Annotated in this window: 42 protein-coding genes and 1 tRNA gene; 15 read left to right on the top strand and 28 right to left on the bottom strand. The window is 37.8% G+C overall.

The genetic code is table 11. From position 1 onward, the window contains the following. Window positions 1–1,154 precede the first annotated feature (1,154 nt). Together EGT49_RS03140 and EGT49_RS03135 are read left to right on the top strand one after the other, a co-directional pair. A complete protein-coding gene (locus EGT49_RS03140; RefSeq protein ID WP_135371508.1) occupies window positions 1,155–1,628 on the top strand; it encodes a nucleoside 2-deoxyribosyltransferase in 474 nt (157 codons plus the stop codon). A gap of 191 nt (window positions 1,629–1,819) precedes the next feature. Continuing rightward, window positions 1,820–2,614: an SLAP domain-containing protein gene (locus tag EGT49_RS03135; RefSeq protein WP_135371507.1), complete on the top strand. Its 795-nt coding sequence runs from the start codon at window positions 1,820–1,822 to the stop codon at window positions 2,612–2,614. A 52-nt stretch (window positions 2,615–2,666) separates the two neighbouring features. On the opposite strand, the gene EGT49_RS12415 is transcribed toward EGT49_RS03135, so the two are convergent. The 4 genes from EGT49_RS12415 to EGT49_RS03120 form a co-directional block, all read right to left on the bottom strand. After that, the gene (locus EGT49_RS12415; protein ID WP_167849734.1) at window positions 2,667–2,837 is read right to left on the bottom strand and encodes a hypothetical protein; all 171 of its coding nucleotides are present in this window, start codon (window positions 2,835–2,837) and stop codon (window positions 2,667–2,669) included. 1,592 nt (window positions 2,838–4,429) lie between these two features. Next, on the bottom strand, window positions 4,430–5,581 hold the full coding sequence (locus EGT49_RS03130) for a hydroxymethylglutaryl-CoA synthase (RefSeq protein ID WP_135371506.1): 1,152 nt from the start codon (window positions 5,579–5,581) through the stop codon (window positions 4,430–4,432). Then, window positions 5,581–6,819, bottom strand: a complete 1,239-nt coding sequence (locus EGT49_RS03125) for a hydroxymethylglutaryl-CoA reductase, degradative (RefSeq protein ID WP_135371505.1) — start codon at window positions 6,817–6,819, stop codon at window positions 5,581–5,583. The genes EGT49_RS03130 and EGT49_RS03125 overlap by 1 nt, the downstream gene beginning before the upstream one ends. Next, window positions 6,819–7,973 (bottom strand): thiolase family protein, encoded by a 1,155-nt coding sequence (locus EGT49_RS03120; protein ID WP_135371504.1) that lies wholly within the window; start codon window positions 7,971–7,973, stop codon window positions 6,819–6,821. The genes EGT49_RS03125 and EGT49_RS03120 overlap by 1 nt, the downstream gene beginning before the upstream one ends. Before the next feature lie 91 nt (window positions 7,974–8,064). Between EGT49_RS03120 and EGT49_RS03115 the strand changes: the two genes are divergently transcribed. Further along, window positions 8,065–8,349 (top strand): hypothetical protein, encoded by a 285-nt coding sequence (locus EGT49_RS03115; protein WP_135371503.1) that lies wholly within the window; start codon window positions 8,065–8,067, stop codon window positions 8,347–8,349. Here the strand turns inward: EGT49_RS03115 and galU are convergent, their stop codons facing one another. The 10 genes from galU to wecB form a co-directional block, all read right to left on the bottom strand. Then, on the bottom strand, window positions 8,350–9,261 hold the full coding sequence (galU, locus tag EGT49_RS03110) for a UTP--glucose-1-phosphate uridylyltransferase GalU (protein ID WP_135371502.1): 912 nt from the start codon (window positions 9,259–9,261) through the stop codon (window positions 8,350–8,352). 3 nt (window positions 9,262–9,264) lie between these two features. Next, window positions 9,265–10,221, bottom strand: coding sequence for a YihY/virulence factor BrkB family protein (locus EGT49_RS03105; protein ID WP_135371501.1), 957 nt, complete (start codon window positions 10,219–10,221; stop codon window positions 9,265–9,267). Window positions 10,222–10,238: 17 nt separating this feature from the next. Then, a complete protein-coding gene (map, locus tag EGT49_RS03100) occupies window positions 10,239–11,033 on the bottom strand; it encodes a type I methionyl aminopeptidase (RefSeq protein WP_135371500.1) in 795 nt (264 codons plus the stop codon). Window positions 11,034–11,765: 732 nt separating this feature from the next. Next, entirely contained in the window at window positions 11,766–12,227 is a 462-nt protein-coding gene (locus EGT49_RS03095) for a GtrA family protein (protein WP_135371499.1), read from the bottom strand. Between the two features lie 2 nt (window positions 12,228–12,229). After that, the gene (locus tag EGT49_RS03090) at window positions 12,230–12,685 is read right to left on the bottom strand and encodes a flavodoxin (protein ID WP_135371498.1); all 456 of its coding nucleotides are present in this window, start codon (window positions 12,683–12,685) and stop codon (window positions 12,230–12,232) included. A 778-nt stretch (window positions 12,686–13,463) separates the two neighbouring features. Beyond that, on the bottom strand, window positions 13,464–14,117 hold the full coding sequence (locus EGT49_RS03085; protein ID WP_135371497.1) for a Crp/Fnr family transcriptional regulator: 654 nt from the start codon (window positions 14,115–14,117) through the stop codon (window positions 13,464–13,466). A 36-nt stretch (window positions 14,118–14,153) separates the two neighbouring features. Beyond that, a complete protein-coding gene (locus tag EGT49_RS03080; protein ID WP_135371496.1) occupies window positions 14,154–15,962 on the bottom strand; it encodes a DUF6568 family protein in 1,809 nt (602 codons plus the stop codon). Between the two features lie 11 nt (window positions 15,963–15,973). Further along, complete coding sequence (locus tag EGT49_RS03075; RefSeq protein WP_135371495.1) at window positions 15,974–17,167, bottom strand: NAD(P)/FAD-dependent oxidoreductase; 1,194 nt, start codon at window positions 17,165–17,167, stop codon at window positions 15,974–15,976. Continuing rightward, complete coding sequence (locus EGT49_RS03070; RefSeq protein ID WP_135371510.1) at window positions 17,164–18,624, bottom strand: Na+/H+ antiporter NhaC family protein; 1,461 nt, start codon at window positions 18,622–18,624, stop codon at window positions 17,164–17,166. The genes EGT49_RS03075 and EGT49_RS03070 overlap by 4 nt, the downstream gene beginning before the upstream one ends. Before the next feature lie 772 nt (window positions 18,625–19,396). After that, window positions 19,397–20,539 (bottom strand): non-hydrolyzing UDP-N-acetylglucosamine 2-epimerase, encoded by a 1,143-nt coding sequence (wecB, locus tag EGT49_RS03065; RefSeq protein WP_135371494.1) that lies wholly within the window; start codon window positions 20,537–20,539, stop codon window positions 19,397–19,399. Between the two features lie 403 nt (window positions 20,540–20,942). Between wecB and fba the strand changes: the two genes are divergently transcribed. Further along, window positions 20,943–21,815, top strand: a complete 873-nt coding sequence (fba, locus tag EGT49_RS03060; RefSeq protein ID WP_135371493.1) for a class II fructose-1,6-bisphosphate aldolase — start codon at window positions 20,943–20,945, stop codon at window positions 21,813–21,815. A 550-nt stretch (window positions 21,816–22,365) separates the two neighbouring features. On the opposite strand, the gene EGT49_RS03055 is transcribed toward fba, so the two are convergent. Then, the gene (locus tag EGT49_RS03055) at window positions 22,366–23,574 is read right to left on the bottom strand and encodes a GGDEF domain-containing protein (RefSeq protein ID WP_135371492.1); all 1,209 of its coding nucleotides are present in this window, start codon (window positions 23,572–23,574) and stop codon (window positions 22,366–22,368) included. 800 nt (window positions 23,575–24,374) lie between these two features. Beyond that, a complete protein-coding gene (locus EGT49_RS03050; protein ID WP_135371491.1) occupies window positions 24,375–25,721 on the bottom strand; it encodes an FAD-dependent oxidoreductase in 1,347 nt (448 codons plus the stop codon). Window positions 25,722–25,919: 198 nt separating this feature from the next. Here EGT49_RS03050 and EGT49_RS03045 point away from each other — a divergent pair, with 198 nt between their 5' ends. Both EGT49_RS03045 and EGT49_RS03040 read left to right on the top strand, forming a co-directional pair. After that, complete coding sequence (locus tag EGT49_RS03045) at window positions 25,920–26,354, top strand: GNAT family N-acetyltransferase (protein WP_135371490.1); 435 nt, start codon at window positions 25,920–25,922, stop codon at window positions 26,352–26,354. Between the two features lie 61 nt (window positions 26,355–26,415). Beyond that, entirely contained in the window at window positions 26,416–27,099 is a 684-nt protein-coding gene (locus EGT49_RS03040) for an EAL domain-containing protein (protein ID WP_135371489.1), read from the top strand. A 200-nt stretch (window positions 27,100–27,299) separates the two neighbouring features. On the opposite strand, the gene EGT49_RS03035 is transcribed toward EGT49_RS03040, so the two are convergent. Continuing rightward, the gene (locus EGT49_RS03035; protein WP_135371488.1) at window positions 27,300–28,664 is read right to left on the bottom strand and encodes an FAD-dependent oxidoreductase; all 1,365 of its coding nucleotides are present in this window, start codon (window positions 28,662–28,664) and stop codon (window positions 27,300–27,302) included. A 443-nt stretch (window positions 28,665–29,107) separates the two neighbouring features. Here EGT49_RS03035 and EGT49_RS03030 point away from each other — a divergent pair, with 443 nt between their 5' ends. Next, on the top strand, window positions 29,108–30,301 hold the full coding sequence (locus EGT49_RS03030) for a GGDEF domain-containing protein (RefSeq protein ID WP_135371487.1): 1,194 nt from the start codon (window positions 29,108–29,110) through the stop codon (window positions 30,299–30,301). Between the two features lie 234 nt (window positions 30,302–30,535). Here EGT49_RS03030 and EGT49_RS12845 read toward each other — a convergent pair whose 3' ends face one another. The 5 genes from EGT49_RS12845 to EGT49_RS03010 form a co-directional block, all read right to left on the bottom strand. Further along, window positions 30,536–30,676 (bottom strand): hypothetical protein, encoded by a 141-nt coding sequence (locus EGT49_RS12845; protein WP_484032578.1) that lies wholly within the window; start codon window positions 30,674–30,676, stop codon window positions 30,536–30,538. Window positions 30,677–30,681: 5 nt separating this feature from the next. Then, on the bottom strand, window positions 30,682–31,176 hold the full coding sequence (locus EGT49_RS03025; protein WP_246013789.1) for a DUF6198 family protein: 495 nt from the start codon (window positions 31,174–31,176) through the stop codon (window positions 30,682–30,684). A 104-nt stretch (window positions 31,177–31,280) separates the two neighbouring features. Continuing rightward, a complete protein-coding gene (locus EGT49_RS03020; RefSeq protein WP_135371486.1) occupies window positions 31,281–32,741 on the bottom strand; it encodes a multicopper oxidase family protein in 1,461 nt (486 codons plus the stop codon). Between the two features lie 895 nt (window positions 32,742–33,636). Next, window positions 33,637–34,266: a DUF421 domain-containing protein gene (locus EGT49_RS03015; protein WP_135371485.1), complete on the bottom strand. Its 630-nt coding sequence runs from the start codon at window positions 34,264–34,266 to the stop codon at window positions 33,637–33,639. Window positions 34,267–34,274: 8 nt separating this feature from the next. Further along, a complete protein-coding gene (locus EGT49_RS03010; protein WP_135371484.1) occupies window positions 34,275–34,724 on the bottom strand; it encodes a DUF3290 domain-containing protein in 450 nt (149 codons plus the stop codon). Window positions 34,725–34,876: 152 nt separating this feature from the next. Between EGT49_RS03010 and EGT49_RS03005 the strand changes: the two genes are divergently transcribed. From EGT49_RS03005 to EGT49_RS12605, 3 genes are all read left to right on the top strand, one after another. After that, a complete protein-coding gene (locus EGT49_RS03005; RefSeq protein ID WP_135371483.1) occupies window positions 34,877–35,293 on the top strand; it encodes a MarR family transcriptional regulator in 417 nt (138 codons plus the stop codon). A 57-nt stretch (window positions 35,294–35,350) separates the two neighbouring features. Then, complete coding sequence (locus tag EGT49_RS03000; RefSeq protein WP_135371482.1) at window positions 35,351–36,520, top strand: MFS transporter; 1,170 nt, start codon at window positions 35,351–35,353, stop codon at window positions 36,518–36,520. A gap of 113 nt (window positions 36,521–36,633) precedes the next feature. Then, window positions 36,634–38,157, top strand: coding sequence for an SLAP domain-containing protein (locus EGT49_RS12605; protein ID WP_135371481.1), 1,524 nt, complete (start codon window positions 36,634–36,636; stop codon window positions 38,155–38,157). A gap of 84 nt (window positions 38,158–38,241) precedes the next feature. Here EGT49_RS12605 and EGT49_RS02990 read toward each other — a convergent pair whose 3' ends face one another. The 6 genes from EGT49_RS02990 to EGT49_RS02965 form a co-directional block, all read right to left on the bottom strand. Further along, on the bottom strand, window positions 38,242–39,021 hold the full coding sequence (locus EGT49_RS02990; RefSeq protein WP_135371480.1) for a MurR/RpiR family transcriptional regulator: 780 nt from the start codon (window positions 39,019–39,021) through the stop codon (window positions 38,242–38,244). Window positions 39,022–39,547: 526 nt separating this feature from the next. Beyond that, on the bottom strand, window positions 39,548–40,822 hold the full coding sequence (locus tag EGT49_RS02985) for a PTS sugar transporter subunit IIC (RefSeq protein ID WP_135371479.1): 1,275 nt from the start codon (window positions 40,820–40,822) through the stop codon (window positions 39,548–39,550). A gap of 79 nt (window positions 40,823–40,901) precedes the next feature. Next, entirely contained in the window at window positions 40,902–41,402 is a 501-nt protein-coding gene (locus tag EGT49_RS02980) for an acyl-CoA thioesterase (RefSeq protein WP_135371478.1), read from the bottom strand. Between the two features lie 71 nt (window positions 41,403–41,473). After that, window positions 41,474–41,547: transfer RNA gene (locus EGT49_RS02975), tRNA-Arg, on the bottom strand. A gap of 107 nt (window positions 41,548–41,654) precedes the next feature. Beyond that, the gene (locus EGT49_RS02970) at window positions 41,655–42,857 is read right to left on the bottom strand and encodes a DEAD/DEAH box helicase (protein WP_135371477.1); all 1,203 of its coding nucleotides are present in this window, start codon (window positions 42,855–42,857) and stop codon (window positions 41,655–41,657) included. Window position 42,858: 1 nt separating this feature from the next. Next, window positions 42,859–43,857, bottom strand: coding sequence for a Gfo/Idh/MocA family protein (locus EGT49_RS02965; RefSeq protein ID WP_135371476.1), 999 nt, complete (start codon window positions 43,855–43,857; stop codon window positions 42,859–42,861). A gap of 722 nt (window positions 43,858–44,579) precedes the next feature. On the opposite strand from EGT49_RS02965, the gene EGT49_RS02960 reads away from it, so the two are divergent. The 5 genes from EGT49_RS02960 (at window position 44,580) to EGT49_RS02940 (ending at window position 50,901) form a co-directional block, all read left to right on the top strand. Beyond that, window positions 44,580–45,920: an APC family permease gene (locus tag EGT49_RS02960; RefSeq protein WP_135371475.1), complete on the top strand. Its 1,341-nt coding sequence runs from the start codon at window positions 44,580–44,582 to the stop codon at window positions 45,918–45,920. 66 nt (window positions 45,921–45,986) lie between these two features. Continuing rightward, complete coding sequence (locus EGT49_RS02955; RefSeq protein ID WP_135371474.1) at window positions 45,987–47,306, top strand: PTS transporter subunit EIIC; 1,320 nt, start codon at window positions 45,987–45,989, stop codon at window positions 47,304–47,306. Continuing rightward, complete coding sequence (locus EGT49_RS02950; protein ID WP_135371473.1) at window positions 47,306–48,193, top strand: alpha/beta hydrolase; 888 nt, start codon at window positions 47,306–47,308, stop codon at window positions 48,191–48,193. Before EGT49_RS02955 ends, EGT49_RS02950 begins: the two co-directional genes overlap by 1 nt. Before the next feature lie 755 nt (window positions 48,194–48,948). Then, window positions 48,949–50,163: a sensor histidine kinase gene (locus EGT49_RS02945; protein WP_167849733.1), complete on the top strand. Its 1,215-nt coding sequence runs from the start codon at window positions 48,949–48,951 to the stop codon at window positions 50,161–50,163. Next, window positions 50,164–50,901, top strand: a complete 738-nt coding sequence (locus EGT49_RS02940; protein WP_135371471.1) for a response regulator transcription factor — start codon at window positions 50,164–50,166, stop codon at window positions 50,899–50,901. It abuts the gene before it with no gap. The last annotated feature ends 39 nt before the right edge of the window (window positions 50,902–50,940 follow it).

The raw sequence follows: 50,940 nt of genomic DNA, 5'->3' as shown, positions 1-50,940 counted from the left end.
TTGAACTGTTTTGATTTTTTGATTAGGTGTATATTTCTGCATAAAATCCCTCCATTACTGGGTTAACATTTTTATACTATTTTGAAATGTCAACCATATAAGGATTATCGCAGAACGCTCTGGGCACAACTTGGAGCCAATTCCAAAAACGGGAATTGTCTTCAAGTTTGGCCTTCCACTAGGCGCTGAAAGCGCCAAGTGGAATTTCAGGGCTGAGCATTTCCCAGAACTGTTGCTCCAGACTGAATTTCACATTTTTGCAGTTCTTCTGTGAATTCTGAAAAGGATACGTTTCTATTCAAATTAAATACTTAACTAACTTATAGTCTGAACATGCTGTAATATTTCAATTTCCCATTGATTTGATATAAAAAAAGAGGATCTTACTAAAGCCACTTCAAAATGCGGCAATCTGGTAAGATCCTATTTTTTTACTGTTATTACTTCTATCTTGGATAGGGAAAATCTTAATAACCTGTCAAAATACTTGTAACCAATCAGAATAGAATCACTATTTTTAAGGGAATGGAAAATCTATAAATCATAAAAGTGAAATTTAGTTCGGAACAAAAAACTCAATTGGGCTCAGCTCTGAAATTATAGTTAGCGCTTACTATAAGGCCAATCTTGAAGATTTTTTCTGGTTTTGAAAAAAGCTTCAAGTTGTGCCCACATTCTCCAGTCCCAATTGAGTTTTTTGTGGAGAACGGCATACTTCACCCCCCAACCCAAAGTAAAAAGCCATAATCAAGAAAGATTATGGCTTTTTTGTTGAGTGAGGCTAGAGAAGTGATCTTCTCTGCTATATGTAGCTGTTCTACAGCTTGTTTGAGTGATTCTCATCACTCGTTGGCACTACTGGAAAATAACGAGAAAACAGTGTTTGATGATACACATGTCTCTAATTAGTTCATCCGAGGGTGACAAACTAATCAGAACTAGGACGATTACCTCGCCCTTAGCATGTAACTATATTTTACAGCTAATCCGTTTTCATCAGATTCACAATTTTGTACAATCATCTTTCTATTATTGACTACAAATGTTCACGTAAGCATGATATAGTGCTTATTTAAATAACAAAATTAATTCCCTTTTTTCTTTAGTTGCATGATAGGATATTACTGTACAAATAAAGAAAGAGGGATTTTTTAATGAAAATTTATTTTGCCAATGGTTTATTCGCACTAGCCGATCGTATGTTTAATGAGTACGTTGTTGATAAGATCAGAAAAATGGACGATTCAATTGAAGTCTATTTACCTCAAGAAAATGGTGATATCAATGACAAAATGAATTACGCCGATTCTATCAAAATTGCTCAAGAAGATAACAAAGAATTACTTTCTTCCGACTTAGTGGTCGCAATTCTTGATGGTGACACAATGGACGATGGCGTGGCCTCAGAAATTGGTTTGGCTTTTGGAAAGGAAATCCCTATTGTTGGAGTTTACACTGACCTTCGTCAACATGGCGTGGAGAATCCTGAAAAGCTTCAGGCTGTAGGTACAATCGGTGAAAATCCTTTTGCTTATATCAATAATTATACGATTGGTTTAATCAAAATGAATGGTATTGTCGTTAACAATATTGACAGCATGTTAGACGAGATTAAAAAATATCTATAAATTATTTTTAATATTTTGACAAAATATTATTTCAATTCAATTACAGTGCTTTTACAGTTAAGTTATAACTAATTTACAGTTGGGTTATATTCAACAAATCGTGGTCTAGACGTTATATTATTATTTCCGTTGAGAAAATACTATTTGATTAATAAATAAAACCAAGTCTTACTCGGGGGAAATATTTTATAATGAAAATTAAACATCTTATGGCTTCACTATTCACTGTTACAACACTTGCATTGATTGGCGTTAACGTTCCTACTACTGTTGATGCTGCAACTGTCAGCTATGTAAATAATTCGGGCGTTGTTTACGTAACTAACACAAATGGCGCTACTGTTTATGGTCAACCAGATAACCAAGGCAGAATTGGTAGTACTGGTGCTAAACTTGCTAACAAAACTGGTTGGAAATATATCAAATCAGCTAATATTAATGGCACAACTTATCTAGAAGTCGGTACTAACGCTTGGATTGCCTTGAGTGACACTTCATCTGAAGCACCTGCTATCTCATTGGACAAAGATATGTACATTAACGTTGCTGGCGGTGTAAACCTTTATGACGGCCCTAATGGCAACTTCACAGGCAATGTTGCTACTGGTCGCACAATGGTTCACGTTTACGCAAGCAAGGTTGCTAACGGTTCTACTTGGTACGATGTTGGTAGAAACCAATGGATTAATGGTAAATACATGTCAGAAGACAACGTTAAGCAAACTCTAACAATGTCAGCTACAGCTTATGATCCTGCTGTTCTTGGTTCAAGTATGGGTTACAGTGGTGTTGCTGCTAACCTTTCAAAATTCCCTAAGGGTACACATTTGAGAATCACAGCAAGTAACGGTCAAACTTATGATCGTATCGTCAATGATACTGGTTTGTTCGCTTACAACAACCCTAACCAATTAGACATTGCGATGCCAAACTCACAAGCTTTGAGCTTTGGACGTCAAAATGTAACTGTTCAAGTTATCGGTTAATTAAAGTAAATTTAAAATACGACATCCCTTTTTCGTGGATGCCGTATTTTTTTTACACTCTTTTATGACGTAAGTGCTCTTCAAAATTAAAAATTTTATGTGTAAAGAAAGTAATCCCTATCACGAATGCAATAATCGCAATGATCAATGGGGATGTGACCATGACATACAAATCAATTGCTAAAAAGATCATAAATATCAGATCGTGAACAATTCTTCTCATAAAACTCGCCTTGTCTCTTGTATTTATGACCATTTTATTATCGTTAAATTTTTAAACAAATAATTTGTTTATAACAAAATCTCTAACCCTACGCTACCAAACAGTTACCGCTATTTGACTTTCTGTACACAAAAAAAGAGAGCCCTCACACAGAGAACTCCCATCTAAGTGGTAAGATGAAATCTACTGCAGTTTCATCAACAAAATTGAATCTTACTACTTAATATTTAAATTACTTTCAACTAATGGATCCTAATCAACACACGTAATAGTTGTGCGACTAACTAATTAGGTCGATTTTATGTATACTCTTGTGACTAGTTCCAAAAATGTCGTTAAACCACACGACTCAAATAATTCGAGATTACCGAGTTGCGGTTCCTGACACTTCATCTGTACCACACCTATAATATAAATCATTTCGCAACCGGTTACAAACAATATCTAACATTTTTTTGGATGTTTGGGGGAAGTATGCCATCTTCCGCACAAAACCTGTGATGGACTGGAACGCTGCCGGCGCTATTTTGAGCTTTTTCAAGCCCGGAAAAATCTCAAAACTAGGCCTTCTTGTAAGTGCTAAAGCACTAACAAGAATTTGGCGGCTGAGCCATCACAGGTTTTGTGCTCCAGACTGAATAACGATTCTATTTTTTATTTGCTTTCCGTTCATTTAGGAATACTACTTCTATTCTGATTTGGGATTTTGATAGGTTATTACGTTTTCTCTTTTTATTCAAAATAGAAGTAATAATAAGAATTGAAAAAGATTCTACTAGTTTACAGCATTTTCCTGCGATTCTAGTAGGATCTTCTATTTTTTTATATCAAAATTAAACCAATAAAAATATTCAACGCTATAACGTATCCAGACCATAAATCAGTTGAGTACTAAATCTGAATAGAAGTCTATCTAATTCCAGAACTCACCCAAATGCTGCATAGATTCGATCTCCAGTCTGGAGCAAAAACTCTGGGAAATGCTCAGCCCTGAAATTCTTGTTAATGCTTTAGCATTTACAAGAAGGCCGATCTTGAAGACTTTTCCGGGTTTGAAAAGGCTCCAAGTCGTGCCCAGAGCGTTCCAGCGTTTCCCAGAGTTTTTGTGGAAGACAGCGTTCCCACACCCAACCAAAATACAGAACTACTCTATCTCATCCCACTCCCAGTACAAACAAAAAGGACCCTCGCACTCTGGAGGGCCCTCTAGTTAGATATAAGTGGTAAGATGAAATTTACTGCAGTTTCATCAACTTTTATACTGAATCTATCTTATAAATGAATCTTACTACTTGGTACATATCTTACTATAAAAATACTTCTAATTTGTTCAACTTTGGATCCTAGCAAATCATGTCTTGAGCTTGCGCGACTACTTAAAAAGGTCGATCTTTTGTTAAATCTTGTTGCTAGTCCCAATCATGCTGTTGAGCTGTACTACTCTAATTGTCTTTTGTTTTTTACTAATCCTACCATCTCCTGGAAACGATAAAATTTTCTTAATCAAAATCTTTTAGGGCTACAGTTCCTAAGCATTTCATCTTTACCACGTCTTTAATATAACATCTCCTGTAAGCGTTTGCAACAAATAACTATGCCTTTTTGTATAGCCGTTCATTGTCCTTGATTTCACTCAAATAGAACTTCTCGCTAACTGTCTCCGGGTCAACGATCGTGCCGTTTTCGTATTCAACTTGATACATTTTTTCGTAAGCTTCAATACTCATCTTTTGACGATCATCTAACATCTTCAAGATATTTGCTTGATCAAATCCTTGTGCAAAAGTTGGTTGAATTTCTGCACTGTACAACTCACCGACGGCCCCTGAACCGTAACTGAACATTAACAAGTTCTCGCCTGCCTTAGCACCGTTGATTAAATATGACAACAATCCTAAATAAAGTGAACCGGTATAGAGGTTACCGACTGAGCGGCTGAAGCGAATGCTTGCTTGATAGTGTGATGTCAATTCGGCATACTTATCGGCATCAATTTTTCCGTCGAGAGTTCTCAAAGCCTTCGTGCCCATCTTCGTGTAGGGAATATGGAATAATAATGTATCAAAATCGTCGATTGTTGCGTCGTACTTAGCTTGATACTTGTCCCAAAGAGTTTGGAAGAAGTCGACGTAGATTTCGTTAGAGTACTTGCCACGGGCAAAAGCAGTCTTGGAGAACGTAGGACGCCAGAAATCACCCACATTTTTAGTCATGTAAACTGACTTGTGGTTTAGTTTCAACACGCGGGGATTTTGGCTGACGATCATCGCAACTGAACCCGCACCCTGAGTGACTTCTCCAGGAGTTTTGATTCCGTAACGAGCAATGTCAGTCGCAATCACTAAGGCTTTCTTGTCGGGGTTTTGACTGATATAATCATAGGCTGTCATTAAACCGGCAGTAGCGCCAAAACAAGCTTGCTTGATTTCAAAAGCACGAATGTCTTCAGGTAGATCCAAGAGATCCATCAAAAAGGCTGCAGTTGACTTTGATTCGTCGACACTACTTTCTGTTCCCACAATCAACAAACCTAAATCTTTTTTATCTTCAGCGCTCAAAATACTGTCAGCACTACTTGCGGCCAGAGTCACGGCATCTTGATAAGGTTTAGGAACAGCTTGTTTGTCTTGACCAATCCCGATTGTAAACTTGTCAGGATCAACATCCCTAGCCTTAGCTAACTCAACTATATCAATGTAATCCTTAGGAACATAAAAACCTATTTTATCAATACCTATATCCATTATTTACCTCTTAATTTAGTTAAAATATCTTTTGCATTTGCGATAGTATAATTCTTCGTTTGATTCAAAACTTGAGAAACTTGTTCGATTTCTGAACCCTTTGCCCCAGCTGATACGGCAAGCGATTTACTCTGTAAGCCCATGTGTCCTGCTTGAATCCCGGTCGTAACCAGAGCTCGTAAAGCTGATAAATTGTTAGCTAAACCAACGCTCGCGACAACTGATTGGAGTTGTTTGCTATTATCGATTTTCATCATTGCTAAACTCAATTGAGCCATCGGCATAGCACTAATAGCTCCACCAACACTACCTAGTTCAATCGGCATCTTCAAAGTTCCAACTAACTGATCACCAACGATTTCCCACTGACTGAAAGGCTGATATCCTTTTTCAGCTGCAAAACTATGAGCGGCAGCTTCTTCGGCTCGAAAATCATTACCGGTGGCTAAATAAACTGCGTCGATTCCATTCATGATACCCTTATTGTGCGTGATGGCTCGCTTAGTTGATTGCTGGGCAAAGTTTGCTAATTTAACGATTCTTTTAGCGACTTCACTTCCCGACATCGTTTTAGTAGCAAGTTGTTCAAACGCCACTTTTGCTTGGACAGTGATGACTTGACTGATACCACTGTTAGACAAAATACTGCAGAGCACATCCCCAGAAATGATAGTCGCAATTTTTTGAGCCGTTTTTTCTAAAATCGAATTGACCAGATTGGCTCCCATCGCATCGACTGTATCAATGCCGATCTCGATTTCAAAAAAGTCCTCATAACGGTTAAAATTCAAAGAAACCACTCCACCACCGCGCTTGATCAAACTAGGATGGGCTTCTTGGGCAAATTCAAAAATCTCTGTCTTTTGCGTATCGAGTTTTTCCACATCCTGAGCGGACAGATTCTCTAAAACAATTTGGCCATAAACGATTCGTGAACTGGGAAAAGTTTTGAAACCACCGCTGTTCTTGATTCGTTTAGCTGCGTTCGAAGCTGCTGCAATCACAGAAGGTTCTTCAATCACCATTGGCACCAAATAATCTTTCCCATCAATCAAAAAATCTGTGGCAAAGCCATATGGCAGACTAAAGACCCCGATTTGGTTTTCACTCAAGCTATTTGCCAGGTCGACTCCAATCGGTTTACGGTCTTTCAAAATTTGGGCTTGCTCTGAATCGATAACCTTATTTTCTAATAAGTAATTGATTCGTTGTTCATTAGTCATTTGGTAAATTTTCATCAAATTAACTCGATTCCCATAGCCATACCCATACCACCGCCAATACACAATGAGGCCAGGCCTGTGTGTTTTTTCTCTTGTTGTAAGGAATTAATCAAAGTAGCAATCATTCGTGCTCCTGTGGCTCCTAGTGGATGTCCTAAAGCAATTGCTCCTCCATAAATATTTAACTTATCTGCTGGTAAGTTTAAGTCTCTTGAAACAGCAACTGCTTGCGAGGCAAAAGCTTCGTTGACTTCAAACAAATCGAAATCGTATAAGCCAGTTTGATATTTGTCAAAGTATTTTTTGACTGCATAATATGGAGAGTAACCCATATAATTAGGATCAATCCCAACTTCAGTGTAACCAGTGATTTTAGCCACATAATTTACGCCCAGTTCCTTAGCTCGAGACTCTTTCATCATAATAACGGCGGCTGCACCATCATTGATCGGTGAAGAATTTCCTGCCGTGACAGTTCCCTTTTTATCAAAGACTGTTCTAAGTTGGCCCATTTGTTCTAAGGTCGTACTAGGACGAATTGATTGATCAGTCGTGATTTCTTGGCCGTCGACTTCAATCGGAATAATTTCTTTAGCTAACTTGGCTTGTGCTTGAGCGGCTTTTTGATGAGAATTGTAGGCAAACTCATCTTGTTGCAAGCGAGTCACGTGATATTTGTTGGCGACATTTTCAGCGGTGATACCCATTGGTAAATTGTTAAAGGCATCATTTAAACCGTCATTGAACAAGGTGTCGGACAACTTAGGACTGACTTCCATCTTGCCTGATCGTCTGGCGAAGAATGGAGCGTTGGACATACTCTCTACTCCACCAGCAACCACGATTTCAGCGTTTCCCATGGCAATTGCTGAGAGTCCTTCATAGACGGCTTTCATCCCTGAGCCACAGACTTGATTGATTGTCATAGCGGTCGAATCGATTCGACCACCTGACTTTAAGCCAATTTGGCGAGCAGTGTTTTGCCCCATGCCAGCTTGGTAAACATTTCCAAAAATAAATTGGTCAACTTTTTTAGGATCAACCTTGTTCATATCTAAAAGCTTCTTGACTAGTTGAACACCTAGTTCAACCGCACTAAGTTTTGCATATTGACCGCGAAACTTGCCAATCGCAGTTCTTTTCGCATCTATAATTACAATCGGATCCATAATTTTTTCCCTTCAAACTTGGTAAAATATCTTTAAGCTTTCATAATAATTTAAAAAGGCTTTAAAAACAATTATTTAGTGGAGATTTCTTATGCGTACTATTGATTTAATCTTATTATTGAATGATTTCAAAAAGAATAACCGTATCTTTATTGAAGATGGTGACCAACAATTACCAGTCGTTGATCTTGAAAAAACTATCGACGGCATCTTTTTAAAAACTTCCAAAACTTTGCATGGTTTAAAAAACTGGGAATTTCTCGTTTTGCTTAATCAAAAAGAAAATTACGAATTGCCAATTTTTTACCAAAGCAAAAACAGCCAAAAGCAACTATTCGGTTTTCGAGTTGCTAATGACTGTTTATTATTAGGTTAATTATTTATTTGATTTCTTGCTTGGCTTGTCATTTGCTTCAAGTTCTTTTGCAAGGTCAAGAATATATGACTTCAATTCATCCTTAACTTCGGGATGTGTTAGTCCATATTCAATATTTGTCTTTACATAACCAAATTTATTACCGACATCGAATCTTTCACCCTTGAATTCGTGAGCGAAGACACGTTGAGTCTTGTTCATACGGTCAATGGCATCTGTCAATTGGATTTCGTTACCAGCACCTGGTTTTTGAGTTGCTAACAAATCAAAAATTTCTGGTGTCAACAAGTAACGTCCGATGATAGCCAAATTACTTGGAGCATCTTCCATCTTAGGCTTTTCAACGAATTTCTTAACGTTGTAAAGTCCTGGTTCGTTTTCACCTTCAGGATCAATCACACCGTATTTTGAAACTTCCTTTTCAGGAACCTTCATAACAGCAAGTGTTGAAGCGTGAGTCTTTTCATAATCGTTGATCAATTGTTTTGTCAAAGGAACCTTGTCCTTCATCAAATCATCACCCAACATAACTACGAAAGGTTCATCACCAACGAATGAACGAGCTTGAGCTACGGCGTCTCCCAAACCATTTGGATGAGCTTGACGACTGTAATACAAGTTAACGCCCAAGTCAGTTGTTTCTTGAACAACTTTCAAGAGAGCTGTCTTATTTTTAGCTTCCAAGTTTTGTTCCAATTCAGGAACAGAATCGAAGTGGTCTTCGATTGAACGCTTATTCTTACCAGTGATAATTAAAATATCTTCAATTCCTGAAGCCTTAGCTTCTTCAACGATGAATTGAATGGTTGGCTTATCAACAATTGGTAGCATTTCCTTTGCTAGTGCCTTTGTTGCTGGTAAAAATCTTGTTCCTAATCCTGCTGCTGGTATAATTGCTTTTCTTACTTTCATAAATCAATTATTCTCCTTTTCGTGCGATTTCAGATAACTAGTTAACTTACCAGTATTCTTCCTTAAAAATGGACCGCCATAAGCTTGAGCGAACCCAACGTTAACGGCATTCCCAAATAAAAAGATTGTCACTGACATATTCACCCACAACAAGAATACAATGATGGCACCGATCGTACCGTAATTGTCCCAGGCTGAACCAAAGTATTTCAAATAATACGAGAACAACTGTGACAACCCTAATAGACCAATACTAGTTACGATTGAGCCAGTAATAATGTAATAGAATTTCAGATGAATATTGGGTAAAAAATAAAACAAAGCAAAAACGATCATCAACATTATAACAATAGCGAATGGCCATTTCCAACGCGCGAAAACATCTAAAAGTGTTGGACGTATGCGTAACAAAGGTATTAGCCAATTTAAAAAAATTTGGCCGAATGTAAACGTTACGATAGCCATCACGCCGATCAACAAAAGCATCAGAGTCATCAAGAAGGCAAAAGCCCTGCGAATGATGTAATTGACGAAGGTTTGATTGACGAATAAGTTGTTAACGTCTAAGCCATAAGCTTCATTCATCGTCATTTGCACAATGTTCAAACCACGTGAAATCGCCCATAAGGCAACGACGATACCAACTGACAAGACACCCTTGTTCGAGTTAGATAAAACCTTCGTTATCGTTGGTAAAAAATAATGATGAAGATCGTCTGGTAATATGAATTCAATGTAGCTAATTACAGTTGGCTTATCCAAGTGCAACAACGGAATTAAGTTTCCCACAACAATAACTGCTGGAAATAACGACAACAGAATATAATATGTGATTGCCTTTGAAGCCATAGGGACATTTGAGTCAGACATAGCTTGAGTGACATATTTAACAAAACCAATGAACTTTTGCTTATTAGTTATTGATTGCCGAAATAAAGGCACTTGTGGTTTTTCATCCATTATTCTCTACACCATTTTTATAGTAAGTATTTAGCGTCATATTCAGGATCTTGTGAGGTCAAAATCTTTGGACCATCTTTAGTAATGGCAATGGTATGTTCATATTGCGCCGAATCAGTTCCGTCGGCAGAAACAAAGTATTCCCACCCATCAGCTTTCACAAATTTGTCCTTGATTTCCCAAGTTCCTAAATTGACCATTGGTTCAATTGTGATTGTCATACCTTCACGCAAACGCAAACCCTTGCCTGGTTCACCGTAATGTGGCACGTTGGGAGCTTCATGCATAGTTGGTTGGATGCCGTGACCAATCAAATCACGAACGTCCCCCATGTGATTCTCATCTTCAACATAATGTTGGATGGCATAACCGATATCGCCTAAACGATTACCGACAACCGCTTGGTCGATACCTAAGTAAAGCGCTTTGTGAGTTACTTCCATCAACTTTTTATCCTCAGCTGAAAGATCTCCGACGGCATAAGTCCAGCAAGAATCACTTTCATAACCATTGAGGTTAACTGTCATGTCGACTTTCAAAACGTCGCCACTCTTTAAAATTAGGTTCTTACGGGGAATTCCATGGGCAACTTCATCGTTAACACAGACACAAGTTGCGTATTTATAGCCTTCAAAGCCTTTTTCTGATGGACGGCCACCGTGAGATTCGATATAGTCGTTAGCAAAATTTTCAATTTCCATTGAAGAAATTCCTGGTTTGATAATGTCTCGCAAACCAATATGAGTATTTGCAAGCAATTCTCCAGACTTACGCATTCCTTCGATTTCTCTTGCAGATTTTAATGTGATCACTATTTAACATGTCCCTTCAAAAAATAAAGTTATTTTTATTATAACATTGTTGGGTTTGAGGTAGTATGGTGTCCTCCATGGCAAAGCTAGTCTTGGAGGATTGCTGTGTTGGGGGTAGTATGCCGCCCTCCGCAACACAGCTGATTGGGCTGGAACGATGTGGGCCGACTTTGAGCTTTTTCAAGCCCGGAAAAAGCTCAAAGCTCGACCTTATTCTAAGCAATAAATTGCTAAGAATAATTTCACATCTGAGCCCATCAGCTTTGTTGCTCCGGTGCTGAATAGCGAATCTATGAGATATTTGATTTCCATTCTCTTAGAAATAGATGTTCTATTGAAATTAACCTTTGTTCTTATTTTTATGGAAGTGAATTTTTAATTGGTGTCACACTATGTTGGAAAACAGTTCTGAGAGAATTGGAATAGTACTTCTATTCTTTAAGAAAATCTTTATGAAGAACAAAAATCTAAACCGAATTCAGAATAGAGCGTGATACACCCCCCACGAGATATTATCTCAATAAAAATCAGAATTGTTCTATAGTCTGGAACAAAAACTCTGGGAAATGCTCAGCCCTGAAATTCTTGTTAATGCTTTAGCATTTACAAGAAGGCCGATCTTGAAGACTTTTCCGGGTTTGAAAAGGCTCCAAGTCGTGCCCAGAGCGTTCCAGCATTTCCCAGAGTTTTTGCGGAAGACGGCATCCTACCACACAAAAAAGCCAGAACGAATTAGATTTCATTCCGGCTTTTTCTTTTTGCTTTTAGATTTTTTAACCGCTCTATTAAATGACGGTTTTGGTAATTGAAAATTAGTTTGGATGAGAAGTAATTGAATAGTCCCACGATCAATTGGTCGATGGCTTTGATGATTAGGTTGTTCCATGGAAAAATGAAAACCGCCACGATCATGAAGATGTCATCAAAGACCAATGAAAATATGCGTGACACTAGAAAAAATATACCCTCATGCAACATTTTCTTGAAGTTTTCCATTGCTGATTTAAAAACATACAACTTGGTTACGAAAAATGAAAAGAAATTCGAAATGAACCAAGCAATTGTGTTGGCAATCCACAAGGGGATGTGGAAATCGTTGTGTGCTAAATCAAAGATTCCGATGTTCAAAAGTGAAGCTAGGAATCCGAAAAGGCAATAAACTCCAAAATTACGATATTTTTTTAAGAAGTTCATTTTTATAGATCCATTTCTTGTGCCTTTTTGTAAATTTGATCTGCAAATTCATCGAGATTGTCGATATCTTCTTGATCAGGGTCGAGTTCGATTTTGACTGGTTCTGCACCACGAGTAGCGTCGACTTGTTCAAAAACTTTGCCAAATTCTTCAACTGCTCGGCAGAAATCTTCATAGAAAGTATCGCCTGATCCACACACGCCATACACTTTGCCGCTTAAATCAAGGTCTTGCATATCGTCGTAAAAGTCCAAGGCTTCATCAGGAACCACGCCTTCATCGTAGGTATAACTTGCAACGATACAAATATCACTATCTTCAAAATCAGATGCATCAGTTTGAGAAACTTCACTCATATCAACGTCGCAACCTAAATCCTCGAATTTCTCGGTCAAGACGTAAGCGATATCTTCGTCATTACCAGTAATACTGGCATAGACAATTTTTACTTTTGTCATAGTAGTCGCCTCATTATTTAATCTTTAAGTATTATAGCAAAAATTAATATTCCCAACCAACTTATTAAAGAAAGTTCTAATTTTGGAAGAAGAGTTGGAGTTGGCATTGTAGTTTGGGTGGTGATTAGATGCCGTCTTCCGCAACAGCTCTGGGAAACGCTGGAACGCGGTGGACGCAACTTGAAGCCAATTTTTAAGCCCGAAAATTGTCTCCAAGATTGGTCTTTCACTAAACGCTAAAGCGTTAAGTGAAATTTCACGGCTGAGCATTTCCCAGAGCTGTTGCTCCAGACTAAATCGTGATTCTTTGTTTTTATGCAATTTATACTGATTTGGATAATTTCTTCTATTTTGAATTGAATACTCATTCAAACTGAGGATAAAAAAATAGCATCCATTTTTAGAGTGCATAAATTGCTTTTGCTCACAATAAAAATGGATGCCTTTTTTCAACTTATTGCAATAAAAAACAGTACCTACTCAGGAAATTTCCAAATAGATACTGTTACTTTTTATCATCTTATAAAATTTTTGAATAGAACATCTATCCCTAAAACATTAGAAAGAAATAACACATAAAACCGTTATTCAGCCCGGAGCAACAAACTCGATTTGGGCTCAGTGGTGAAATTATTCTTAGCAATTTATTGCTTAGAATAAGGTCGAGCTTGAAGACAATTTCCGGTTTTTGAAATTGGCTCCAAGTCGGTCCAGAGTGCATTCCAGCCCAAAATTGAGTTTGTTGCGGAGGGCGGCATATTTCACAGACCACCACTCTTTATATCTCTGAAACCAGCTTCTCTTTATCAATATGCGTCAAAACATTGTGGCTTATTTGGAAGAACCCTTCGCTGCTCATTTTGTGTAACTCTTGATTCAAGGAGGATCGAGTGACGTGCAGAATTTCTGAGAATGCTTCTTGTGAGACTGGGAACTTAACCTTCAAATTAGACCCTTCTTCAGTTGATAAAACGCCATCACTTAAAATCCAGTAAGCAATTCTTTCTCGAACCGTCTTATAACCCAAGCAGGCAATCAAACGTTGATTTTCCAGTCCACGCTGTGCTAATTGTTGAATATAAATTTTAGAGAATTTCTTATCGTCGAGAACAATTTTTGAGAAAATTTCGATTGGTAACCAACAAATTTTGCAGTTGTTGATTGAGGCTAGATTGTACGTGTAATACATATCACCCGATAAATAAAGATATTCCAAGATGATGCTGTTGGGACCAAAGATCGAACCACACATTTCTTTGCCATATTTCGAGTAGCTGATAGCCTTCAGATAGCCATCCATGACGATACCGACATGCGTGATCAGAGTTCCTGGAGTCCGGATAATCGTATTTCTCTTGTAGCTTTCAATTCGATAATTGTTGGCTACTAAAGGATGGTGCAAAATTCCGTTGATAAAATCCGATTTTTCCAAAACTGTTTTCCTCCCATCACGCAATCTTAATTGACTTTACTTTAAAGCATCGTCTAAGAAATCACAAACGTCATCGTAATCTCTTTCGCCGTGGAATCTCTGTAATTCCTCACCCTTATCGAAGATGACAACTACTGGAATACCGGCGATTTTGTTTCTTTCAGCTAGTTTCGTATTGGCATCGACATCAACATAGTAAATATTGAATTTGTCCTTGAAGTCTTCCTTCAAAGCTTCTTCTAGTACTGGATGCAAAGCCTTGCAGTGAACACATCTCTCAGCTCCAAATAAAACTAGATTTGGTTTATCGGACTTTTCAACTGCGGCATCGAAATCATCAATTGTCAAAGGTTTGAAGAAGTCCTTATCAACATCGAAGACTTTTTCTTTATTAACGACATCCTCTTCATCATCAGTTGCGACACACAAAGCGACATCTTTGTAATATGGCAAAGTACCTTTTACATCGACGACCTTCTTAGCTCCAAATTTACCAGCACCGGGAACACGATAAGTTGTATTGTCGATTGGTTCGATAGCAACCTCTTTAGGTGTTGGTTCTTGAGGAACGTAGTCGTATGGATAACGATAGGCACGATAGATCATGTTGTTCTTAGGTTGACCTTCGTCACTGTGTGAGTAATATGGTGAAATCCATTCCCAGACAATTTCCTTTTCTTTAGTAACTTCGATCAAGCGACCATCTGAACCTTCATCAATTAAAGTATTACCGTTTGGCAAACGTTGAGCTGATGAAACGTATGGGCTGTAGAATTTACTTGCATCAACTGGAATAGCATCCCCAAAGTCTTTTGGTGTTACTTCCCAAACAACTTTTAGAGTCGTTGGATCAAACTCGATAACACGACTGTAATCACGAGTAGCGTTCTTGCTACCAATCTTTGAAGATGGATTTGGTGTACCATATCCGGCCCAACCACCATTATCAAAGACCATCAAGTTACCTTCACCAGGTAAACCTTTGGGAATCATGTGGAAGTGATGTTGACCGACGATCCAACCGAGTTTTCTAAGTTCTGGGGTCGCATTAAAGTCAGGGCCAATCTTCCAAACTAGATGACCAGTATCCTTATCAAGAATGGCTAAGATATTAGCTTCACGACTATCAAAAATAATATTAGTTGGTTTGAATCTTTCATCCCCGGCATCGTACCACTTATTAGGTCCAAGATAACTCATGCAGTTAACGTGCATGTAATCACCGACACCACCGTCTGATGAACGCATATTAGGATCTCTGAATAAGACATTCTTGGCAGCTTCGTCAAAACCTAATTCATCGAAGTGTTCACTGAGTGACCATTTCCAAACGATATTACCTTCCCAATCAACTTCATACATGACATCGTCTAAAAGTTTCTTGTCAGAAATTTCTGGATTATGAATTGTCTGGTGAGCCAAAATCAAAGTGTTACCTTCTAGAGGCTTTGCTTCTTGTCCAGGAACATAGTAACCGACTGGATTACCTTCTCTTTGGAAATCGTGGTGACTTCTAGACATCCAACGATGATCACGTCCTGGATCGTCGATCTTTTCAAATTTATCGAATTGCCAAACGATATTACCGTCATAATCAATTTCAGTTAAGTTAACACCATCTTGCATACCATAGTCAGGATGTCTGAAACCAGAGCTACCAAGAACATAACCACCTTTGAGCAGTTTTGGTGGCATCCCTTGCATATTCCAACATCTAACTTCATTACCGTTCATATCAAAAAGTAAAACACCATCATTAACTAGTGGAACGATCGTATATCCGTTAAAACACTTGTCTGGTTTATAAATTGTTGTTCCGTGTGGAAATACTGTTGGTTGACCCATTATAATCACTCCTAATTTTTAACTAATTTTAATTTTGAAATATCTTCGATAACTTTTGATGAACCATTTTCAAATAAAGCTGCACAGACTGTCTTCTTTAAGCCCATTTTCTTAAAGAGTAACGACTGTCTGGAAATATCTTGTTTGTAAACTTTATAATCTGGTAATTTTTTTTCAAATTCACTCGCACGATCAATATCACCATCTTGATAAGGATCGTAGAAAACAAACGCCACTTTAGTATTCGGTTCGTCCAAAATATTGTGTAATTGCGTTTCCTCAGAAATATAACGTTGCGCTGCTACTAAGGCACGAGCACCATCGCCGCAAGCTGTGATAACTTGTTTCAAGAAGTTGTCCGTGCAATCACCAATGGCATAAAGCCCGGGAACACTAGTCTCCTGTTTGTTATTGACACAAATGTACCCACGAGCATCTCGTTTGGCCAAATCGGCAACCATCTGCGTTTGAGGCGACATACCAATAAAGAAGAAGACGCCGCTAGTTTGATGCTCAGTAATTTCGCCGGTATTGACGTTCTTAATTTGGACCTTCTCAACCTTGTCGCTACCCTCAATCGCGTTCAAAGTGGAATCCCAGATGAAGTTGACCTTGGAATTACGCTTGATATTTCGAGCGGCAACTTCATTACAGTCAAGGACCCCCGGATCGTGAAGTACGACGATATTGACTTTTTTAGCAAACTTAGCTAAATATTCCGATTCCTCAATCGCCTGATCACCGGCACCGACTACAAAGATTTCTTGATCTTTGAAAAATTCCGCATCGCAAGTTGCACAATAGGAAACTCCTTGTCCTGCGAATTCTTTTTCACCGGGAATATTCAACTCCCGCGGTACGGTTCCTAAATCTAAGATTACTGTCTTACTGTGAAAATCCCCCCTCCGTTTAGTCGAAACGATAAAGCCATCATCAACTTGTTTAATATCAGTAACGGTAGTCCGTTTCAGTGAAACTGAATCATTACTTTGAGCGTGCTCTTTGAATTTCTCCATCAAATGCTGTCCAGAATCCAATTTGACTCCCGGATAATTCTTCACCTCAGCAGTTTCGGTAATTCGTCCCCCGTAGCCACCTTTTTCAATCAATAAAGTTTTCAATTCCGCGCGACCGGCGTAGATTGCCGCAGTCAGCCCGCCAGGACCTCCGCCGACAATGATGGTATCTAATAATTCTTCGGTCATGCACTCACCTCCTCAAAATTAACTTTCTTGGTACTGCTTTCTTGGTTATGTTTGAAAACCCAGAAGAAACACACAACCGTCAGTAGCAAGCAGTAATAACTTGATGCAAAGATTTCAAATGGATTTATTGATATATTTGTGGCACCGCTTACGTTCATCTGACTAATTAAGGTCATCGAACCCATTACGAAAGCACTGTTGATTGGTACAATCGCAGTGAAAGTCGTTGCCATTCCCGTTAGTAGATAAGAACGTTTATTAGCCGAAATATCAACACTTTGTCCAATCTTATCAGCTACTCCGCCGAACAAAAGAATGGCTGGTAAAACGCAACCAGATAAGAGAATATTGATTACGGCAATACTCAAAACTAAAACTAATTCTGCACCAACTTTAGTTTGGATAGCTTTCTTGCTCAAAATCCAATCACACAATAAATCTAAACAACCCGAATCAACTGCCACAGCAATCATTCCAAATAAGAGAATGGATGAAATAATGATATCGGTCATGCTATAAGTTCCATCCATTAAGATGCCTGACAACTCTTGATTCTTACCAATCATAAAGATGTCACTAACTTGGAAATTTCCAAAAACAACTCCCATGATCAATCCAATCACAGTTGCAAAAGATAACCCTAAAAATAAATCCTGTTTAATAAAACTAATAATCAGTAAAATTGCGATTGGAACTAACATAATCAAGCCCTTGCCATCAGAACTTTGCGCCACTTGTAATAACTGTTGTTCACTAACTTCTGTCCCGTTAGCTCCAAACAGATAAAACATCACAGCACTCACTAAAGCGATAGCAATCAAATATGGACTTCTTTCTCGCATAACTTCTCGTAATACCGCCGGCTGATGAGTTTTAGCATCATGTTGAGTATCAATTGTCGTGTTGATAACTTGAGAACTTGGCGACATCGCATCTCCAAAGAAGACCCCACTTAAAATTGCCCCAACTAAAACTGACGCTTTAGCTCCTAACATGATCCCTGGTGGATAGAAAATCGGTACAACTGCAAAGACTGCAGCAATTGGCGCCCCAGTACCCATTGAGATAATCGTTGAAGCGATAAAGGTAAAGACGACAAACGCTCCGCCTGTAATGTTTAACTTCGTACTCAACCAAACGAAGCCACTACCGATATTGCCGACCGTCAACAACTTAGTAAAAATTCCAATTAAAATAAAAGTAAATATCAACTTGGAATTACCAAACTGTGCCAACCCACCAATAATGGTTTTCCAGTATTTTGCCTTCTTTTTCACAAAGAAGAAAGCTAAGAATAAGCCAATCAATGAGGCGAAGACTAAGCCTTTCATTGAATAAACCTGAAAGAAGATTGCTAACCCGGCACTGATAATAATGTAGACGATGATAGGAATCATGCCCATTTTTCTACCACCGTAAAATTCTAGTTCGTATTTCTTTTCACCATCCTCTGTCATTTTCACTGATCCGTTCCCTCTTTTCATTCAGAAATAAATCTTTGATTATTGTTATCTTCTTCACAATTTAATCTATCAGCTTTTCGCAAAAAATAATGTCATCTTTCTAACACTTTACAAAAAAAGTTCAAAATTTACTTTTTTTATGTTGTTGGTAAGATGCCGTCTTCCGCAACAGCTCTGGGAAACGCTGGAACGCTGTGGGCACAACTTGAAGCCAATTTTTAAGTTCGAAAATTGTCTCCAAGATTGGCCTTTTGGTAAGTGCTAAAGCACTAACCAAAATTTCACGGCTGAGCATTTCCCAGAGCTGTTGCTCCAGACTAGATAACGATTCCTTGCTTTTGTGCAATTTATTCTAATTTGGGTAACCGTTCCAGTTCCAAATCTTTAGAATTTTATTTATGGTCTGTGTACTACTCCTATTTTGAATTGAATAATCATTCTAACTGAGGATAAAAAAATAGTACCTACTCAGGAAATTCCCAAATAGATACTGTTACTTTTTATCATCTTATAAAATTTTGAATAGAACATCTATCCCTAAAACATTAGAAAGAAATAAAAGATAGATCCGTTATTCAGTCCGGAGCAACAAACTCGATTTGGGCTCAGTGGTGAAATTATTCTTAGCAATTTATTGCTTAGAATAAGGTCGAGCTTGAAGACAATTTCCGATTTTTGAAATTGGCTCCAAGTCGGCCCACCACGTTCCAGCCCAAAATCGAGTTTGTTGCGGAGGACGGCATACTTCACACCACCCCCAAAAGAACTATTTAAATTCTTCTGGTCTTTGAGTTGTTTGTTTGAAGTAATAACTCATCGCATCGAGAATTCTTTCGGAAGCTTTTCCATCTCCGTATGGATTCTTAGCGTTTGCCATACGATCGTATTCAGCTTTGTCCGTGATCAAACGAGTCATTTCTTTTTCAACTACTTCGGCATCTGTTCCGACTAGTTTCAAAGTTCCAGCTTCAACACCTTCAGGACGTTCCGTTGTGTCACGTAAAACTAGTACAGGCTTGCCTAATGATGGAGCTTCTTCTTGAACACCACCGGAATCGGTCATGATGAAGTAACTTCTGGAAGCTAGATTATGGAAGTCGACTACGTCTAGTGGTTCGATCAAGTGGATGCGGTCTACTCCGCCAAGAATCTCTTTTGCAGTTTCTTGAACTACTGGATTCAAGTGAACTGGGTAAACTAATTCAATGTCGTCATGTTTAGCAACAACTTTTCTCATGGCACGGAAAACTTGTTTCATTGGTTCACCTTGATTTTCACGACGGTGCATCGTGATCAAGATCATCTTCTTATTAGGATCGATCACATCTAAGATATCGTGGTGATAATCTTGATGTACGGTACTTCTCAAAGCATCAATGGCTGTGTTACCAGTTACAAAGATATTTTCACCATGATGATTTTCCTTTAACAAATTAGCTTTACTTTCATCTGTTGGTGCAAAGTATAGGTCAGTCAAATCATCGGTCATTTGACGGTTCATTTCTTCTGGCCATGGTGAATACTTATTCCAAGTTCTAAGTCCAGCTTCGACGTGTCCAATACGTGTTTGATGGTAGAAAGCTGATAGTGCGGCACTGAAAGTTGTTGTTGTGTCACCGTGTACTAAAACGATGTCAGGTTTTTCTTTTTCAATGATACTATCTAATTCTTTAAGAACTAAACCAGTGATGCCACTCAATGTTTGGCGTTCTTTCATGATATTTAAATCATAATCAGGTTTGATCTTGAAGATCTCCAAAACAGAATCGAGCATCTCACGATGTTGGGCTGTGACTACTGTTATTGTTTCGAAACGGTCGCTATTTTGTTTTAACTTCAATACTAAAGGAGCCATTTTAATAGCTTCTGGTCTAGTACCAAAGACTGTCATAACTTTAATTTTGTCCAAAATTATCACCTCAATAAAATTACTTACAGTATACCAAAAATGACTTTATTAATATAGGCAGCCGCAAATGCTTAATTAACTGTCATTTTCTGAAAGCTTTTGCGTATAATATAACTATGATGATCAATTTTCCAATTTTAATAATTTTAAGTATCTTAACGGCTTTGATTGCCTTTTTTCTGGTAATCGCAATTTATAATACATTTATCAAATCCAGCAGTAAAAAATATTGGTGGCTTATTTTTCTAGTCTTAATAATCCTTTATATGATAGCGTTTTACATCTATTTTCATCTCAGATAGGTGGTTTACAGAAATACTTTGTTAAAAAAAGTATTAATTTTTCTCGTTTTGAGTTAGAATTATCAATGTATTCGAAAATGAATTTTTATGGAGGTTTATCGATGGTTTTAACAAACGGTAACGAAATTTTCAATAACGCCCGTAAAGGCAAGTATGCTGTTGGTGCATTCAACATCAACGACTTGGAATGGACACGCTCAATTTTGGCTGCTGCCCAAGAAACACAAACACCTATCTTGGTTCAAACATCAATGGGTGCTGCTAAGTACATGGGTGGATACGAACTATGTCTACACCTAGTACAAGACACAATCAAGAACATGGGTATCACAGTTCCAGTTGTTATGCACTTGGATCATGGTAACTATGAAGCTGCTAAGGAATGTATCGAAGTTGGATATAACTCAGTTATGTTCGATGGACATGACCTACCTTTCGAAGAAAATCTTGAAAAGACAAAGGAAATCGTTAAGTTAGCTCATGCTAAGAACATGTCTGTTGAAGCTGAAGTTGGTTCAATCGGTGGTACTGAAGATGGTATCGTTGGTTTAGGTGAACTTGCTGATGTTGAAGAAGCTAAGACACTTGCTGCTACTGGTGTTGACTACCTAGCTGTTGGTATTGGTAACATCCACGGTGTTTACCCAGAAAACTGGAAGGGTCTAAGCTTTGACCGTCTTAAGGAATTAGCTGACGTTATCGACACACCACTTGTATTGCATGGTGGTTCAGGTATTCCTAAGGAACAAATCATCAAGGCTGTTTCAATGGGTATCTCAAAGGTTAACGTTAATACTGAATTGCAACTTGCATTCGCTAAAGCAACACGTGAATACATCGAAGCTAAGAAAGACTTGGATGTTGACGAAAAGGGTTATGACCCACGTAAATTGCTTGCACCTGGTGCAAAGGCTATCACTGATACAACAATCGAACGTATCAAGTGGTTTGGTACTCCATCAATCAACGCTTAATTTAATTGAAAAATTAAATTCAAAAAACGAGGACATTGGTTCTCGTTTTTTTTGTGCTCTTTTTCACTTGTGAAATTTATATTTTAATAATTAATGACAAAATTAAAAATAAAATAGTGCTATACTCCTTGTCTACCAATCACTTAGCTATATTCCAATCGGATATAGACAGACTTATATATTGTAGTATTCACAAGTTTCTGCTACACTGTGTTTGTACCAAATAAAGAAAGCGCTAACATAGAAAGGAGGGGCTTTGATATAGTAACTTTAAAATCTGGAATAGGTTTTAAGTCTACCGATCGCCTCCCGTATAGAAAGAACAAATATACCAATCTATGACTAGATGCTTATTCTAGATACTTAGTTGATTGCTGTAACTCCCAATTACTAGATAGGAGCACTCATTTCTTAAATTTGCCCAAGAATTTAACTCCCAGACCAAATTGATCTCCCCAAGTTGTCAGATACCCATCATCCGATAACTCTTATTAATTTCAACTCCTATCGACAATCAACTGTACATAAAAAGAGCAGTTAGGTTCCCCGCCTAACTGCTTTTTTTGATGACTTGACCATAATTTAAGGTCTCGCCTTCAATAGTCATTTTATTTCTACCATTACGTTTTGATTCGTACAAATATTCATCAACTCGTTTGAAGATATCTTCAAATGATTGATCATCAATTCTCTGTTGCGTGACACCAAAACAAAGTGTGACATCTAATCGATTTCCTTGAATAAAGAGTGGCATATCCTTCAAAGTTCGATCAATTCGGTTAATTATCTGACTAGCCTGGTCGACATCTTTGTTTGGTAATAAAATAATGAACTCTTCCCCACCATAGCGGAAAAGCAAGCCATTAGTTTTGCCAACATGCAGTTCTCGCTCAACGATATGGGAAACGTGACGCAAGACTTCATCACCGATCTCATGTCCATAATGGTCGTTAAATTCCTTGAAGTGATCGATATCAAACATCAAGATTGCCATTGGCTTAGAATTATCAGCAAATTTTTCAAACTCATCTTTGGAAACTTTATTGAAATTGGCTCGATTTCTGACGCCGGTCAAAGCATCATAGTTAACTTTAACTTCCAAATCGGTATAAGCATGCATGTAAGTACTCATTTTCTGTTCAATAATTCGTACAACCAGCATGTAAATTTCAAACAAGATCAACATCCCAATAATATCAGCAATTGGGAAACGGTAATCAATCCACAAAATTGTCCACCAACAGATTCCAAACAGCAACTGTGATGACAAATACCGATAATTATAGACAATCAGTTCATCTTTGTGACCATATAAATAATCGATCACGATTACTAAAATCAAATAAGCAATGATGAACAACCACCAATTAGGCCCCATCATTCGAGCAATATCAAACGACGGGTGATAAAAAAATGGCAACAAAATATTCATTAAAACGATCAATCGGTTATTAAAAATAAATAAACCATAAAACAGAATCGTCAATTCCGCATTTGCCAACAATCCTCCCAGTTCAACTTTGGTTCCATTAGTCAAACTTCGAAAAACTAAATTGATGATCAAAACGGCAACTAATAGTAAAACTATTTCTGCAACGTTAATTGAACCCTTTTGCCAAAACGGTGACGATTCACTAACTTTTCGTTCCAGCATAAACGCGATGTAGGTTATGATCGTAATTAAGCCTATCGTGACAAACCCGGTCATAAGCGCATTAGTACTGAAACAAATCCGGACTATTTCTGCTAAATTACCCAAGAATCTATCCCCACTTACTTTTAGAATTCCTTAGTTCAGTTTAGCATTGTTAGAAGTACTATTAAATATTCGTTTAGTAAATATAACTGGTTTGAATAAGAGTTATTTTTGATAGTTGTTGTTCTTTTGTTTGGGTGGTGGTTAAGATGCCGTCTTCCGCAACAGCTCTGGGAAACGCTGGAACGCGGTGGACACAACTTGAAGCCAATTTTTAAGCCCGAAAATTGTCTCCAAGATTGGTCTTTCACTAAACGCTAAAGCGTTAAGTGAAATTTCACGGCTGAGCGTTTCCCAGAGCTGTTGCTCCAGACTAGATCCTTCTTTTTTGCAGTTTTTCCTATGAGTCTTAGAATGGATACCCCTCTATTTTAAGTTCGTGCGTAATTTTTATATAGTCTGAATAAACTTGTTAATTTTAGATAATAACTGCTCATTCCTTATCCCTGGGCAAAAAAAAGTTGTACTAGTAGAATACTTTCTATTAGCACAACTTTTTTAATTACATTATTATTTATTTTTTTTAAATCATCATACGAAAATCAAAATGCGTGACAGTTATTTCTGTAGCATTAGAAGAAAATAACTTATAGAGCCACAATTTAATCCGGAACAAAAAACTCGATTTGGGCTCAGTGGTGAAATTATTCTTAGCAATTTATTGCTTAGAATAAGGCCGAGCTTGGAAATGCCGCGTACTTTGCGGTAGTTTCAAGTCGTGCCCACCACGTTCCAGTCCCAAATCGAGTTTTTTGTGGAGGATGGCATACTTAACTACCACCCAATAGAACAAATTCTATATTTTATTTCTCATTATCTTCTTTATCAATCGCCATCTGAGCAACCAAATTCAAATAATTAAATGGATTATCATAATTTGGTTGGAATAGCATATCAACATATGCCAAATCGTCAATCGTATTCTCATTTTGAATACAAATCGAAATAGCATTTGCTGACTGGGCTACTTCGTGTTTGCTGAAGAGCTGAGCCCCTAGAACTTTTCTAGTATCCTTATCGTAAATCAAATAAATCGTCAACATTTCGGTCGTTGGCATATACTCTGGACGATAGTAGTCGTGGTAAGTGACACAATCAGCATTTAACCCATTGGCCAAGGCTTTTTTCAACGTCAATCCAGTTTCGGCTAAAGTATAACCGAAGATACCCATAGCAGTAGTAGCTTGTGTACCCATATACTTACGGACTTTCCCAAAGATATTCATCCCTGCCAAAGTACCTTGTCTAACCGCACTCGAAGCTAAAGGAATATACTTCATTTCACCAGTCGGATTGAATTTAACAGCGGTAGAATCTCCGGCGGCATAAATATCAGGATCGGATGTTTGCATATAGTCATTAACTAAAATTGCTCCGTAACCATCCATTTGAACCTGACCTCTTAGCAAATCAGTATTGGCAAAGAAGCCTGTGCAGACGATGACCAAGTCGGCTTTAAACGCATGACCAGCTTTGGTCTTGATCGTTAATTGTTCTCCATCATCGATTTCGGCAACTCGCTCACCTAATTGAACTTTGACATCATGTTCTTTTAACTTTTGAATAATTGTTTCTGACAGTGGCTCGTCAACGTAATTATTCAAAATCGTTTCTCGTGATTGGATCAGCGTTACTTCATGAACTGTATTAGCGTAACTTTCAGCTAATTCAACTCCGACATAACCAGCACCAACGATAGCGATACTTGGATAGTCGAGTGCAGATTCATAAATTTTCTTAGCTTGTGCATAACTCTTACACAACAAAACTCTTGGATTGTCCATACCGCCAATTGGTGGGACCCCAACTTCCGAACCAGTCGTCATAATGAGCTTATCGTAACTATCTTCAAAAATTTCTTGTGTGGCTAAATCTTGAACTCGAATTTTTTTATTTTTAGAGTCGATCTTCATAACATTATGCTTCATGAAAACCTTAGCTCCATATCCTTCCAGCGTGGTTGGATCAGCATAGAACATATCCTCAAGTCGATTGACGATCCTTCCTAAATAAAGCGCTATTCCGCAAGATAGAAAGGCAATATTATCATCACGTTCATATACAGTCACTTCTGTATCTGGATGTTTTTTTAATATTTGTTCCACTGCAGCCGTTCCAGCGTGTGTACATCCGACAACTATAACTTTCAAGTCGGTTCCTCCTCTACAGTACCCAGTAAAATATTTTGGTATTATGCTTAAAAAAACACTTAGTTATATTATATCAATGAATTTATTTTTTAATATCCTATAAATGGAATTTTTAAATTTCAATTATCGACCATAATATATGCGTGATTTGTAATATAATAACAAGTGTATTGACTTTTTTAATTTGGTAGGTAGTTTATGGACAAAATAAAATATTCTGATGATATAAATTCTGATATTTATAAAGATAGTTTAAACATTCGTGAAACCGTCTTCGTCAAAGAACAACACGTCGATAAAAATATTGAGATCGACAACGACGAGGCTAAATGTACTTATTTCACGTTATATTCAAATGATAAACCTGCCGCAACTGCAAGATTTCAAGTCACCGACGACAATGGTATTCACATTCAACGAGTCGCCGTTTTAAAAGAATTTCGCCATCAACGGTTAGGGTCGAAACTCTTAGATTTTATTTTCAAATTTGCAAAAGAAAAACACTTCGATTACGTCATTTTAGGTGCGCAAGATCATGCCCAAAAATTTTACCAACAACTTGGCTTTAAAGTCGTCGGTGACCAATATCGTGAAGCCGGAATACTTCATCATGACATGAAGATGAGCTTGTAGTACTATTTAAGTGGATTGTATTATCAATTGAGGGATTATTGGATTTACAAAGGAGCAAAATATGTACAGATATTTTATTCAACCGCAGCTTGACACAGTAAATAATTCATTAATTGGCTACGAGCTATTGATGAAAGAAAAGAAACCAGAGGGCTGGCGTCCTCCACTAAACTTCTCAGAAGTTCCTTCTCACACTATGGCAGAAGTTCTAATTGCCACAACCAAAATCTTATCTTTAAAAATCGGTTCCGTTTCTGTTAATATCAATCGCAACCAGTTGATGGATAAAGAAGTCCGAGCAGCCATTTTGGAAGCTCAAAAAATTCTTCGTCCATTGAGATTAGTCGTTGAGTTAACCGAAGACACACCTGCACAAAATTGGTCCAACGAAGAATATATTTCCTTAATTAAAGAATTTATCGACTACGGAATGGATTTCAGCCTCGATGATTGTGGAACCGGCGTCAATCAACTAGACCAGATCAAAAACATGATTCCCCTAGCTGCAGAAATAAAATTTGCCATTCAAAACTTTGGTGAGAAATTACGCGACCCAGATATCGAAAGTAAAGTAATTTTCTGGAGAGACATCTGTGAAAAAGAAAACATGCGCTTCATCCTAGAAGGAATCGAAGACGAAAAAGACGACAAATTAGCCGACAAATTAGGAATAAACCTAAGACAAGGCTATTATTACGGCAAACCAAGACTGTTAAAGTTAAAAGCTGATGATGACGAATTTTAGAGCGTGGAAGCCAACGGTTAGGAGTCAGCAGATAGCCTAGCTTCACGAATTACCCGCCGTACTTTGCGGGTGATTTGGGAAGCGTAGCTATATGTTGACTCCTGTTGGCTGGAACGCGTTTTAGCTATATCGCATAGAACCATGGTTATTCAAAAAAAGAAGCCCTATTAATGAAAACCTTCATTAATACAGCTTCTTTTTTATTTCTTCTCACTTAATTCCTGACGTTCCTTAGCCACAGCCATCTGAGCAACCAAGTTCAAGTAGTTAAACGGATTATCATAATTAGGTTGGAACAACATATCCATAAAGGCCAACTCATCAATTGTATTCTTATTTTGAATACATACCGATAAAGTATTAGCAGATTGAGCTACCTCATGTTTACTGAATAATTGACCACCAAGAATTAAACGTGTGTCTTTATCGTAAACTAGACGAATCGTCAACATCGCCGTTGTAGGCATATAAGCTGGACGATAATTATCATGGAATTCAACCACATCGGCATTCATCCCATGCTCTAAAGCATGTTGCAATGTCAAACCAGTGGAAGCAACCGTATAACCAAACAATTCCATCGCCGAAGTAGCTTGAGTACCCATATACTTTTGAATATTGCCGAAAACATTTTTTCCAGCCAAAGCACCCTGTCTAATAGCGTTAGTTGCTAATGGCATATAGGCGTGCTCATGTGAAGGATTGAAGTAAACCGTACAAGCATCCCCCTCCGCATAAATATCTGGATTAGAAGTTTGCGTATACTCGTTAATAATGATGGCACCGTGCTTATCCATCTTAACTTGTCCACGCAAAAGATCCGTATTGGCAATGAATCCCGTGCAGACAATTACCAAGTCCGCTTCATGATCCTCTTTATTAGTTTCGATCAAAACCTTATCTTTCTTATCGTCACGGTCAAAACCAGTTACTCGCTGATTCAAATAAACTTTCACGCCATGTTCGTGAAGAAGATCGACTACTTTATCCGACATATCTTTATCAATATAGTGGTTAAGAATTTGGTCGTGTGATTGAATCAAAGTTACTTCATGATCAGTATTAGCATAACTCTCGGCTAATTCAACTCCGATGTAACCACCACCGACAATGGTAATTTTTTTATGATTTTTAGCTGTTTCATAAATTGCTTGAGCTTGAGCGTAGTTTTTACACATCAAAATTCTGGAATCAGAAATACCCATAATTGGTGGTACAACAACTGTTGAACCGGTTGTCATAATCAATTTGTCATAAGTGTCATTGATAATCTCATGTGTCTTCATATTTTCACACATGATAGTCTTATTTTCAGAATCAATTTTCAAAACGTCGTGCTTCATCTTGATATTGGCACCCAATTTTTGTAAATCCTTAGGGCTTGCGTAGAACATATCTTCTAAATGTTTCACTTTTCCGCCCAAATATAGAGCAATCCCGCAAGATAAGAACGAAATATTGTCATCACGCTCGTATACCGTTATTTCAGTATCTGGGTGCTCCTGAAGAATTTGCTCTACTGCAGCTGTTCCCGCATGTGTACAGCCTACTACTACTACTTTCATTCTTTAATTTCCCCTCTCAAATATCATAAATATTTTATACCAAAATCCGATAAATAGAATATATTATTGATAAATTTCTTTATAATGAATTTATTATAAACTCATTTACCATAAATAATGAAATAAAATTCAAAATTTATTAAAAAAACTACCAAACCCAATTCTCATCTATAAAACTTCGCCAAAAAACAGTCTATAAAACTATTCGGTCTAAATGGAAACTAATTAGAAGAAAAAAATTATATATTTTTGAATCTTTCAACTCTTCTACTAGTGAATTGAACTTTCCAAGCCCACAATAACATCTTTTATAATTCAAATCTATGATTATTCTAATTTTTCTTCAATCTTACGTTAACTCGATCCACCATTCCCACTTTCTAATAATTCTCAAAAATGGTATCTTTAAATTTGATATTTAAATAAAAATTAAGGAAGTAAACTTGAATTTCATACAAAATACCATCGATGATTACATGAAAATTGATTCTACGATCATCACTTTAGTCACGATAGGATTAATCACACTGATTACGATCTTGGCTTACAGCTTAGAACGTTATTTAGTTAGTCACCCATCCACATATCTCAAAATCTTTTTCCACTTGCTTGAGGGTTTCGGATTAGCTTTAGGGATGGCAATTTTGCAAAAGACTTTCCACATAGTCAATCATGGTTCTATCAACAACGGTTGGCTCTATGCCAATGCTCAGATGACCATCATGCTCTACGCTTTATATTTGATGCGAAACCGTATCACCTTAATGATCAATCTGGTCATGCCCTTTGTTTATCATGAAGCCTCCAATTTCCAGCGTTTGGAAAGTTACAAGTTTCCATATTTCGTGATTGCTTACCTCGTTTTAATGGGAGTCACAATTTACTTTTATCTAAATCAAGATAAATTGATCAACAACGCGCGAAAATACATTCTCTGCCAAGCTATCTATGGAGTTTCTTGGTGGCTATTGCTTTGGGTCGATCACAATTTCGAATTTTATCGCATTCTCGATATGGTTCTAGTCTTTTTGATCTACATGGCAATCATTCGTTATTGTGAGCGAAAAATGCAGGAAACTCTCAATGGTTATGATCATCTAAAAGTTGCCGTTAACTACGATGAATTAACTGGAATTAGAAATCGCGCCAGTTTTGACAAAACCGTCAAAGATATTTATCAAACTTATAATGATAACACTAACGTCCCTTTGACCATTGCGATGTTAGACATCGACCGCTTTAAAAAGTTTAATGATACTTTTGGTCATTCGACTGGTGATAACGTTTTAAGACACGTTGCCAATACTATGGAGCGAACTTTATTTCTGAAGAACACCCAAGGGCAAATTTTCCGTTTTGGTGGTGAAGAATTTATCATCATTTTTCGAGGTAAGACTACCCAAGAATGTACTCCAATCATAGTTGATCTAAAGAATTCATTAACAGATTCACCGTTATTTTTAAATGGCAAACAGTTAGACGTCAACGTCTCCTTTGGCGTTACTCAATTAAAAGACTCCGACAAGAGTTTCAAAGATCTTTTCGAACGAGTTGACAGTTACCTATACCAATCAAAAAATTCTGGTCGCAACAGCATGACTGTCGAAGGCCAAACAACAAAATTTGATAATAAATAAAAAGCAGCACCTATTCTCAACTCGTAACTGACTATTGAACAGTTATACGCATATTGAAAATAGATGCTGCTTTTTTAATTTGTTCCTTTTGAAGACAAAAAAATAGTGAGAACTTAATCTCACCGTCGGGAAGGAATCAGTTGTTTTTAAATCTGGTAGTCCCTATATGTCATAGTAAACCATGTCACGCTTGAGGGCAATAGAATAAACTAATAATTTTGCTTTTTTTCTCTTTCAAAATGAATAATGATGTTTCAACGATGGAACCACGATTTTATCAGCCATCCCAATGATTATTCCTTGACAAAACATCGCCAAAACTGTCCCAATACCGACTGAAATAATCCGACCGGTCAAAGCAAAACAAACGATCATAATGATTATTGGTTGACTAACTGACCCCAGCCAGCTGAACCATGTAAATATTTGAACCTCAATAAATATGCCATTTCATCATTAGGATGTTGAATCAAATTACAACGTTGATAGATAGAAGTCCCAATCGAGATTAGCATCAAACCTAAGATGTCGATGACAATTCGTAAATATATTGGTAAGTTGGGAAAGTGAAATGGATTTAACAAATCACTGAAAAATCCTACTAAATAACTAAATGGTAGTGAAAATAGCAAGTTCGAGATAAAAATGTGTGTATCAAATTTTCCTAACAACAATTGATTGACGATGGTCACAATAACCGCATAGACAAACAAAGTTGTTCCGTAACTAGCATGTAACAACGTGGAAATATTAACTGCGGATGCTGTCCAAACAGCACTTCCCATATTACTATCGATCATTAACGCATTGGCAAAGGCATCCAAAACAATTGCAAAGATCAAATACCCTAAGCGCTTTTTAAATTTACTATCCATGACAAACCTTCCCTTGAACAAAAAAAGACAATACCAAACGTAATTGGTATTGCCTAACTACTAGATTTAAGTTTAATTTAACCTGAAAGCGATGTCAATTCAAACTATTTCTTTGGATGATTCATTTCGTCCATACTGATCAAATGATACTCATGCTTGTGATCAGGATCGTAAGCTTCAATTTGGGCCATCATTCCGGTATCTTCATGTTCAAGAATATGGCAGTGATACATGTAAACACCAAACTTAGTGAATTGAACTGCAATTCTGACAGTCTCACCAGCGTTGACGCCGACGGTATCTTTCCAACCGTGTTCATTTGGATAAACATCTTTGCCATTACGACTGATTACTAAGAATTGGCAGCCATGCATGTGGAACGGATGAATCATTCCGCCATCCATATCGTTGGTATTAACTACATCCCAAAGAACAGTATCACCAATTTTTTGACGACGGTCGATTCTTTGCATATCAAAGAGTTTACCATCAAGTCTAACTTGGTCATCCATCCCTGACATGACAGTCTTAGTTACAGGAAGTCCAGGTGTTACTTCTGGAGCATTAATTGTTGTCAAATGTTCTGGAAGTTTGACGTCTTCACGTGTGTAATTGCCAATCTTGAATTTCATGATAGGTGTGTCATCACTCATCAAAGTTACTACGTCGCCAGGCTTTTTATCGCCAAAGTCAACGATAACTTCCGCTCTTTCCGCACAAGTTAACATCAATTTGGTGAATCTAACTGGTTCGGGCAAAGTGCCACCATCAGAAGCAATTTGAGTGAACTCGTGATCATCATCAAAATGCAAGCGCCATTCACGACGATCGGATCCATTTAAGATTCTCAAACGAACGCGTTGAGTTGTAACATCAAAGACACCATTGATCGTACCATTAACTAGTGCGTACTTACCAAGTGTCCCATCGACATCATAATCTTTTTTATAATCGAGTTGATTATCGTGATAGGTTCTGTCTTGTAAAATGACCGGAATATCATCGACACCATAATTTCTTGGGAATGGAAGTTTTGCTTCTTCATCATCTGTAACGACGACTGCTGCTGCCAAGCCATTCCAAACTTGGCGAGCCGTATTTGGACATGGATGTGGGTGCAGCCAATCAGTTTGTGCTGGTTGATCCAAAGTAAAGTCAATGTCACGACTGCCACCAGGATAAACTGGCGCATGCGGACCACCATCAACGATTGGTCCAGTAACATTTAATCCGTGCCAATGGAAAGTAGTAACTTCTGGTAGTTCATTAACGAGGTGAATGTGATAGTGAACACCTTGCTTGAAGACCACTGTTTGGCCTAGTAAAGAAGTGCTATAGCCCCAAGTCTTAGTTTTCTTACCTGGCAAAATTTGTGTTTCACCAGCTTGAGCTGTAATTGTGTAATAAACATCGTTGCCGTCTACTTTGTCTGGCTTCAAAGCAGCAGGAATATTCAATGGTTGATCTGGAATGTCAACCTTTTCTAGTGGAATATAACCACCATCGTGTAAATCAAATACTGGTTCATCAAAAAAATAATCATTGTAAACTTTTGTTTCTGCCATTTATAATCGCCACCCTATTTAGTTTTTGATCGAAACGTACAAACGCAATTTACTAAAGCCTCAATAAACATGCCGATAGCCATCATGTACATCGCTATCATGTTTTTATTAGCGAAGACAAAATACAATAAAATTGCATAAAAAATTAGCATGAATACGGAAAAAGCCTTAGAACCACCTGCCATATTATCACCACCAAAATTTATTACATTTCCATTTTAGTACAGTTATTCACAAATAAAAATGGTTTTTCGGTTTGCCTAAGAAATTTAGCGGTTGTTCTTTTGGTTGGGTGGCGTGTAGATGCCGTCTTCCGCACAAAACCTGTGATGGACTGGATACCTTTACAAGGATTCAATATTTTAATTAATTTACAAAAGAATAAAAAAGAGAATCTCACTAGAACAGTAATATTGCCGTGTATGAAAGGAATTCTGAATGAATAAAAAGGTATAAATGTTGGTTTCATAATGTATATATTTTGAAAATACCCACAATTGGGCATTTTCAGCATTTGACCTCACATACAGATTTTTAAAGAATTGAATTAACCTTCATTTGGACTTACACTGCCTTTAATTTTAACGAGTGGAAGTATTCCTAACACCATACTTAGTAAATACGTATTTAGGAAGATGATAAAATGAATAAAAAGATTGATATGATTATAAGATTAGTATTTCTGTTTATGGCCATATTGGAAATTTATTTTATGGTTACAGGCAGCAAATTAATAAGACTCTTTACGCCAATATTATTGATATCGGTCACACTATATTATCTTATTAAGACAAAACGATAAAGAAAAAAAGTCAATTGGGTTCAGCTCTGAAATTCTCCAGTCCCAATTGAGTTTTTTGTGGAGGGCGGCATACTCCCCCGCCCCCAAAAAAATTTAGTACTTGTAAATTACTAACTCTCCGTTGATGAAGTTAGCCATGTAGACTTCTGATACGTCGATGTGACGTTTTTGAAGTTGGTCATTGATCCATTCTTCATCATGTCCCGAAGTTGCCAACTCTTCCATATCAATTTTGCCATCCAAAATAATTGGATACTTATAGCTGTCTTCGTTTTTCAGTAAAATCGTCAGTTGACCGTTACGTTCAAAAACAGCTCGACTAACTTTTCTAACATCTAAGACCCCCGCTTGGCGCAATTTGAATGACAAGTCATTGGCAGACAAGCCATTACGCAAGGCTAAATCGACGTCAATTTTGCCATTTCTCACGATGACTTGGGGTGTGCCTTCGATTACTTTCTTGAAGAAATTGTTGTGATTAGTCAAAAACTTAGCGACAAAGACCACCAAGGTCCAAATCAACAAGACTAACGTAAATTGCAATATCGTGATGCTAGAATTATAGATCATCCCACCGACAATACCACCAAGCACGTAGTTTTGCAGTTGATCGATCGCACTGGTTGGTGCAATGTTACCACGACCAAATAAATTAATTTGTAACACCATGAATAAGAAACCGATGATAAATTTTAAAGTTAAATCTCCATATAACAAAACCATATCTCCACCTATTTTTTAACGTATTGAATTTTCTTTGAATCAATAATGCTGGCTTTTGTCAAAGTGTAACTGGCCTGATTGCTGTCAAAGTTGACCTTATAAATATTTTTACCAGCTTTGATCAACATCCCTTCAGTTAGACTCGAACTATTCGAATACATCTTCTTAGTCGTTACCCTTTTTTCTTTGGCAACTGAACGCATCAATTCTAAAGTTTGGCTCGTTTTATTATTGATATCCAATTTCTGTTCATAATTGTTGTAATTAATTCCTATAAATAGGAAGATACCCAACCCAAAAATTATCAATAAATCACGATACTTGTTGTCAGAACGGTTTTTGAAGTACAAGTAGCTGGTAACAAAAATCGCCACTGCCAAAACTAAAATTCCGATAATAAATAGAAAGTTTGGCTCATTATTGTGGGCTATTAAATAATCATACGAATAAAAACTCATTTATATCCCCTCAACTATTTTTTTATTTACGATTAGTATAGCAAAAAATCTATCTTTGCTAACTTAAAGCGCCTCCAATTTAATTTGCTTGCGCAAGTATTCAAACTGCTGCATAATATTTAGAAGTTAACTTCAATTAGGTGGTGAAAAAAATGAGTGATAACTCAAATCTCTGTACGTGGTTAGAAATGAAGCATTTTGAAGGCGACATTCAAACTCGTCTGGAAAAGGTTCTCAAAAAGTTTGACCTCTCACCAGTCGAATTTAGCTTCTTACACTATTTATACGACCAATACGACTCTAAAGCTAGTTTGCTTGAAATCAAAGATTCCCTCAAGCTCAGTTCAGCAGCCGTTTCTCGTATGGCAGTCCGTTTGGAAGAAAAAGATTGCAAACCTTTAATTCGCTATCACAGTGACGAAAATCAAAAAGAAGTTTGTCTCCAAATTACAACTTCTGGTATTGAACACTTCAAAGAAGCTGCTCAAGAGGTCGACCGGTCACTAAATGAATTATTTTCCAGTCTAGATTTCAAAAAATTACGTGATATGATAAATTCTATTAACTAAGAATCCCGGCATGGGGTTCTTTTTCTTTGTCAAAATTATTCGAAAAGAGCTTTACTTATGCACAATTACAAATTTCAAACAGCTATTTTAGTTTTACTTTCCTTTGTTTTAGGAAATAATGAGTTTCTCGTCATGGGGGTGCTCTCCAATATTTCCAAAACTTACCACGTTTCAATCGCAAACGTTGGGCTGTTAATTACCGCTTATGGCCTGATTTATGCAATCTGTACCCCAATCATTACCTCTTTATTAGGCAATTTCAATCGTTATTACACTTTAATGATTTTGACAGTCATCTTCATTTTAGGAAATACCCTCAGTGGTTTTGCGACTAACTACATCGTTTTGATTATTTCTCGCGTGATTGCCGCGTCAGTTGCTGGGGCAATAATTTCTTTGTCCATGACTTTTTCCAGCGTGATTGCTCCCAGATCCAAACAAGACAGCGTCGTCTCCTGGATTTTCTCCGGATTCAGCATTGCATCAGTCTTCGGGGTGCCATTCAGTACCGCTATCAGTCGAATTTTTGATTGGCGAATGACTTTTTTCATAATCTCTTTTGTCAGTGTAATAACTTTAATTTTATTAATGCTTTCATTACCCAAAGATATGGAAAGAAACACCAGCCCCTTGAAGAGTCAATTGGAATTGATCAAAGATTCCCGCATCTACGTCGGCTTTTTTCTACCATTTTTCGCCATCGCCGCTATTTACGTGGTCTACACTTACCTCCAACCCCTCTATGGCAAGCTTGGCTTCTCCAGCGGCAGTTTGAGTCTGTTCCTGGCTGTCTTTGGTCTAGCATCCCTAGCCAGCAACCAATTGTCCGGTCGAATTTCTGAACACGGTGGCTTGAACTTTATGCCTAAAGTCTACTCAGTCGAAATTTTTATCCTCCTAGCCTTGCCATTCTTGATTCACGCAAAATATGCTGGATTAATCAACTTAATAGTCATCGGGTTAGTGATGTATTTAATCAACGCTCCAATTCAGATTCACTTTTTAAATATCGCTGAAGAATCTTTTCCACAGGCAGTAGCTTTAGCTTCATCGCTTAATCCGATTGCTTCAAACTTAGGAATCTCCTTAGGTTCAGAAGCCGGGTCAATGATTGTCGGCAACTTTGGACTCAACTTTGTTGGATTTGGTGGAGCTATCTTTGCTTTAGGAGCTTTATTAATAAATTTGAAATTAAATAACATTATTACATCAAATCCTAGCAAATAATTCTATATAAATTTATCAACTTTTTTCATAATTACCTCTAAAACGACAAATATTGTCGCCTACGTTTGCTAGAATTTTAAGTGTAAGTAAACGATTAAAAGGGGATATTTAAGATGAAAAAACATTTTGGACCTATTGTTTTAGGACTTATTGCCATGACATTAGCTGCTCCTGCAGTTAACGCAACCACTGTTTTGGCAGATGAAAACGGGGATGTTGCAACACCTAGTGAGGAACAAACAGACAAAAGTGATGTTCAAACAGAACTAGAGACTTCACTAGCAGAACTTAAAGCCAAGATTTCCGTAAACGATTTAGCTGACACTCAAATCAAGACATTAGAAAATGCCTATACTGAATACTCTAACGAAGCAAAAAAAGCTACGACTGACGCTGAACGTAACGAAATTATTTCTTTTATTGCTTATTACTTAGATTCAAAATCAACTATCAACTATACCTTTGATGTTCCAAGTGGAATTATCAAAGGAACTGACGAAAAAGTAGCACTACCAAACATTCAAAGTCAATTTACAAAACCAGGAACTTATCCACTTTACATTGGAAATAATGATGTAGCATTTGCAAACAATACTGATGATAAGACCGTAAGATCCATCAATTTAACACTAGATGAAAACGGCAAATTCACAATCGATCCAAATTACCTAGACGAAAACGGCAACATTTTATTGAAATCTAATTTATCAAAAGACTCATTGACTGACGAAATTAAACAAGCAGAAAATACAATGCAAACTCAATTCACATCTTCTGATCCTGAAGCTTTAAAATCAGTTATTGCTGAGATGTCTAAGGACTTAAGTGCCATTGAAATCCCTGCTGAAGCTAGCTACACCGACTTCAGTAAAGTCAAAGAAGAGATTCAAAATACTATCTCTAAATACTCCACCTTCGCTCAATATGGCAACCGTGGAAAGACTGGTATTCCCGTTGTTAAAGGTGCTTCAGTTTCCTTCCAAACTGAACCCGGTGGGAATTACCTCAAATTAGCATTCGATAAAGACGGCTCAAACGTAACTAGTGCGGAATTTACCGACAAAGATGACAATCCCGTTAAAGTTTCCGAAAACGTTAATATTACGACTGACCTATCCGATCAAAAAGTAACAACTAACAATGAAATCGGCACAAATGAACCTGAAACACCAATCGTTACTCCATCAACTGATGACCACAATTCATCATCAAACACAACAACAGACACAAATACAAATAAGAAGACTATTTCAAATTACTCAACTGTCTTCTATGCCCTTCCTAACAAGAATGTTCATCTTTACAACGAAAACGGCGAAGTAATTACTAACCGTGGACTTAGTGGTAACACTGACTGGAAGGCCGACAAGAAGATGACACTTAATAACGAAGTCTACTTACGCGTTGCAACAAACGAATGGGTTAAATTAGCTGACGGACTAGAAGTTAACCTAGGCAGTACCGTCGTTAACACCCTAAATGATGCTCATCTTTACAACGCTAAAGGTGATTTGATCACTAACCGTGGATTAGCTAAGAATACTGCTTGGAGAAGCGACAAGACAGCCTCAATCAACGGTCAAACAATGTACCGTGTTGCTACTAACGAGTGGGTTAAAGCAGCAGATATTAAGTAACAAACATAACCATCACAATTAAAAAAAGAAGCTGTATTAATGAATTTCATTTTCATTAGTACAACTTCTTTTTTAGTTTCAAATTTAGAGCTCTTTTTTTGGCTTCTCAAGCTTTTTAGCTTGTTTCAACGATGAAGCCCGGCGAATCAATTTTTCAATCAAGAACATCGCTGGAGTCTGAGTCGTCACGTTATCACTTTCGATCATTTGTTGCGTAGCAAAATAAGTCAGCGTGTATTGGCTCATTTTAGCAATCGTCGACGTAACATTATTGGTGATGGCCACGACTGGTACTTTATGTTTAATAAAATTGTCAATGTATTTAATGATGATGTGGTTTTCACCCGACACTGAACAGACGATCAGACACAATTCATCAGCGGCCGTGTTGTCGAAGTCAACGATTGGATTGTCAATGGGATTTTGAATCAAGAGTGACAAATTGACAAAGCTCGAATAGTTGACCGCCCCAAATTCGGCCAGTATCTTGGAAGTTCCCTCACCTATCCAAAGTACTTGCTTGCGGGTCAAAAGCATTCTAGCGACCTCATCAATTTTCTTACGTCCATCTGACGTGTCGGTTTCCATAATCGATCGAACAATTTCCCCACTATCTAAATCGGTTGGGTATTCTTGACTCAAATGTTTATTAGAAACGTATATCTTCAAGCGTGTTTTGAATTCTGACCAACCAGCACAATCAAATTTTTGGCAAAAACGCTGAATACTGGCTGTACTGCAATATGTGATGTTAGCCAAATCGCGAATTCGCATGTATACGACGGTGTTCATGTTCTTGACTATCACGCGGTAAATTATCATATCTGTTTCCGTCAACTCTGGCGTATGATCTAGAAAAAGCATTCCATTACCTACTTTGTAAACGATTTAATAGTTCAATCTTACATTACTTGGAATTGGCTTAGCAAGAGCATTTCGGTGCATTTGTGATAAATATGACATTTTTGTCACTGGTTGTATCATTTTTAGGAAAAGAAAAAAGGATGATCGGGGGTCATCCTTTTTTACTTTCCCTTGCTATGTTTTTTGTAGCTTAGGGAGAGTTATGGGGTCGACGATTTTGTCGACCGTATTCCTCTTTTTCCCTTGCTACGGTTTTTGTAGCTTAGGGAGAGTTATGGGACATCTGATTTGATGTCTGTTTAACTCTTGATTGTTTGTTTTTTTGATTTCTTTTGTAGTTTCTTTTTGGTTATAGAGTTGGTTCTTTTTGGTTTGAACCATGGTTCTTGGCAATATAGCTAAAACGCGTTCCAGCCAACAGGAGTCAACATATAGCTACGCTTCCCAAATCGCCCGCAAAGTGCGGCGTGCAATTCGTGAAGCTAGGCTATCTGCTGACTCCTAACCGTTGGCTTACACGCTCTGCTTAATCTTCAAGCGCCTTATTAGCTTTATTAATTTCCATAGCTGTACTCATATAAACGAATGGTGCGTAGATCAAGGCGGCTACTGCGATATTGATTGCGGCAATAACTCCACCTTGCCAACTAGCTGTGGCGATAACTCCACCGATAATTGGCGGTGTTACCCAAGGCGGCATACTTGTTGCTGCCGGCATGAAGCCACTAGCTGTAGCGAAGTAAGCAATACTTACACAGACCATTGGAGCTAAAATATATGGTACGAATAGAATTGGATTCAAGACTAATGGAAGTCCGAATGCCAATGGTTCGTTGATATTGAATAAACCAGGTGCAGTTGCTAGGGATGCAACTGACATATAAGGTTTGTTCTTTCTACCAACAATAAAAATAGCGATAATTAATCCGATTGTTACACCAGTACCACCGATGTTAACGAATGAATCCATAAATGGCTTGTTAACAATGTAAGGAATTTCCTTACCGGCTTTCAATGCAGCAGCATTAGCTTGAATAGCTGGAGCATTGATAGTTTGCATAAATGGTTCGATCATGTTGGCACCATGAAGACCAAAGAACCACAAGAATGGTGTGATAAAGGCAATCAATAGTGCAGTTGGATATGAGTTTGCCATACCCATGAATGGTTCTTGAACAGCCTTGTAGAAAGCTGTAACAACATTTTCGATACCCATTGCATTTAGAATCATTGTCACGAAACCAAATACAGCGATTGTGATGATAGCTGGAAGTAAGGCAGCAAATGACTTAGCAACTGCTGGTGGAACCCCGTCAGGCATTTTGATAGTAAATTTATCTACATCAGATAAACGTCTGAATAGTTCAGTAGAAAGTAAACCGACTAACAAAGCCACGAATAATCCGGCTGAATCCATTCCTTGTGCACCACCAACGGCGAAGAAAGAACCTAATGATACGATACCGGCAGAAATTCCATCGACACCGTAAGACTTAGCCAAGTTGTGAGCAACTAAAAACGAAATAAAGATAGATAGAATAGCGAAAGAACCATTCCAAATGTTTCCACCTAATAGAGTCCAAACATATGAATCCCCCATCTTTTGACTGAAGGTACTGTTCATAAAGTCAATGAACCCAGGAATAGGTAGATTGTTGATCAATACGGCGAAGGCACCAACGATCATTAATGGCATTGTGTATGCGAAAGCATCACGGATTGCAATTAAATGACGTTGATTACCAATTTTTGAAGCGACTGGTAAAAAGTGCTTCTCCATAAAAGCAATAAAACTTTTCATCTCTTAACCCCCTCTTTTTGGTATACATAATTTATATCATGTTTATGTAAGGGCTATCAATGATACCTGTGACATTTTTTTACCAAGGAAATTCTCGACTAATATTCTGGTTAAACTTTTCTTGGGCCAATAATTTTTGCAAACGTTCACGCTGGCGAGATTCGTACCCATTGCAGACAAACTGAGCTTCTTTGGAATCCGGCACAATTTCCGGTAAAACTATACTTTTGTCAGTGACCACAAAAGTCGAAAAACAAGTCAAACCTAAAAACCGTTCACCAGTCTTCAAGTGTTCACCGATAATCTTGGTAAAAACTTCAATTGAACGCTTACCAACACCCGAGACATAAGATTCCGTACACATCGAATCTTGCAATGTAAATGGCAAAATAAAGTTAACTTGATCCACCGAAGCCGTCACCGTTTGATTTCGAGCAATCCGGGCCGCCGCAATCGAAGAATTATCGTCAATCGTCATCAAAGTCTTACCACCAAAGACAGTTTCGTGTTCATTCAAGTCAGAAGAAAACACTCGATGGTTACTAATTGATAAAGTAGAACTACATTTTACAGTTGTCATAATTTTTACCTCGTATGTAAAAAAATAAGCCACAAATGCATAGGCATTAATGACTTTTATAATTATTCAACTGATCCCTCCCGGGATCGAACCGGGGACCTACTGCTTAGGAGGCAGTTGCTCTATCCAACTGGGCCAAGGGACCAAAAACACTATATAAGAATTATAACATTAACTCATAAGCTGAAAAGGCAAAAAATCTCTATAAATCAGACTTAGTCTAATTTTATAGAGATTTTTTAATTCAAACCATTAATTTTTCTTAACGTGTTTACCCTTATTCTTTTGGTCACGCAAACGTTTCTTGGCCTTAGGTTTATCCTTTTTAGCAGCCGGAACGATCTTTTTAACTGGTTTCTTCGAAAGAGTTCCGTCAGTCTTCAAGTAAACTTTACCAATTTCCAATCCAGTGAAATCACGTAAGTTCTTTAAATCATGACTGTTACCAAAAGTAATTACCTTACCGCTCTTACCCATTCTTCCTGTCCGACCAGCACGGTGAACGTATTCACTGTCGTCGCGCGGAATCATATAATTAACGATTGTCGTAATATTATTGATATCCATCCCACGAGCAGCCACGTCAGTCGTCAACAACAAGTTAACTTTCTTGCTGGCAAACAAACTGATGGCGTTTTTCCGCTGTTGTGAGGACATCTTGCTATCCAAAGCCGCAAAATTGGTCTTGTCATGATTCAAATCACTGATAGTCTTATGCAGTGATCTGGAGTTATTGAAAAAGACGATTCCGAGAAACTTCTTATTATGTGCCAACTCACGCACTAAAGCGTTTTTAACAAAATCACTATTAGCATCAATAAAATAGTGCTTAATTCCTGCCGTGTAAGTCGTATCATTTCTTTGGTCAATAATCTCAAAGTCTTGGCCAAACCACTTGTGCATATCCTTGAACGTCTCAACCCCAGTAGCGGAGAAGAAAGTCATCTGCACATCAGCTGGCATTTGGGCAATCGTTTGACGAACCGGTTCAAGTTTTGTTTCATTCAACATTTCATCCGCTTCATCAACAATCACAGAATTGACATTACCCAGTTTGATCTTACGAGCTTGTGTCAATTCGTTCAAACGGCCCAAAGTTGCCACAATGATCTCGGGTTTTTCTTTTAACTTCTTCAATTGACGTTGGGGGTTAGCTCCACCAGTAATAGCTTGAACCTTGCAATCAACAAGTTTTGCTAACGGTTGGATCACGTCACGAACTTGCATCGCTAATTCTTGAGAAGGTTCTAAAATTAAAATTTGTAAACCATCTTTTGGAACTAAGGTTTCTAACATTGGCATCACAAAAGCTAACGTCTTACCCGAACCAGTTGGTGCCATGGCCACAAAGTCACGTCCCTCTTTAAATGGTAGGTAAACTGCTTCTTGAATCTTTGTTAGAGCTGTAAATTGATTTTGCTTAAAGTAAGCTTGATATAATTTTGGTATTTCCACTTTATTTTTCCTCATCTGCGCCGAAAACAAGTCCTGCACTCGTTCTGGCCTGTTCTAGAATTCTATTTACAATTCTAGCGTACTTCAAGAGTTTTTCATAAGTTTCTTGATCATTTTCATTAATTATTCTGGCAAATTCACTAGCTTCAGAATCCATCGGATTGTCAGACTTTTGGGTTGGAATCGTAGTGATATTCTTATTTTCATCTGCCAACTTAATATGCGTGATATCTCCGCCGCTATCCATCAATAAAGTTTTCTTATTAAAGTAGATTTCAGATTGTAGATAAGAATTCTTCGTCTTACCAATCAACATATTGACGTCAAAGTCAGGATACTTCAAAGTCAGACTACCTGAGCCGTCGATACCAGAGGACAAAACTTCAGGAGTATAGCCGACCTTGTCCGGTTGTCCAAACAAGACGACTGCATCATAAATCGTGTAGACACCCAAATCATACAAGGCTCCTCCGGAAAACTTAGGGTTGAAAATATTAGGCAATTTACCCGCTTTGAAAGCATCGTAGCGACTAGAATACTTCATGTATGAAATCGTAGCTCCACTTAATTCTGAGCGATTGTCGTCCACATATTCTTGAATCTTTTTGAAAATCGGTTCGTGAATGTGTCTGGCAGCTTCAAATAAGAACAACTTATTCTCATGTGCCAAGTCATCCAAAATAGTAAATTCTCTAACCGTTGACGTGCTAGGCTTTTCCACAATAACATTCTTGCCATTTTCCAAGGCCAATTTTGCCTGTCCAAAGTGCAAGCCATTTGGGGAAGCAATATAAACTGTATCAAAGTCGTCACTCTTGAAGAATTCGTTCAAATCAGTGCTGACTCTGATTTCTGTCTTCTTTAAATCATCAATAAATTGTTGAGCTTTTTGTGTCGTTCTTGAATAAACATGTGTTAATTCAAAAGATTTTGTGATATCGCATGCATTGACAAACTGTTCTGTGATCCAATTCGTTCCAATTATTCCTAATTTAATCATAAAATCACCTCACACTAATTTTACTTTTATGTAAGCGTAATTACTACCAAAAAACTCCCAAGAATCTATCAATATGTTATATAATCGAAACTTAGGCTATTTTAAAGGTCTTTCTTTTGAGTGGCTAGTGGTCGTTCTTTAGTTTAGGTAGTGTTACATTGCCGTCGTCCGTTCGGCTTTGTGGACGCTGGAACGCGGTGGGCACAACTTGAAGCCAATTCCAAAAGCGGGAATTGTCTCCAAGCTTGGCCTTCTTGTAAGTGCTAAAGCACTAACAAGAATTTCACGGCTGAGCATCCACAAAGCTGTCACTCCCGACTATATAACACCTCTTATTTTTTATTCAAATTAATTCGAGATTGAATAGTGCTCGCTATTGTTTTAAATACATTTAGTACTTAAAAGATAGAATAAGTAAATTAATTTGAGATTCCCTTACTACTTCAAAATAGAGCACAAATTCCTACTTGAATGGAAAACAAATAATACATAGAAATGTTATTTAGTCCGGAATAGCAAAGCCGATTTGGCTCAGATGTGAAATTATTCTTAGCAATTTATTGCTTAGAATAAGGCCGAGCTTGGAGACTTTTTCCGGTTTTGAAAAAGGCTTCAAGTCGTGCCCACATCGTTCCAGCCAAAATCGGCTTTGCTATGGAGGACGGCATATTACACCAATAAAACAAAAGAAAGAACCTTTTTGAGAGGGGTAATTTTGCCTTATGGATTCAGAAACAGAAAAATTTAGTCTGAAACGGGACCTCGGGTTCTTTTCAGCACTGTCGACTGTAATGGGACTAGTTATTGGTGGTGGAGTCTTCTTCAAGATCTCTAGTGTTACCGCCGCAACTGGTAGTGCTAGTTTAACCATCCTCGTTTGGTTACTAGCCGGTTTTATTACGATCAATGCCGGGCTGACAATTGCAGAACTTGCTTCAGCGATTCCGGTAGCCGGTGGTATTTATAAATATATTGAGTATATCTACGGTAAAATACCTGCTTTTCTTCTTGCTTGGGCACAATCAGTTATTTACTACCCAGCAGGAATCTCAGCATTATCAATTATTTTTGCAACGCAAGTAATGAACCTTTGTAATATTGATAAAGTTTGGCAAATTCCAATTGCAATTTCTTTAGCGGTTTTCCTCTACTTAGTAAATCTGCTCGGAGCCAAAGTTGGTGGTGGCATTCAAACCATCTCACTGATTGCTAAGTTGATTCCAATTGTCTTGATCATTATCGTGGGGATTTTTACTAAGTCTAGTAATCCAGTTTCACTCTTTCCTGTTACTGCTGGAAGTCACGCAAGTTTTTGGTCATCCCTTGGTGGTGGCCTGTTAGCTACAATGTTTGCCTTTGACGGTTGGATGAATGTCGGAAGCTTAGCTGGTGAAATGAAGCGTCCTGAAAAGGATTTGGCTAAATCAATCATCATTGGCTTGTTCGCTATCACTTTGATTTACGTTTTGATCAGTTTTGTCTTCATCAAAGAATTACCATTCAACTTGATTCCTGGTAATCAAAACGCCGCTTCCGAATCTGCTATCAGAATTTTCGGTGAGATCGGTGGAAAAATTGTGACAATTGGTATTCTGATTTCCGTTTTCGGTTCTGTCAACGGTTATACGATGACTGGTGCACGTGTCACTTACGTTTTAGGAGCAGACGACGATATCGTCTTTTCTAAGTTCTTCTCCAAATTAACTAAAAATACTCGTGTGCCAGCAAATGCTGGTTTAGTGCAAACTATCATTGCTATCGTAATGATTTTCATGGGTAGTTTTGATTATTTAACTGACATGTTAGTCTTCGTCATGTGGATTTTCTCGATGATGATGTTTGTGGGAGTTTTCATTTTACGAAAGAAAGAACCCCAACTAACACGTCCTTACAAGATCAACTTTTATCCGATTCCACCAATTATTGCTTTGATTGGTGGAGCTTATATCATCATTTCCACACTTTTCCGGCAACCCGGATTAGCTTTCATGGGAATTGGTATTACATTGCTTGGTTTACCTGTTTACTATATTCACTATTTGAACAAAAAGAAGTCGCTATGATGGCGGCTTTTTTTATTTGAGGTTATACTTTTGGTAGAGTCCAATAGACTAAAAAGGTGAATTCTTATGAACATTGATTTTCAAAATAAGTTTGAAAAAAATTTGATTCATTTAGCACTTAAATTTCAAAAACTATTGATTTATCGCATTATTCAAAAGACCTTACTTTTGGTTTTTCCATTTGCACTCTTTGGCAGTTTCATACGGATAATTCAGACAGTCGTCATTGGTAAAGAGGGATTCTTAACTGATGTTTTCCCAACCATCAATAACGACTTTTTGAATCGCCAAATTGAAAATATCTGTGCCGGACTTTACAATTTGTCACTAGGATTCATTTCCGTGATGGCAATTTTTGGAGCCGCCAAATATACCGCCAAACACTTCAAGCGTGATGACCAATTAGCAGGTGTCACTGGCATCAGTTTTTACCTAATTGTCGATTACAGCTATTCTAAACTACAGCCATTCTCATTCCACCCGCAAATTTTGGGTTTACGAGGACTTCTGTTTGCGATGATCTCCGGTATTTTCATCGGTTGGATCTTCAAAAAAGCTAGTCGGCCTATTCCTATCAGTGAAAGTGAGCAAAATATTTGGCAACGTTCATTCATCTCGGTTCGTCCAATCGTTATCTCATTACTGGTGGCAATCGTGTTGAGTACCCTGATCAACATCACCTACTACGCCGAAGCCCCGGGAAACTTCATCAACGCCGTGGCTTCCGAGTATTCATCCAAGAGTAATCTCGGTCAGATCAGCAAGACTTTGATTTTCTCCGTCTACACTTTAGTGATGTCTTTTCTTGGGTGGTCGGGTACTTACTCATCTCTCGGTGTGGAAAAAATGGATAAACTGTCAACTATCAATCTCAATTACGCTTTGGATCACCACACTGCTTGGAATGCCCCCAATCCTTTCACTAGTTCATCTTTGTACCATGCATTTGCGACCTTTGGTGGGACTGGTGCAGTGCTAGGTTTGATTATCGCTATCTTGATCATTTCTCAGGACAAGGACTATCAAACTGTTGCTCGCTGGTCGATCATCCCTAGTCTTTTCAATATTAGTAGCGGCCTGATGACGGGAATTCCAATCTTATTTAATGTCATTTTCTTAATTCCTTTCATCCTAGCTCCTTTAGCCAACATGTTAATGGCAGCCTTAGCAATTCAATTGCATTTAATGCCCCCTAGCGTCTATCCTGTGCCCGTTGGAACTCCTGGACCACTAACTGCTTTCGTTGGAACAAACGGCAGCTGGCAAGCCTTAGGATTCTCAATTTTGGCAATCGTAATTTCAACTTTGATCTACATACCTTTTGTCAAAATGGCCATCAAAGTTAAACAATTAGATGACTTAACCTCTGAAGAAGGTGAACATTAATGCGTTCCAGAACCTTAAGAAAAAACAAAAATTTCAAATACTTAGTGGCAATGGCGCTATTTTTCATCCTGCTCGGTATTCCTTCTTACATTTGGACGAAAAAAAATGTTACTACTTTAGCAGGCAGATACAATTCACCCATGACACCAATCATCATGATTCCGGGTTCGAGTGCTTCTGCCAATCGATTCGACAATCTAGTTAAAACTATCAACAGTAAATACGGTGAACATCATAGCCTATTAAAGATGACCGTTCACTTAGACGATTCCATCTCCTATACCGGCAAAATCAGAGCTAATGATACTCAACCATTTATCGTTGTAGGTTTTGACAACAATAAAGATGGCTATTCCAACATTCAAAAACAAGTTCAATGGTTCAATATCGCCTTCAACGCCATTAAGAAACGATACCGTTTCAATACTTTTAATGCCTTCGGACACTCAAATGGCGGTCTAATTTGGACCATCTTCTTGGAAAAGTATTTTGACGATTCAACCATGACCCTCAACCAATTGCTAACCGTCGGTACACCATACAATTTCGAAGAAAAGAACAGTTCAAATCGTACCCAAATGCTCAATGACCTAATCAAAGCTAGAGACAAGATTCCTAAGAATCTAACCTACTATTCCATCGCCGGAACCCAACTTTACACCGACGACGGCATCGTCCCACTAGGCAGCGTTGATGCCGGAAAGTACATTTACGAAGGCCAAATCAAACACTATACACTAGTAACCTTGACCGGCAGTAAAGCACAACACTCCGACATGATTGCCAGCAACCAATTTATCAACATTTTCCACCAGTACATCATTGGCAACGGCGTAACCAATCCAGATTCACCCGACAGCAAACAAAGCGCAATAGCAAATAACTAACTGTTACCGTCCTAATGCCGTCTTCCGCAACGGCTCTGGGAAACGCTGGAACGCTGTGGGCACGACTTGAAGCTTACGCAAAGTACGCGTAATCTCCAAGCTCGGCCTTCCACATAAGCGCTAAAGCGCTAAGTGGAATTTCACAGCTGAGCATTTCCCAGAGCCGTTGCTCCAGACTAAATAGTGTTTTCTATCATATATCCCAAACAATTTAAAAAATAGAAATAGCACCTATTTTCAATATACGTATGATTAATTAATATCAATTACGTACTATCGAAGAATAGATGCTATTTTTTAGTTGCTTTAAATTTTGTTTCTTTTATTTCAAATAGAATCGAATCCATACTATTAGGTTAGTAATAATACCATTTTGAATAGAACTATTATTCCTAAATAAACGGAAAGCATATAAAACATAGACCCGTTATTCAGTCCGGAGCAACAAACTCGATTTGGCTCAGTACTGAAATTTCACTTAGCGCTTTAGCGCTTACGTGAAAGGCCGAGCTTGGAAATGCCGCGCACTTTGCGGTAGTTTCAAGTCGTGCCCAGTACGTTCCAGCCAAAATCGAGTTTGTTGCAGAGGACGGCATACTACACCCCACAAGCAAAAACACCTTGTATTAAGACAAAATTTTAAATACAATTGGCTTATGGTATATATAGACTGGCAATTAAACTTGATTGCAAACTTCTGCTTGTTGTTCGCAATTTTACAACTAAAAAATTACTTTATTAGAGAATTCAATCCTTTGAAAATATTAATCGGTATAGCCTTAGCTTTGGTCTTTGGTTATATCGGTTTATTTTTGGACGATATTTTCATTCTCTTCTTTATTGGCCTACTTCTTTTGGTCTATCACCACGACATGCAAAAATCGATTTCCTTAGTCATGGCTTCCAATATCGTATTGGTCTTCTTTTGTCTAGCAACTTATACCGCTCGGATCATCTTTTTTGTTGCAAATAATCGTTGGCAATTGCGACTACTAGAAATTTATCAAGAATATTTTATTACTGCCTCATTGTTGATCAACTTACTGTACCTAGTGGTTTTTGTTTTAGTTGCTCAACGATTCCGCCATTCAACCGCCGAACTTTGGCTTCAAATTGAAAAATACCATTTGGGTAAGCGAGTACTTACTTTAACCTTCAGCGTACTCGTTTCATTTTTGGTCATTTTATTGATCAGTGATCTCCAAGCCGTGACAGCTACCATTCAAGCTAGTCTTATTCTGATTTTTTCCATCCTTTTAATTGTGGCTTATTACCAACTAGTTTTCTTCGTTCACACGATGGCGATTCAAAACGAGGCACGCGAAAAACTAGCTTACAACAAGCAACTCAACGAATATTTAACTAGTGTGCAGCAACAATACACCGAGCTGCGTAAGTTTAAACATGATTTTCAAAATATCATGCTGGCTATCAAACCGCTAGTCGACCAAAGCGATTCCCAGGAACTCAAGGATTATTACCAGGACATTGTTCCTGATGATGAAATGTCACTCGTCAATAAAGGCAATATTGCCCAAGTCAGCGCAATTGACAACGATCTGATTCGCGGACTGTTGATTCAGAAATTTTTCATCGCTAAAAGCAAACAGATCGACTTCAATTTGGAACTGACCCAAGCGCACTATCATTTCAACGTCGATATCGTAGTAGTTCGAATTTTGGGGATTTTGATCGACAATGCTCTCGAACACGTTACCAAAAATCGCGAAGTTACTTGTGCTATCAATCAAACTGAACAAACTACCGAAATCACGATTGATAACCCCTTGGAGAAAAAACTGAATCTCAATGAAATATTCCAAAGTGGTTACACAACTAAACAAGATCATACTGGTTTTGGTCTCAGTAACGTTCGAAAATTAATCAGTCAAACGAATAATCTCTTTTTAGACAGTAAAATCGTCAAAGGCCATTTGCTGATGACTTTAATTATCGTTGGAGGTGAGTAAATGTACCCAGTCTACCTACTAGAAGACAACCCGCTGCAGCGTGAAAAATTTGCGAAATATATACAAAACGGCATCGTCATCAATGATGCGGACATGCAATTAACTTGTGTAGCTTCTAATACTGAGGAATTCTTGCAACATCCCGCTCAGTTAGGATTGTATTTTTTAGATATGGAAATCAATGAAGATAAACTAGCCGGTTTAAATTTGGCGGAAAAAATTCGTCAAGAAGTTCCGCTAGCACAAATTATCTTCATCACGACTCACGGTGAGCTATCACTCACAACACTGGAAAGAAAAATTGCCCCGACAGATTACATTTTAAAAGACAAAGGTTTTGAAAATATCAAGCAGCGCATCACTGACGATATTCAAAGTGTTCAGGAAAAACTGCAATCTTACAGTCACTGCTCAAAGAATCTCCTCGACTATAAAATCGGCAGCCGCTACTTCTCAATTTTGATGGATGATTTGATCATGCTCTACACTAAAAAAGAAATCCCCGGTCGCATATTTATTATTACTAAAAATCAGTTAGCCGAATTCAATGGATCACTCAATACCTTTGAACAAGATTATCCTAATTTATTTCGCTGTAATCGTAGTTTCCTAGTCAATTTAGACAACGCTACTAGCTTTGATAGCAAAACCAGACAATTGACCTTCATCGATGGTTCAAGCTGTGAAGTTTCTTTTAGAAAGAATAAAGAGTTGATCAAAAGATTCAATCATAAGTAGAGAGTGGAACAAGCCGCTTAGACTCAGACAGATAGCCTA

Origin of the sequence: Companilactobacillus suantsaicola, assembly GCF_004745525.1 — a bacterium.
Lineage (GTDB): Bacteria > Bacillota > Bacilli > Lactobacillales > Lactobacillaceae > Companilactobacillus > Companilactobacillus suantsaicola.
The sequence above is the reverse complement of the archived record's forward strand: the minus strand, read 5'-3'. Positions and strand labels throughout refer to the sequence as shown.

Excerpts from the sequence above, each read along its gene's own strand:
- EGT49_RS03015 (WP_135371485.1), bottom strand. The coding sequence starts at position 34,266 with ATGGTTTTGTTATATGGAGATTTAACTTTAAAATTTATCATCGGTTTC.
- EGT49_RS02990 (WP_135371480.1), bottom strand. The coding sequence starts at position 39,021 with ATGCTTTTTCTAGATCATACGCCAGAGTTGACGGAAACAGATATGATA.
- EGT49_RS03105 (WP_135371501.1), bottom strand. The coding sequence starts at position 10,221 with ATGGATGAAAAACCACAAGTGCCTTTATTTCGGCAATCAATAACTAAT.
- EGT49_RS03070 (WP_135371510.1), bottom strand. The coding sequence starts at position 18,624 with ATGACAGAGGATGGTGAAAAGAAATACGAACTAGAATTTTACGGTGGT.
- EGT49_RS03095 (WP_135371499.1), bottom strand. The coding sequence starts at position 12,227 with ATGAACTTCTTAAAAAAATATCGTAATTTTGGAGTTTATTGCCTTTTC.
- galU (WP_135371502.1), bottom strand. The coding sequence starts at position 9,261 with ATGAAAGTAAGAAAAGCAATTATACCAGCAGCAGGATTAGGAACAAGA.
- EGT49_RS03040 (WP_135371489.1), top strand. The coding sequence starts at position 26,416 with ATGTACAGATATTTTATTCAACCGCAGCTTGACACAGTAAATAATTCA.
- EGT49_RS03045 (WP_135371490.1), top strand. The coding sequence starts at position 25,920 with ATGGACAAAATAAAATATTCTGATGATATAAATTCTGATATTTATAAA.
- EGT49_RS03080 (WP_135371496.1), bottom strand. The coding sequence starts at position 15,962 with ATGGGTCAACCAACAGTATTTCCACACGGAACAACAATTTATAAACCA.
- EGT49_RS03020 (WP_135371486.1), bottom strand. The coding sequence starts at position 32,741 with ATGGCAGAAACAAAAGTTTACAATGATTATTTTTTTGATGAACCAGTA.
- EGT49_RS12845 (WP_484032578.1), bottom strand. The coding sequence starts at position 30,676 with ATGATCGTTTGTTTTGCTTTGACCGGTCGGATTATTTCAGTCGGTATT.
- EGT49_RS03130 (WP_135371506.1), bottom strand. The coding sequence starts at position 5,581 with ATGGATATAGGTATTGATAAAATAGGTTTTTATGTTCCTAAGGATTAC.
- EGT49_RS02960 (WP_135371475.1), top strand. The coding sequence starts at position 44,580 with ATGGATTCAGAAACAGAAAAATTTAGTCTGAAACGGGACCTCGGGTTC.
- EGT49_RS03120 (WP_135371504.1), bottom strand. The coding sequence starts at position 7,973 with ATGGATCCGATTGTAATTATAGATGCGAAAAGAACTGCGATTGGCAAG.
- EGT49_RS03025 (WP_246013789.1), bottom strand. The coding sequence starts at position 31,176 with ATGGATAGTAAATTTAAAAAGCGCTTAGGGTATTTGATCTTTGCAATT.
- EGT49_RS02985 (WP_135371479.1), bottom strand. The coding sequence starts at position 40,822 with ATGAAAAGTTTTATTGCTTTTATGGAGAAGCACTTTTTACCAGTCGCT.
- EGT49_RS02950 (WP_135371473.1), top strand. The coding sequence starts at position 47,306 with ATGCGTTCCAGAACCTTAAGAAAAAACAAAAATTTCAAATACTTAGTG.
- EGT49_RS12415 (WP_167849734.1), bottom strand. The coding sequence starts at position 2,837 with ATGAGAAGAATTGTTCACGATCTGATATTTATGATCTTTTTAGCAATT.
- EGT49_RS03135 (WP_135371507.1), top strand. The coding sequence starts at position 1,820 with ATGAAAATTAAACATCTTATGGCTTCACTATTCACTGTTACAACACTT.
- fba (WP_135371493.1), top strand. The coding sequence starts at position 20,943 with ATGGTTTTAACAAACGGTAACGAAATTTTCAATAACGCCCGTAAAGGC.
- EGT49_RS03000 (WP_135371482.1), top strand. The coding sequence starts at position 35,351 with ATGCACAATTACAAATTTCAAACAGCTATTTTAGTTTTACTTTCCTTT.
- EGT49_RS02965 (WP_135371476.1), bottom strand. The coding sequence starts at position 43,857 with ATGATTAAATTAGGAATAATTGGAACGAATTGGATCACAGAACAGTTT.
- EGT49_RS03035 (WP_135371488.1), bottom strand. The coding sequence starts at position 28,664 with ATGAAAGTAGTAGTAGTAGGCTGTACACATGCGGGAACAGCTGCAGTA.
- EGT49_RS03010 (WP_135371484.1), bottom strand. The coding sequence starts at position 34,724 with ATGAGTTTTTATTCGTATGATTATTTAATAGCCCACAATAATGAGCCA.
- EGT49_RS03115 (WP_135371503.1), top strand. The coding sequence starts at position 8,065 with ATGCGTACTATTGATTTAATCTTATTATTGAATGATTTCAAAAAGAAT.
- EGT49_RS03090 (WP_135371498.1), bottom strand. The coding sequence starts at position 12,685 with ATGACAAAAGTAAAAATTGTCTATGCCAGTATTACTGGTAATGACGAA.
- EGT49_RS03075 (WP_135371495.1), bottom strand. The coding sequence starts at position 17,167 with ATGACCGAAGAATTATTAGATACCATCATTGTCGGCGGAGGTCCTGGC.
- EGT49_RS12605 (WP_135371481.1), top strand. The coding sequence starts at position 36,634 with ATGAAAAAACATTTTGGACCTATTGTTTTAGGACTTATTGCCATGACA.
- EGT49_RS03140 (WP_135371508.1), top strand. The coding sequence starts at position 1,155 with ATGAAAATTTATTTTGCCAATGGTTTATTCGCACTAGCCGATCGTATG.
- EGT49_RS03125 (WP_135371505.1), bottom strand. The coding sequence starts at position 6,819 with ATGAAAATTTACCAAATGACTAATGAACAACGAATCAATTACTTATTA.
- EGT49_RS02980 (WP_135371478.1), bottom strand. The coding sequence starts at position 41,402 with ATGACAACTGTAAAATGTAGTTCTACTTTATCAATTAGTAACCATCGA.
- EGT49_RS03005 (WP_135371483.1), top strand. The coding sequence starts at position 34,877 with ATGAGTGATAACTCAAATCTCTGTACGTGGTTAGAAATGAAGCATTTT.
- EGT49_RS02955 (WP_135371474.1), top strand. The coding sequence starts at position 45,987 with ATGAACATTGATTTTCAAAATAAGTTTGAAAAAAATTTGATTCATTTA.
- EGT49_RS02940 (WP_135371471.1), top strand. The coding sequence starts at position 50,164 with ATGTACCCAGTCTACCTACTAGAAGACAACCCGCTGCAGCGTGAAAAA.